Below are 42644 nucleotides of genomic sequence, written 5' to 3'. Positions count from 1 at the left end.
TCAACACTCCCATTAACGTGCAGGAAATTGAAAAAAATAAAAAAATACTTATTGAATGGGATACGTATAAAATCCCAACATTAGTAGAATGGCAGTTTACTTCGATTAGTTCAGAAGAAACTTTTGTTACTATTACAAATACCGGTTTTATAGGCAATGGTGATGAAGTGATAGAGCAGGCTATTTCTTCAACTGAAGGATTTACCTTAGTACTTGCCGGAGCTAAGGCATTTCTAGAGCATAATATTATTTTAAATCTTGTAAGTGATCGTTTTCCTAAAAAAATAGATTAATAAACTTTCTACTGAATAATATCTTTTATCTTATTTAGGTGATAATAAAGATAAGTTCGTAATGTTGTTAGAAAAAAATAATATAAAGAAGATTTTTGGTAAACAAGCTTAATAATATTAATAAAACAGAATAAAGTTGCTTAAATACCAAAGAGTTAAAATTATCATGCTTCCCTAGGATTAAAAAACTATTTATTATTGCAATTTTTTAATTTTTGCTTTAATTGTAATCAACTATTATTAATAAAAATAAGAAATGACTTTTATGGAAGATTTAAGCTCTTGGGAAGAAAAGTTTGAAACTTGCGTTTACGCTAAAAAACTATTAGACAAAATCGAATATTTAAACACTAAAGTAAAAAATCCTGTTGATATAGAAAAAATTAAAAAAGGTATCTATTACGCTCGCAAATATCACGGCTTACAAATGCGTCAATCAGGTGATCCTTATTATTCTCACCCGATTGAAGTAACGATTATGCTCACAGAGTTTGTAGCCGAAGAAGCCCCTAAGCTTTATAATGCTATTATGCTGCAAGCCGCTTTGCTCCACGATACTATTGAGGATACAGAACTTACTGAAGAAATGATAATCGCAATTTTTGGACTGGAAGTAGCAAAGCACGTAGAGGGTTTAACTAGAATCAAACCATATGGAAAGATTAGTGCAGAGGAAAGCTTAAATTTATTAATTAATGAAAAACGACATGATACAGCTCTTATAAAATTATTTGATCGTATACATAACATTCAAACGCTAGGAGCTAAATCGCCTGAAAAGGCTAGAAAGATCATAGAAGAAACTCTAAAAAAGTTTTTAATTTTAAGTATGTATTTAGAAATACCAAAAATAAAAAATAAATTGTTAGAACTATGTTTAAAAAAATTAGAGGATAATGATGTTATGTTTAAAAGTAGTTATGGCTTTTCCTTTCTAACTGCTCAAAATGCAATATCCCGAATCCATAACTTATACTTAAAGGAATCGATATAACTAATATCCCCCAATGACCAAAGTAATTTACTAGATACACAATACAAAATGAAGTAACTAGGTATATTAAAGCCCGAGATAAAGCATATAAAAAACTTGAATAGGTAAATCTCTTAAAAACCGGGAAATGTTTAAAGAAAATTGGTACAGCTGTAGCATCTCCTAAAGCAACAATCACCAAAATCGACTGCAAAATTAGTAATTCTATAGGAGAACTAAGGTTATTTAGTAAATAAGGAAAAAGTAAGATAAATAACAAAAATATAGCTAAAAATATTTTAAGAATTTTCAAAGGATGCACTATACTACTTAAGTAAACTCTAAAAATTAAACAGCCAAAAAATTGTATTATTGATACAATAAAATTGTGAGTTATAACTTGCTCAGAAGTATAGTGAAAAAAATCTTTTAAGATATTGCTACAATATACATATGCAATAAAAAATGTAACGGGCCACGTACATTGAATTAAAAAATAATATAGAGATGTTTTCCAATGAACTTTTTCTTTCCAAATTGGATCATTTTCAAGTATTTTTATATCCATATTAGTTTTATTAAAACTATTCTTAACTTGTTGTTTAGCATCTATAAAGTCACGAGTTTCACGTAAACGAGTCCTAGCATAACTTCCTGTTATAGCAATGAATGTCCCTATAAAAAAAGCTATACGCCAGTTAAAACTGAAATGAGTAATTATCGATGCTAGACCTACAGCTGCGGTCCCTCCAAGAATAGAAAAAGAGGTAATTAATGATACAATGGGATATTGTTTAGGAGGATTTATTGTTTCGGTAAGATAAAGTTCTGCGCCGATTATTTCTCCTAGAGATGACATACCTTGAATGACACGGCACGCGGTAACTATCCAAGTAGCTGCAATTCCTATTTGAGCATAAGTAGGTAATCCAGCCATAATAGCACAAGAACAAGCCATTAAAATAGTAGTTATAACCATTGTGGGTTTACGTCCATATTTATCGCCTATCCATCCAAAAAGTAAAGCACCAAAGGGTCTAAAAACAAATGTAGAACAAAAAGCAGCAGCTGAATATATAGCGGTAGTCTGAGTATCGACTTTTGGAAAAAATAGCTCATTAAGAAGCACTGCCATATGTACGTAAATCATTAAATCAAAATATTCAAGAAAAGTACCTATAGATAAAATACCCACAGCTTGTTTTTGTTCTCTATTTAAACTTGTTTGTGCTTTCTCATAGCCGAGCATAAATTCTTTATAAAAATTAAATTGTAAAGAAATTTATACTGTTTAAAATAAAAGTCAATAGGAATTTTCGCTTTATACGATAAATAAAGAAATGAAGTACAACTTATTATTAATTTATGTTATCAATTTTATAAATATAATTGAACTAGTTTAAAGTGGTATGCCCGTGTACCTGAGCATTCATCACAAGTCCAAAGCCTATTAGCATGGATGCGATCATTGTTCCGCCGTAAGAAATAAACGGTAAAGGTACACCTACTACGGGAAGCAAGCCCATAACCATAGCTATATTAATAAATACGTGACTAAATAAAATTGAAGTAATACCTATTACCATTAATTTACTAAAAATCTCTCGGCAATTTGCGGCAATTAATAAAGAAATAGTTATAAGTGCAAAATATAATATTAGTAAAAACATTCCTCCTATAAAGCCGAACTCTTCGGCAAAGGTAGCAAAGATAAAGTCTGTTTGATGTTCGGGAAGAAAATCTAAATGGCTTTGGCTACCTTGATTTAAACCGCGTCCAAATAGGCTACCTGAACCTATAGCGATTTTAGACTGAATAATATTATAGCTAGCACCGAGCGGATCATGTTCGGGATCTAAAAAAACCATTACCCGTTTTTTTTGATAATCATACATCATATTCCAAGCAATAGGCAGACTAATAAGAGCAGCAAGACCTAATATTATAAAATATTTTATTCTAAAACCCGTTGCAAAAAATATAATTGCCGAAACAATTAAAACAATCATTCCCGTACCTAAATCCGGTTCTCTAATTATTAGAAAAGCCGGTATTAAAACTCCTATAATTGGTATGATAACTTTATGGAATTTTGTTAGATCATCAATTGTTAGTGAATGGAAATACCTCGCAAGCATTAGTACAACGGCAATTTTTATCGGTTCGGAAGGCTGAAGCTTAACTATACCGATATCAATCCATCTTTTACCGCCCATGGCAGTTGAACCGAAAAGCTCCACGGCAACTAGTAAAGCGAGTACACAAAAATAGAAAATATATGATAACCTAAATATTATACGCAAATCAATCAATGCAACAACAATAGCTAACGGCAAGAATATACAAAAATTTATAATTTGTTTGTAAGCCCAGGGTTGTAAATTACTATTCGCTGCAGAATAAAGCACAATGAAACCAATACAGCAAATTAAGCTAATTAGTAAAATTAAAGTAATCGGTAATTTTTGTAATTGTTCTAGATAATTTTTATACATTTGATTTTTTGCAATCAGTAAATAATATGGTGATAGACGAAGTTTAATTTAGAAAAGAGCAAGGCGTTGCATGTTTTTTGACCGCAGCGTACATACTAGTACGTGAGAATCAAAAAATATGAAACGACGCTAATTTTTTAAATTAAACAAGTATATTAAATACTTTAAAAATAAATACTAATTCGTCGGCCGTCTCCTTCAAATAATCAAAACGACCAGCAGAACCCTTATGTCCTGTATCCATATTCGTTTTTAATAATAAGGGATTATTGTCTGTTTTTAGTTCTCGTAATTTTGCTACCCATTTAGCAGGTTCCCAGTAACCTACACGTGGGTCGGATATACCGCAAGTAATGAATAGAGCAGGGTAGTTTTGTGCTTTTACGTTATCATAAGGGGAATATGATTTAATATATTCAAAATATTCTTTCTCTTTCGGATTACCCCATTCATTATATTCTAAAAGAGTTAGAGGTAAGCTTTCATCAAGCATGGTATTAAGTACGTCTACAAATGGTACATGAGCAACGGCTAATTTATAGAGTTCAGGTTTTTCGTTGAGGACATAACCTATTAACATACCGCCGGCACTACCGCCCATTATTACTATATTATTGTTACTTGTATATTGCTCATTAATTAAAGCTTTACTACAAGCTATGAAATCTTCAAAAGTTCTTTTTTTTGTTAAAAATTTTGCTGCTTCATACCAGCCATGACCTAGATCGTCACCGCCTCTAATATGAGCAACTGCGTAAATAAAACCACGATCGGCAAGCGTCACTGCCGTATTTCTAAAATTGACAGGCATGCTAATCCCGTAAGCTCCGTATCCCATTAGATATAAAGGATTTGATCCGTCTTTTTTAAATAAAGATTTTTTATAGAATAAAGTAATAGGTACTTTTACGTTACCATTATCTGCAAATATTCTCTCTACTTGATACTCCTCCGGGTTAAAGCCTGATGGTATTTCTTGGGTCTTTAATATCGTTAATTTATCGCTAGCCCTCTTCGGAAACTCTACTTCTAGGGATAATTTGTACGTCGATCCGGTACTCGCATCCTTACGTATGCTTTTGTACGCTGCGGTGCTGTGTTCCGTGTCTCCTTCAAATTCCTCTCTATAAGCGAATTTCTGAAGAGGGCTACTATCAAAATCGTAGCTATAAGTGGTATTCGGTCTTGTTAGAGAAGAGTAATTTACTCTGATATCGTCTTCCTCAAAGTTTGTAGAAAAGCTACTTGCTTGGAAACTTTCGTCAGGAAAATGAATTGTTTTTTCTTGTAAATCTTTAAATCGCTTTATTCTAATTAGAGGTAAACCTTGGTCACGATAATTTAAGATTAAATAATTATTTGTAACCTTAAAGCTTTTTAAATATTTGCCTTGTTCTTCCTTAATATAAATATCATCCCAGCTAGTATTTTCAAAATTATCAGCAGGAACTTTTATAACACGAAAATTTTTAGCTTCATAATTAGTTCTAATATAAAAATAATCGCCGTTATGTTCTATTTCATAGAATATTTTATTTTCTGCAGCTCGTACTAATTTAGGAGTAAAATTATCATCCTGCATAGAAATTACGTAAATTTCATTTTCATTATGATCACCTGAATTTATAAAAATATATTCGTTATTTGCAGATTTCTCACAGTTGATAAAATGAAGAGGGTTTTTTACCTCAAATATTAATTTATCCTGAGTAACATCTTCACCTAGAGCGTGAAACATTACCTTATCCCAGCGTTGATTCTCATTAATAGTAATATAGAAAAAGCCGTTTAATTTTTCATGCCAAATCACAGTAGGAGCTATATCCGTTACATTATCAGGTAAGTGTTTTTGCTCTTTAAGATTGTATATTTTGATATTATATTGCTCATTACCTGTAAAATTAACGCTATAAGCCATTAAATTTTGATTAGGTGACATTGCGACTTTGGCAACATCGGTAAAACCGCCGTTTGGAGTAAGAAAGTTAACATCTAATATTATCTCTTCATGTGCTTCCATACTATTATGCTTTCTACAATATATCGGATAATTTTTATCGCTTTCTACTCTATGGTAATAGTAATAATCTTTTTTCTTAACATAAACTGACTCATCGTCTAATTTGATTCGTCCTTTTAATTCTTCAAAAATCTTTTCCTTATCGTTTTGCAGATCGGCAAAGAAATTTTCGGTATATTTATTCTCAGCCTTTAAGTAGTCTAAAATTTTAGAGTCTTCTACATTTGGCCATTTAGGATCACGCAGCCATTGATAATCATCGTTTATTGTTTGTCCGTAGGCTTCAAAGCTATAATTTTGTTTTTTTGCGATTGGTGGTTTCATGTTGTCGACCTTCGTATATGTCATTCCTGCGAAAGCAGGAATCTAGGGATTAAGAATGTAAATAATTTTTTATTTTTCTGGATACCGTGGTCAAGCCACGGTATGATAGAGTATTAAAATCAAACTAATTAATAGGAATAATATAATAAATATAGCAGTTTGCTGATTATGCCAAGCAGATATTTTACCTAAAATATTATCCCAAATAACCTTAAAATTAAGATATTCTTCTGTATCTTCGGTACTGTCTGTCCTTTCTTTATATTTATCGATACTGAAATATATAAATTTTTCAATATATTGGTATAGGTCAAGGTTTATGTTTTCTGTCGAAATGCGTGGTATTTTTCTAAATATTAAAGTCAATAATACTGAGATTGCAAGGATAACTAGCTTAAAATTAGCAGTATGTGATATTTGAATAGGGTAGAATAAACACACGCATAAAGTTATGATACAGAAAGAGAAGTAAAATACTTTTGTCATCCCGTGGCTTGACCACGGTATCCATAAATATTTATTATCATTGCTTATTTTTTTACTGGATACCGTGGTCAAGCCACGGGATGATACGTGCAAACTCTCCATCAATAACCCAAATAATACGGTACAAGTTGCTATCTTGGAAAATATAATAATATTATTTGCATCTAAAAGATTGGCAATTCCATCTTTGATATAAGAAGAATTAATAGGCAGTATAGATGTATATATTAATATGCTAACTACAAACCCGCTTAATAGAATAAGATTAACTTGAGTATTTTGAAGATCTTGGTAATTTTTAATACTGTATTCATCTTCTATATAAGTAAAATATAAAGCAAATAACCCATTATATAGTATATGTATGAATATAAAGCTTGTAATAAGATAAACTATGTTTGGAGAATTTATACTAATAGCCGTTAATATAAAGCCAAGCTGTGATACGGTAAGATAACATATTAATCGTTTAAGGTTTTTCTCAATTAGAGAAAATACTAACCCATAAATAATCATTGATATTCCAAAAAACTTAAGTATCTCAAGACCGCTAAATAATTTTAAAATGATAATTAAAGTAACTTTAGTAGTAAAACTTATTAAATATACAATACCGCTACCTGAAGCTGCAGGATAGCAATTAACCACCCAGCCGTTTACAAAAATAGCCGAGGCATTAATCAAACAACCTGCAAGTATGAATATTGCCGGTAACTCAAAATTATATACTGATTCCGTTAAAGAAATAAAAGCTGTATTACCTGTTGTTTGGATTAGAAGAGTCATGCCAATTAAAATTAGCCCGCTACTGAATAAATGAGTGAGGAAATATTGACGTGCCGGTTTTATCTTTAATTGGTCACAAAAAATAATTATGCAGGCAAAAATCGTCATGAATTCAAGCGAGATTATCATGGAAATAAAATCAGCTGTAAACACGCATATAATAGAAGAGAGACAGTATAAACTGCCTATTAGCGTCTCAAATTTTCTGTTTTGGGAAATTGTATAAAGATTTAAGATAGCAGTGACAATTAGAAATGCTAAAGCTATTAGCTGATTTTGTGGGTTAAAATCAAACATAAGCTCAAAATTAGTAAGCGGAAATGTAAATCTGGTATTTTGAATAAACATTTTAATCTTTAGAAGAAACTGTTAAAACCTCTAGTCCTTGAATCCTCTTAAAGTCTTTTACATTTAAAGTTAATAGAGGATAACCATGCGTTATTGCCGTTGTAGCAATTAGCATGTCATTAGTATCGATAGTTATCTTTTCTTTACGTAAATTGTCTATAATTTTTGCATATATACGGGCTTCTTCAGTCTTAAAAGGTATTACTATAAGTGAATTGATTATATATTCGATAAAAACTAAACGTTTAATACGTATATTTTCATTATCGGCTCTATCCGCACCTATTAATAATTCTGTTAAAGTAATAGGACTAATATAGCATTGTTCATATTTTTCTAGTACCTTATAGGTTAATCTACCTCTCTCTAAATCCACTAATATAGAGGTATCAATAACTACTTCCATTTATCATCTCTTTTAAAATCATATTTTTGACGTGCTTCATACACGACTTTTTTAAATTGTGCGGCATCCTCAGGATCTAATATAGGGGCATGCTCAAAAAACTCTTTTAACGTTTTTTTTGGTTTATCAGCTGCATGTACAGGCGTAATTCTTGCTACTATATGATTACCTTTTTGAACATCAAAACTCTCGCCTTTATAGTAAACTCTGTTCATAATATCTGAAAAAGATCGTACAAATTCTGTTGCTCTAATAATTTGTGCCATATTTATCCTCAAAAATAATTGCATATTGTATGATTATATGTAAATATATAAATTATGTAAATACATATTTATGTAATGTAAGCTAAAAATTCTCTAATTAAGATTTGGATAAAGTAAAATAATGTTATAGCTAAGGCACAAATGATTATACTGATTTCCATAGAGTAGGGGAGTGATTTTGTTACGCTAGATTCTACTAAAGAAGGTTTATAAATAGAGCTTAATATTTTGAGAAGGTAAAGGCTTGAAAATATGCTACTAGCTATTACGACAATCATAACTATGATTTGGTTCTGCTCGCTTGCGGCGAGTAATATTAAGAATTTGCTGATAAATCCGCTAAAGATAGGTATACCGATTAGCGATAATGAAGAGATAGATATAATAAAAGAAATTAAAGGAAATTCTTTAGATGTTCCATGCAAATCCTGTACTTGGTCAGCTTTCTTTAAACTGTAAATACTTCCCATACTGTAAAATAAGCAGATTTTTGTAAAAGAATGCGAAACTAAATGGAGTATTGCAGCTCCAAGTGCTTTAGGTGTTAACATGAAAGCACTAAGTAAGGCAAGGCTTAATTGGTTCATAGTGGAGTATGCGAGTATTTTTTTTATATTATCCGTGCCTAGTGCTTTGAATGAGCTGTAAAATATACTCACTATCGGTATAAAAATTAACCAGTTAAACTCGGCAAATATCATTTGTAAATACGATAAGCCGAATATATATAATAGGATTTTGTAAATACAAAATAATCCGGTTTTAACCACTATTACGGCATGCAATAAACTACTAACGGGGTAATGAGCAACCATTGCGGCGGGAAGCCACGAATGTACCGGAAAAATTGCAGTTTTAGCAATACCAAAAATAAACATTAATAATAAGATAATGGATTGGTTTTGAGAAAAATAATTTTCTACTAGGCTGCCGCTTGCAAAATCTCCGTTACCGGTTTTAGTATAAATAATTATCACTGCCGGTAAAAATAATATTGTGGCAGAAATCATCAGAATTTTTAGATATTTATATAACCCGCTAAGTACTATATTATTTTTGGTATGTCCTATTAAAAAAGCTGTAGAAATAGTTAGAAGCTCATAACAAATGAACATAGTGAATAAATTGCTAGATAAGGCAATTAAAACGCCAATTAGAATAGTTAAGTTAAAGAAAAATAAGAATCTAGAAGAGTTTTCTGTATTATTAATAGCAAGATATTTAGGGGTGTAAAGTAAAGCACAAATCCATAAAAAGCCTATTAAGCTTAAGAATATAAGCCCTAAAGGTTCAAGATGGAATCCTATAGAGTAATTACCGAATATATTAAATTCAAATCCTGCTCTAATACCTTTTAAAAACAACCAGTCTATAATTAAAATATTACCGAAGAAAAAAATAGCGATAGTAATAAGTAAAAAATTACGTATAAAGCTATCTTTTTTAGTGGCATACGGACTAGTTAAGTTTAATGTACCAACTAGCAAAGTTGATAGAATCAAAAGACTCGGAGTAGTAAATTGTGTAATCATGGTAAGCCGTTATACTTTTTTTTGAATCGTCATTGCGAGCAGCCGTAGGCTGCACGGCAATCCAGAAAAAATAATAAAAAAATTCTGTAAATCAGAATTTTTTACTGGATTGCGGACGTACAATTACTTCATAATTTCCTCGCAATGACGAGGGATTTTCATAATGTCAAAGGTTAATCAATTTTTCCAAAAAGTAACTTTCACCATTTTATAATGATAAAATAGTGATCCTACGGAACTGAGTAAGATTATAACAAAATCTAATAATAGTTTTTGTCTAAATAATAATTCGAGAATATTTATTTTGATAAAAAATAATGGGCTGATAGGTAAGCCGCAGCTGCAAATAATAATAATTATGGTTAAAACTTTGTTAGAATTCTTTTTATAGCTTTCATTATAAGCATCTATCAAGAAAAGAGCTATTTTATTTATACTGTCCGCAAGTAATAAGCTCGGTAAAATTATTATACCGCCCTTAGTAACATATAATAGAAATACATAACTTATTTGAGTGAAACATGAATAAATTATAATATTCTTGAAGTCTTCTGCTCGGTAAGCAAAATACGGAGCTATAATAAGAGTAGCTAAAGCAATAGGTCTTATAAAATTTGTAATAGAAGTTTTAATCGTCTCATAGCCTATAATAATATAAGTAAATTTATATATTATATATATTCCTATTATAGTAGAAATCCCTGCTAAATATACTAAAGTGACTGAAGCCGTGTTATTATAAGCTCTCATCATCCAAAAATGCATAGGGAAAAAAGCAGTTTTTAAAATAGCTCCTGTTAAGAAAAAACTAATAGCTATAATGATTATACGGGAATTGGTCTGTTCCTGTAAATAAGATGCAACATCATACATATTTAAGTTACCCGTAATGCTTAGCAAAAATCCTATGGCTATAAGAATAAGAGTTGCACCAATACTACCCATTATCAAGTAGTCAAAAGCTCCGATTAAAGATTTTGGGTTATTACCTGAGGCTATCAATACATAGCTACTAAGTGCCGAAATTTCTATAAATACATATAAATTAAAGAAATCATTAGTACTAATCATTCCTAAATAGCCCGTATGAGCGAATAATAATATACCGTAAAATAAAGATTTTCTATTATTGTTGATATATTTTAAGATTGTTCGATTAGTAATCTTATGACAAAAAACTAAAAAGAATAATAAAACCAAGTTAAGATAGATAATAATAGCTTGGTTTAGTGAATTTAGCCGATGTTCTATTCCTATTTTTGAACTCCATCCTCCCATGGTATAAGATAGCTCCGTATTTTGTATAATGCTATATCCATAAACACTGACCAAAAGGCTAGATAAAATGCAAATCGTAGTAATTACTCGTGCAAAGGTAATAAAGCGAAAAGATATTATTGAGAGTAAAGCCCCGAATAAAGGGAATAATATTTGTATGATAGGGAAATGGTTAGCTAGGATCATTTATACTCATTGAACTTAAAAAATTGGCTACGTCGTCTTTGTAAGACCTCGGATGCTCACGTATTTAGTATACGCTCCGCTCCTCGGCTTACAGCCTCCTTGCTCTTTTCCAAGTTGAACTTCGTATAACAACTCTTCATTTCACAGGAGTATATTTATCAAAATTAATTTCATTTTCTGATATTGTACCAAAATGTTTATAAATTTGATATATTAAACTTAAAGCTACGCTAAGAGTAGCAAACCCAACTACTATAGCAGTTAGCATTAATACATGAGGCAAAGGGCTAGTGTAAGTAGTTAGCCCATCTTGTAAAATAGGTACACCACCTGTTTTAACTTTTCCGATACTTAAATAAAATACTAATACCGAACTTTGAAAAATTCCAAGCCCGATAATTTTATGAATATAATTACGGCTTGTAAGCATTATAAATAAGCCGCTAGTTAGTAAAATCAAAGTAAGAAAGTATATTAAATGTGACATTACATTGTCATCCCGTGGCTTGACCACGGTATCCAAAAAAAAATTTAAAAAAGACTGGATCCCGCGATCAAGTCGCGGGATGACAGTTAATATGCTTTGAAGGACTGATTAAATACGCATGTGACTTTTTTACCCTTACGTATAGCGAGCTTAGGAAAAACCTGTTCAAGGATCACCATATTAGGATTATCTTGAGCAAGGCGATAATTTACTAAAGATTCTCGAAGTGAATCATCTACAGCAAAAATACCGGAAATTTCAGCGTTTTTATCTCTAAATTGCAGATAAGTAAACTCGCCGTCGTCAAAAATTTTAATAGGAGCTATTTCTTCGCTGCCGCTAATATAATAATTAAAGTTGTATTTTTCAGGATGAGTAAGATCGGGACTGGCTAGGGAAATAGAAAAAGTTTGCATATGACCGCTCATATTGTCATTTTCGTCATCCGGGTAAAGAAACTTTACGTTAAAGACCATTTCAGGATCACGCATATCAAGAGTTTCGGCGGCATATAGTTCAAAGAAATAAGTCCGTTTATTAGTAATTAAAGTCATATTAGTAGTAGCATCCGGTTCCATTGGTTTAATAAAAATCCTATGACCGGCAGGTACTATTTGCCATGAAGTAGTATCTCCCATAGAAATACTGACTATTTCCTCGTCTCTTGCTAGTTCTATACTTGCTTGATAACCGTAATATCCTGTGAATTTGAAAACATCGTCAGGGTTATAAGTCATAACTCTTAGACGCGGGTCTCGACCTAGAGGTCGTGATATAGTAAGAGCAAATACATCTAATGTAAGTATTATAAAAGTACAAAATATTATTAGTTGCTTCATATTATTTCTGATTTTTATTCCTTAATAACTTTAGCTTGTAACTAGTAACGGTAAAATTGAAGGGCATATCAGGTGATGTACTTGTGCTGATAGAATCCATTATAAATCCGATTCTTGCTTCCCATACCATGTTTTCTAAAATTTCACCCGTACTATTTTGTGCCAATGATTCAAAAGTAACAACTGCCTCGTTATCGTTTATATTGTTAATTGATAATATATTAATTGAGCGTCTATATAGTTTTTGATATCTTATGACCGGTGATAATGAGTTATTAATATTCATAAAATTAGCAAATTGCATATAAACAATACTCGTAGAAGCATTTTTGATAAAGGTAAATTGTTCTTTTAATATATCGTAATTATATTCTTCCCGTTGTTTTACATAATTCTGAAGCATAATATTTGCAACAGAGATATAAGGATTTGCTAATGTTGAATGTTTAGTATTAGTAACGGTAGCTTGTTTTTCGGCATCATCTTTTATTAAATAACTTACTTTTTTGTTTATTGGTAGCAATATGTTGATATTTATACAAATTAAGGTTAATAATAAGGTAAAAATCGTGCATATTAAAAGCAGAAGACTTCTATGACTTAATGGTAAGATATACTTAAAATTATACCATTTTCTTGCATCAATAAAATATTCGCCGGATTTTATATATTCTTGTATCGCGTTGGTTAATGGGTCCATAATTACTAGATTAATATCTAATTTTATTCTGTTTTAACTCTATCATAATTATTATAATATGATTATGATTTGTTAATTTAATGTTATTTAAGCTATAAAATAATTTTATATTGTTGTTACAATACCAAATATTGTTTAACTTTAAAATTAAAATAAATAAATTATAAATTAAAATTATACAATAACAATTATTGATGGTAGTTATTATGTTGTACTCGTCCCACTTGAAAAATTGGCGACAATATATCCGCAGGTAGCCACGTATTAAGTGTACGCTCTGCTCTCAAGTTGAACTTCGTATAACTACTCTTTATTTACTTCAGAGTATAATAGTTTACAATCTTTTTAATATTTTTTTATATTTATAAATAGATTTTTTCAAAAAATGCTTGTGAACTATTGTATAGTAAGGTAATTTTAAAATAGTAACAAGATAATTTAATAATGTATAATTAGAATGTTAAAATCATTAAAGTTTCTATTAGTATTAATTATGCTTGCTCAATTGTTGTCATGTACCTCTTCAGCTCCTTATGAAATTAAAAGCCCGTGCGTTTCTGCTGATATAGATGATGGATCGAGTTTAAGCGTAAATCCTTGTATAAGAAGACCGGTTAATTCAGTAAATATAGCATAAAAGTAATAGTTTTACACAATAACAATGTAATAATAAAAATACCTTTGATATGAATAATATATTTGACTTCTTTAAATCAAGTAACAACTCAAAAAGCGGTTTAGGAGATACACAAAATCAAGAAAGTATTAAATCGGCTAATCCTTTAAAAATTACTCAGAATTGGTATGAAGAGCGATCTGATAAGTTAATTGTTCAACGTAACTTACTTATCATATTAATAATACTACTAACCATTTTTATGGTTATATCAACTTTAGTAATAGCATTTGTAGTAAAATCCAAACAGTTTGATCCTTTTGTTATTCAGCTTAATAGTAATACCGGACGTGCCTCGGTGGTAGAACCTATTTCATCACCGGTGTTAACGGCGGATGAGTCTCTTACAAGGTATTTTATAAAGAAATACATAACGGCACGGGAAACATATAATCCAGTTGATTTTGCAACGATAGCTCGTACAACAATAAGATTATTTTCAACAAGCGGTGTTTATTATAATTATCTTGGTTATATAAGAAATAAAGATTTTGATCCTACGATAAAATATAAAGAAGATAATACTACATTTTTAGTAATAAAATCATGGTCAAAAATCGCAGCAGATAAATATATAGTTAGATTTTCCGTAAATGAAACATCAGGAAGCCAATTAGTTTATAATAAAATAGCGGTAGTAAGTTATGCTTATGTGCCTATGCAATTAACAGATTCAGAACTTGATATAAATCCGGTAGGGTTTCAAGTTAACGGATATAGGGTAGACGATGACAATAGTTAGATTTTATTTTTTAGTTTTTATATTATTAAGTGGTTTTACAGTACAACGAGAATGTCCACTTGTAGATGATCCATGTAATAATAGTAGTAATAATTATGTAGATGATTTGTCTATAACTAAAGATAATAGGATAAAAACTTATATATATAATCCAAATGAAGTTTACTTGTTAGTTTTACATTTTGGCTTTCAATCGCATATAGAATTTGCTAAAAATGAAGAAATCCAAAATATAATTCTTGGGGATGCTTATGCTTGGAAAATAACTCCTTTGGCAAATAGATTATTTATTAAGCCTCTTGAAAAAGATATTCGTACAAATATGACTATTATAACTAATAAAAGAACATATGAATTTGATATCGCTTCTACGGAACTTATGATGGGTAACGAAAGGGATTTAGTATATGTAATTAAATTTTACTATCCTAAGAAAAATAGTAATTATATGGCAAGGTTTTAGTAGGGTACTGTGTCATACCGTGGCTTGATGCTATATGTCATTCCCGCGTAGGCGGGAATCCAGTTCTTTCTGGTGTTATGGTGTGATTTGGTTGATCACGAAAGTCAGGAAAAAATAAAATAAAGACTGGACATTGCGGTATTAAAGATTACTGGATTCCCGCCTACGCGGGAATGACAACAAGAACACTTTAACTAATATAATTTAGATATGGCTGAAGAGCAAAATAACAATAATAATACCGGTTCTTTATCAGGAGCAGATGCTCCTGAAGTACAGAGAGAATTATCAAAAGTTTCAGTTAGCTTTAATAAGAGTATTGCGATAGTAGTCGTAATTTGCGGTATTTTTATATATATTTTTTATACTCTTTTTTTCGCTACTAAAAAAGAAGAAATACCAGATACTCAAGTGCCGACTAATATTGTAAAACCTGTTGCGGATGTTGATGATAATATTCCGGAGATTCCAAAATTACCTGATCCACCTAAGATTGAGACGCCTACTGCTCCACCACCTCCTCATCCGGTAGTAGAAGTTCCACCGCTCTTACCTCCTACTACTCCTGTAGAAGAGAATAAATACAAAACGCTTCCATTGCCGCCGGTTTCGTTGCCTTCGACTTCAGGAACGTTAGTTGAGAGTGATGCAGAGAAGCAACGTCGTGAAGCAAAAAGAAAATCAGCTATAGTGTTAGTTGGTGGTGTAGAGCCTAAAAAAACACAGGAACAGATTACGGCAGAAGCGACCTTTAAAGATCGTGGTGATATGTCTTTGGTTCTCGGACGTGGTAAATTAATTGATGCAGTACTTGAGACGGCAATAAATAGTGATCTCGGTGGTGAAATAAGAGCCATTATTAGTAGAGACGTATTTTCTGAGAAAGATAAAGTTATATTGATACCGAAAGGGGCAAAAATATTCGGTAAATATGCAACCTCAACTTCGTCAGATAGTTACGGTAGAGTTTCTATAATATGGGATAGAATCGATTTAACTAACGGTTATATTATAGAATTCGACTCACCTGCAGTTGATAATTTAGGTAGACCGGGACTACAAGGGAGAGTCGATAATAAATATAAAGAACAATTTGCAAATGCCGTATTACAATCCGGCTTTAATATAGGTCTTGCTAAAGTTCTTGATAAGTTAGTGCCGCCTCCTATAGATTCGCAGGCAGCAGCTATCAATAGTGCTACGGCAACACAATTGTTAAATACTGCTCAAACTATTGCGGCTAATACCTCGATTGATGCAAGTACTAGAATAGTTACGATTTGTACTAACGTACTTGCGGCTATTACCGATAAAACTTCGACTGCTTATACTACTATGACTCAAGCATGTATAACAGCACAAACTGCTTCTTCAGCGAATACTGCTGAGCAGAGACTTCAAACCTTAGTACAGGCAGTTAATACGGCAGCTTCAAGTTTGTTTACTACTACCTCTATAGCATCGACTCCGACACAAGCACAACAAGCTTCTACTCAAGTTTTTACGGATGTGACGAATGTTGTACAAAATATGATAACGCAGCAGCAGTTTAAGCCGACGACAACGGTTAATCAAGGTATGCCGGTTAGAATATACGTTAATAAGGATTATAAATTCCCAAAAGCCGTTTTATTAAGATCGAAGGTAATGAAATGAATGAAGAATTTGCAGCCTTAGAGACGTTTTTACTTCCTTTTAAAAATTTATTTGCTGAAGACGGTATTAACGAGATTATGGTTAATAAGCCTGGAGAAGCATGGGTTGAAAAAAAAGGCGATATATATTCTAAGCAAATACCGGAATTGGATAGTGAACATCTACTTTCATTAGGGCGTTTAGTCGCTCAATCTACAGAACAGATGATTTCGGAAGAAAAGCCTTTACTTTCTGCAACTTTGCCGAATGGTTACCGTATTCAAATAGTATTTCCTCCTGCTTGTGAGATAGGACAAATCATTTATTCTATAAGAAAGCCTAGCGGTATGAATCTAACTTTAGATGAATATGCTAAAATGGGAGCATTTGATGATACTGCAACAGAGAGTTTAGTAGATGAAGATGCAGTAATTTTAAATGATTTCTTAGCTGAAAAAAAGATTAAAGAATTTATTAGACATGCAGTTGTTTCAAAGAAAAATATCATAATTAGCGGCGGTACTTCAACCGGTAAAACTACTTTTACTAATGCGGCACTTACTGAAATACCTGCAATAGAAAGATTAATTACTGTAGAAGATGCTCGTGAGGTTGTGCTATCAAGCCATCCTAACAGAGTGCATTTACTTGCTTCCAAAGGAGGACAGGGACGTGCAAATGTTACTACTCAAGATTTAATAGAGGCATGTTTGCGTTTAAGACCGGATAGAATTATAGTAGGTGAGCTTCGAGGTAAGGAAGCTTTTAGTTTTTTGCGTGCTATTAATACAGGTCACCCCGGTTCAATATCAACACTGCATGCGGATAGTCCCGCTATGGCTATTGAGCAGTTAAAGCTTATGGTTATGCAAGCAGATCTTGGTATGCCGCCTGAAGAAGTAAAGAAGTATATTTTAACCGTTGTAGATATCGTTGTGCAGTTAAAACGCGGTAGCGGTGGGAAAAGATATGTTTCGGAAGTGTATTATAAGAAGAATAAGAATACTGAGGGTATGGTGTAGACCTCCTGTCATCCCGTTGCTTGACCACGGGATAACAGCAGAAAAACTGTAAAAGTTCACGAATAAACTAGGAATATCAATTCATGGAATGGCATAAGATACTTAAAGTTACTAGGAATATATTCGGTCATGCTATAATTCATCCGGTTGTTATTTTTTGTAGCATTTGGATAAGCGGTGCATTTGTTGCAATTTTTACTAATGAGGTTGGAGCTTTAGGTGTAGATATAAATGCTATAAATATTGCTTATAAGTGGGCTTACTGGCTTATTAACGTTTGGGGGCAGTTAAAAATTGCCGACTATAATTATTTAAAATTGAAGCTACTTGCATCTCTTCTTGGTCCAGCTATTGTTGTCATAATATTTTACATTAAAAATTTTGAAAGAATAAAATCATTACAATTTTTTGAGCAACCGGAAAAAGTATATGGAGATGCTAGCTGGGCTAATCCGTCAGATATAGAGGCTGCTGGTCTTAGATCCAAGAAAGGTATGTTAATAGGTGTTGATGCCGGGGGATATTTTGTTGCAGACGGGTTCCAGCATGCTTTATTATTTGCTCCTACAGGTTCAGGTAAAGGTGTGGGTTTTGTGATACCTAACCTGTTATTTTGGAGTGATTCGGTAGTAGTACATGACATAAAGCTCGAAAATCACGGTTTGACGAGCGGTTGGCGTGAGAAACAAGGTCAGAAAGTTTTTGTATGGGAGCCTTCTAATCCCGATGGTATTACGCATTGTTACAATCCGATTGATTGGGTTAGTACTAAGCCTGGGCAGATGGTTGATGACGTGCAGAAAATCTCAAATCTTATAATGCCGGAAAAGGATTTTTGGAATAATGAAGCACGAAGTTTATTCTTAGGTGTAACTTTATATTTAATAGCCGATCCTACTAAAACTAAATCTTTCGGTGAAGTAGTGCGTACCATGAGAAGTGACGACGTAGTTTATAATCTAGCGGTCGTACTCGATATGCTTGGCGGTGTAATACATCCTGTTGCATATATGAATATTGCTGCGTTTTTACAAAAAGCCGATAAAGAGCGTTCGGGCATAATATCTACAATGAACTCATCACTTGAATTATGGGCAAACCCGCTTATTGATTCGGCTACTGCATCTTCTGATTTCAACGTACAAGAATTTAAAAAAGTAAAAACAACCGTATATGTAGGGTTAACACCTGATAATATACAGCGTTTACAAAAATTAATGCAGGTGTTTTATCAGCAGGCGACAGAATTTTTAAGCCGTAAAATGCCGGATTTAAAGGAAGAGCCACATGGGGTAATGTTCTTACTTGATGAGTTCCCGACGCTTGGGAAGATGGATACTTTTAAAGCCGGTATAGCTTATTTTAGAGGTTATAGAGTTCGGTTATTTTTGATTATTCAAGATACGCAGCAGTTAAAAGGAACATATGAAGATGCAGGGATGAATTCTTTCTTATCTAATGCAACATACCGTATTACTTTTGCTGCTAATAACTATGAAACGGCAAATTTAATATCGCAGCTTGTCGGTAATAAGACGGTAGAACAAAGATCATTTAGTAAACCTTTATTTTTTGACCTTAATATTTCTACTAGAACCCAAAACGTTTCTCAAGTTCAAAGAGCTTTACTTTTACCTCAAGAAGTAATACAGTTACCGAGAGATGAGCAAATTGTTTTAATAGAATCCTTTCCACCTATAAAATCTCGTAAAATTAAGTATTACGAAGATAAATTTTTTACTAGTAGATTATTACCGCCGACTTTTGTACCTACTCAAGTACCTTTTGATCCTAGGGCAAATAATAATGAGGCTTCTGAAGAGACTGAAACAACAACTGCTCCGGAAAATAATGAGTAAGATCCAAAAATGCGTTCAGCTATTATTGATATCGGTTCAAATGCTTTAAGAGCTGTAGTTTATGAAAGTGATGAGCTTGGAGCTCCGGAAATTTTTAATTATAAATTTAGAAATTATCTTACAAATTTACTTAATTTAGATAATTTAGATGTAAAACATCAAACATATTTATCTCTACAATATCTTATCCATATTTTTACCAAACTGTCCGTTACTAATATTAGATGTGTTGCAACAGCTATACTTAGGGGGCATCCTAAAGCAGATGAATTCAAAGCTATAATTAAAAAGAGATTCAATATTGATATTGAAATTATCTCAGGTGAACGCGAAGCTTATTTAACTGCTGCTGGATTAATTTCCGGTATTAGTGATGCTTTCGGTATTGTAGCCGATCTTGGCGGTGGAAGTCTTGAGCTTGCTCAGATTGGAAATAAAAAAGTCGGTAAATTAAAATCATTGCCGCTCGGTACAAAAATTATTGCTAGTAGCAATTTTGGTGATGTTGGACTGATTACTAAAATGCTAGAGGAAGAATTTGGAGCTGCACATCATCCTAATTTATATTTAATTGGCGGTGCATTACGTTTAATGAGCCGTATATATATGGAGTCTATAAATTATCCCCTTAAAAATTTACATAATTTTGAAATAAATCGTGTAGAGTTTGAGTTATATTTAGAGAAATTATCGCAAATCGATAAATTAAAGCTGAGTTATTACGAGCAGAAAGCCATAAATTATAATGCAGTTCTAGTAATAAAAGCGATGATTAAGGTATTTTCACCGGAAAAGATTATTATCTCAAATTACGGTTTAAAAGAAGGAGTAAGATTTGATTCGTTACCGTCTCATGAAACAGAAAAAGATATTATTTATGAGAGGGTGAAGAGATTAGTAAAGTTTGATAGAAATATATGTAAAATTGAAAAATATATTGAAGCAGTACAATATCTTTTAATTAATTCCAATGCCACGACTCTTATTATTATTGAACTCGCTATAATGCTAGCACAATATAATAAAAATATTGATAAAACGCTCAGAGCAAATTTTGTTTCGGAATTTATACTATCTTCAGACATTCCTTTTAGTCATAGACAGCGTCTTATGCTCGGCATTGCTCTTACGGTTACTTATACTGCTAAAACTGATATGCAGATTAATAAAATAGCTAAGAAAATGATTAGTAAAAGTGATTATTATAACAGTCATATAATCGGTTATTATATAAAAATTGCTAGAGAAATTGATGGACCGGAATTCCAAGAACCTTCTTTTTCGATTAAATTAAAAGACGATAAATTTTTACAAATTAATGCTTCAAATATCTTGCCTAAACAAGTTTTTGAAAAGGTTTGTGAACGTTTAAAAGATATAAGTTCTGCTAGAAAAAATATTAGTTATAATTTTAATGATTAATTGTTTTTTGGATCCCGTGGTCAAGCAACGGGATGACATATAACTGAACTAATTATGCTCCGTCAAATGCATTACAATTATATTCTTCACCTAGAATTTGTACTTCTTGATCTTGAGAAATCGTAGAAACTTTATGAGATTCTTTATAGTCATTAAATAATTTAAATATTTCCGGTTTATTAGTAGCTAAGTCTAAAGGAGTATCATTGTGTGAATTTTTTTTATGAATGTTGATATCCTTATGGCTAAGTAATAATTCAACTATTGGAAAATAATTATAATTATTGGCTTGATGTAAAGGAGTATTACCATATAAATTTGTTTCATTAACATTGATCTTCGGATGTTCAATTAGTATCTTAACTATTTCAAATCTATTATGAGTGACAGCTTGATATAAAGTAGTATTACCAATAGCGTTTTTTTCATTGACATCAATACTTCCATGCTTAAGTATAATTCCATTATTTCAGGATTATTAGCAGCGGTAGCTTGATGTAAAGGAGTATCGCCGTCTTCATCTTTTGCATTGATGTTTGTTTTTTCTAAAGAAAGCAAATAGGTTATTATTTCTATATTATTAGTATAAATACTAATAGTGAGAGCTTCTGATATATATTCAGAGGTTACAATTTCTTTGTCTACTTTCTTCATTATATCTATTTCTTTTTGTAGGGCTGCTAGGACAAAAACTTCATTCCCTAGATCTCGTATATTTATAAAAGGTATAAGTTTTTTTAACTCATAGGTTGGTTTTGAAGTTTTTAATAAAAATTTCCCTATTTCCCTATTTCGTTATTTAATTTTATCTCATGATTTTTACTTAAAATTTCTGTGTCTTTTTTGAAAAGTGCAACTACTAAATCTAATTCTTCTTTCTTAAAATTATCTATTTTATTTTCATTAATAAGTTTTTGTAATGTTAAGACACCTCCGCAAGCAATCATACATGTTAACAAATTATAATCCTTATTATTATCTTCATCAGAGTCGAATCCAATATTATCCATTCTGTCTAATTCACTAGCTTCTATATAATTTACATTTATAAAACTAATTTGGCTGTTTGTAAGCAGCTGTAAAATATTTTCTTTTAATAAATCACTAGCTTTTTGGTAAGGTATCTCCATTAACTCTTGCAAGCCTTGGGTAGGATTATTTTCATAAAAGTTACGAGCAGCATCAAATAGTTTTTTTACTAGAGAAGTTTCTTCATTATCTTCTTCAGTTATACTACTAGTGTATTAAGTAGCTTAAATACGGTGTAATTTCTTCTTGTGTTAATATTCCTGCTTTTACTAACTTATGTTCTTCAATATTAGTTATTTCTTTTCCTGTTCTTTGAGTATGTTCTTGGTTTTGTAAATTTTGTCGATTTTCCTTATTTAAGGATTCCACTTCTTTTTTATATTTAGCAATTATTTCTTGTTGTTCTTTTTCAGAATTCTTAGAGTTTAAAAGTAGAACGTATTTTTTTTCTAGATATTCTTCTAAAGCTTTTTTATTCTCAGCTGTCTTGATCATTTCTTGATCTTTTAGGTTATATTCTCATATACTTTTAATAAATCTGTATTTGTTGCTTCACTAAATAGCAATTCACTGAACAGAAAAGCTTTTTCAAGATCCTCTTTGCTTTGTTCTTTTTGTTCTACGGCTTTATGCTAAGTTTCAGTTATTTTAGTTTGATATTCTTTTTCAAGTTTAGATTCAGATATTTTTGCAAAATATTCTATTTTTGTGTTAATTTCTTCTAAAGTATTATTTTTTATTAATTTTACAGTTTTTGTGCATATTTGAAGTAATTCGGCTTCAGTTAATTTTTTTAATTCTTTAAAAGCATTTGTTAATTCTGTTATTTCTTTTAGCTCTTCTTCTAGCTCGTTGATTAAACTTTGTAATTCTTGTTAGCGTTGATATTCAATCAGGGATGATTAATAAGGTTGCAGTTACCCCTGCAAATGTTACTGATAGTAAAGGTTTTAAACATGTTATGCCACACTTCGGTGCTACATATGTAGATAAAGCATATTGTACAAAGTCTGTCAAAGATGCAGCCACTAGGAAAGGAGTACATCTTTGTGCTGTAAAGAGAAATAACATGCAAGATAAGAATTTTGACCTTGATAAATATTATACAAAAATTAGAGCACCTTTTGAAAGAGTATTTTCACAAGATAATAAACGTGTCAGATATATTGGTATTGTCAAAATTCAATTCTCTAAATTTATGAAGGCTATATGTTTTAATTTGAAACGATTAACCGTTTTAACGGGTAGCTAATATTATCATAGATAACACATAGATAGTAACAAAATTTCTACTAATTTTGTATATACTGACCAAAATTTATCTTAAATTTAAACACAAATTTTTCCAAAAAAATATCCTTCCTGTAATTCTCTGCTTAATTTCTTATCTTATCTCTCAACACTTCCATCCATAAACCTAATTTATTTGATAAATGGCAAGAAATATCTAATTGTTTAACAATAGTTGCTAATTCTAATACCGGTGTTGATTATATAAAAAGTGCTTTGAGTTACTCTTTGACTAAAGTAGAGCAAAATGATAAAATAGAGTTAGAAAATATGCTTAAATCATGTTTAAGTCCTAAAGTAGAAGAGGAAATTATGGGAAGTATCGCATATCATTGGCTTTAAGAAGGCATCGAAAAAGGTATGCAGGAAGGTATACAAATTAGTAAAATGAAATTAGTGGAGATAGCAAAAAAAATGTTAGCGAAAAATAGGCCTTTAGACGAAATTGTTGAATTTACCGGTTTTACGGGAAAAGAAATTAAAGAACTGCAAAAACAACTTCAAAAGTAAGAGAAGAAATTTATGGGAAGTATTGCACATCATTGGCTTCAAGAAGGTATCGAAAAAGGTATGCAGTTCCAAAAAGCTAAAGATATGGAAGTTGTTGAATATATAATAAAGGCAGAAAAAATTACCTTAGCTAAAAAAATGCTAACTGATAAAGAACCTATAGAAAAAATTCTAAAATATACCGGTTTAACAAAAGGAGAGATTAAAAAATTAAATTAAAATTTTCTATCTATAATCCCGCTTTGTTTTGGAAAGTAGTTTCTATAGGTGATAGGTTGCTGACTTTAAAATATACTTTTTTGTCTTTTAATTTTTTAGCTACAGGAATGATATTAAAATTCTTTTTAAGTAAAATAAAATTTTCGTGTTGAAGATGAGAGCGAATTAAGTTTTGGGTAGCAAATTCGCCTCTAACTATTTCACTTATTTTATAAGTATCAATATCTAATTTTTCCCATCTTTTGAATTTTATAATTTCTAGACCGAAAGATGCCAAATTCCAATCATCATTAACTAGCGTTTCAAAACTTTTACAATTAATAGTAAGAGAGTTTGAAGTAAAGCTGATAACGCTTCCTATAAAAGTCCGGTTAGTTAAATTTGCTATTTTGGTATAATCTCTGCCGTTTGTAGACACATATAAGGCTTCATTAATACTACTTTGTAAATAAACAGCTAGGTAAGGCTGATCATTTCCTTCCACTACATTAAATGGTAGATCAAGAATAACGTATTTGATTTGCTCATTTGTGTTTTTCTCAAAACCGGATAAAATATTTGCAGCTGGCAAATAATAAGAAGATAGATTATCTATAACGTCCGTAACATAAGAAGTTAGAGAAAGTAGTTGTATATTTACTATTCTAATTTGATATTTAAGTTTGTTATAATGCAGTATTAAAAAATCGCCTGGCTTAAACCCATGAAAGACGGAAGGTATTAGGAATTTAATTACTTTGCTCTCAATAGAAGCGTTTTTTAAAATTAATCCTCCTATTTTCTCTATTTCGGGTAGGGATAAAATAATAGGAATTTTGACGTTAAGGGTTGGACTATTTGAATCTGTTTCATTGCTTATGTAACAATAGGAATTAGTATAATTATTAAACCTATCAATAAAATTAATACTAAGCTTGCTAATAATATTTTCTTCAGGTATTTCTGTTTGCTTTAAATAACTATTATCTGAAATTTTTATTAAACTCTCGCTGCTTAGATGCTCTAAATTACCTGCTCCTCGCTTCAGAAATTTAATTTTTTCACATTCACTTGCTATCACATCAAAAAAGTAAAATATTCTTAGAGAATTAATAACATCTATTGTAGATAAAACTTTATTCAAAATAAAACCGTCTACCACTTCGTCAATAGTAGAAATATTGATTTTCTTCAGGTCGATACCGCTTCTAGCAGATAGCTCAAGGATTATCTCGGCAAGACTACAAGAGCCGAATTTGCCGTTAACCCAATGTCCTTTTTCCCATAAATGAATGATTATCGCTCCAAATATTACCGTGTGGCTATGCAGGGTAGGGGCGTGCGTCCCAAGTCCATAAAAACATTTCTTCTATATATTCTTGCGTTTGCCAATATTCTATAAATCCTTTAATAGCCGTGTGTTGTACAGAGAAATCCGTACCTGCCAAGGAATATTTAGGGCTACCGCCATCCGTGCATTTAGGATCAAAGAACACGTTTGGTTGATTTGGAGCTTTATCTATTGATGGAAAGCCAAACTTGGTAAACCATATTTTTTTCATTTTTGGCTCCCAAGCCGTTCGATTTCCATCAGGATTATAGTGATGGTTTTTCCACCAATACTCTACGTTTTTCCAAGCATAAGCAGCAGATAGAGGTTGTTTATTACCGTTACCGTCTAAATAATAATCATATCCTTCGCCGGTGTGACAACCTTTCATAATTTCTTCTTTAGTTATCTGAGAACTTAAAGAACTAGTTAAAGGGAAATAAGCATCTATACCTACAAAATCGATATAAGGGGAGGCAAATAACGGATCTAAATTATACCATCTGCCGCTAGTATGATGATATTCCGACCAATCGGCAGCATAAGTAACTTGTACATTACTTCCTACTATTTCTTTTACTAAACGAGCAAGATTTATAAGTTCTAGCACTGCCGGAAAATTATTTGCTGAATCTTTTATAGAAGTTATGCTTAGTTCTGAGCCGATTATAAAGGCATTTACATAATCTTTAACCAGTCGTGCGTAGTGAAGAATGAAATTATTATAGCCGTCCGCTTTATGAAAAAAATTACTTACTGCATTTGCAGAACCTGTTACATGCCCACGCCATGGTTTACCTGATAGATCCATGAAAAACATTGGATAAAACATAATTTTTAAATTACGTCTTTTAAGCTCGGTTAGGTAACGCACTAAACTAGCATCATTAACCGTGCCGCCGTAATGAGTGTAATGCTCATCTTTAGAGATAATTTTAGCATTTACTCTATTATAACGACCGACTTGCCAAGTACATGAATATGAGGTTAGCGGGTCGTTAAACTCTATAGCCGGTTTTATGCTGCAATAGCCTATATCTAAACTATCGCCGAACCAAGAAACTACCGGTGCTATCCATTTAATATTAGGGCAGGTATTTTGTAGCTGATTAAGGCTAAATATGCTATCTGCAATATTATAATGATTATGAGAGTTAATAGCCTCATGGCTTATAACGCCGCCGTAAGAACTTTCCAAAGTTTTATATTGTACTTCCATATCGTAAACAAATTCGCCTGATCCCGGAATCATGTTAATGCTACTAATTAGATTTTCAACTTTTGCATAATTATTAGGCAGATAAATATTGGGTTTTCTTGTTACTTCAAATGAGAAATTTGGAATAATATTGCTGAAATCTTCTAGGGGTAGTTCTTCAAATACTATATAGCTAAGCGATCTAAAAGCAGGAGTTTTGCTGCTGCCGAGATAGTTTTCAATTAAAGGATCGGGTAATTGTGTTTCTGAGCCTTTATATAATCTAAAATTATATTTACCTAAATTTATTACCTCATCACCTGCCCATACTCTGTTAATCTCGGTAATTTCTCCCTCACAAATACTAACTGCAAAAGAAAAGAAATAGCTATATTCAGTGAAATTAGTAACGGATTTTAAGTTATGAAAATAAGGGAAATATTCTTTATAACGGGTACTATTTGCTACTTCTTTTATTTTGTCTACCCAAATTATTTTTCCATTAACTCTTGCAGTACCGAAAATTAACGGTATAGCTTCGCCGTAATTAGCTGTTATATATTTAAAACTTTCTTTGAAATTTTTAATATTGTCATATTCTATCGGTTCGTGATTTAATTGATCTAAATACTCACCAAGCATTTTACTGGCAAATCTTCCCACGCTTGAAAATATACCAACCCCAAATGTATTTCCTATGCCGCCGCCAAGCGAGCTAAAAAAACTTCCAAACATATTTACCATATTATAGTTTAATATGGATTGATATTAGCACTATGATGTGGTAACACTAATATATACTCGTTTAATTTGAAAAATTGGCTACGTCGTCTTATAAGTTCTGCGGTGCTCACGTATTAAGTATACGCTGCGCTCCTCGCCTTATAGACTCCTTGCTCTTTTCCAAATTAAACTTCGTCTATCCTATACAATAATAAAATTTTAAAAATTATGATGATATTCAAAAAATCTTTATTTATCTTACTATTATTTATTACTTCCTTAGTTAAAGCAGAAATTATAGAAGTGGATAGTTTAAATAAAATAAAACAAGATTTTAAAGAAAATTATAATAAAAATTATCTACCTCAGGATTTATTAGTAGTAACGGTGTTAGATGAATTTTTGTTTAAGTCTTTAGTGCCTATCGTTGAACAAATTGATAAAGATATTTATCGTACACTAACTCCTCTTTTGCTTAATATTAATAAAAATCCAAAAGCTATTTATATAAATCAATTGATTTTAACTAATGATAGTTATAAGAAAGAATTACAAGAAGCTGATTTTCCAAATTTTGTAAATGAAATGAGTAATAGTAAAATTCCTATAATAGCAGTAAATGATGGCTTTACCGGTAATTTTAATAATATTCCTAAATTTGAAATATGGTTTGCCGATTATTTAAAGAAAAATTTCAATATTGATTTTTCAAATAGTTTTCCAAACAATAATTATATTATTTTTAATAATTTAGACAGTTTTGCTAATACTTATCCAGTATTTTATAAGGGTATATTGACGAGTAATAATATATCGGAAGCGGAAATGATGCTCAATTTCCTTATTCAAATGGGATTTATGCCTAAAGCTTTTATAATAATTAGCAGTAATATAGAATTATTAAAATCAATGGAGTTTCAACTTAATAGTTATAGTTCTAATATATTATTTATTGGTTATCATTATAATAATAAAAATACCCCGGAAAATAAAGATGCTGCATATTATACTAAAACCATTGGTGATTTAATACTTCAAATAAATAAATTAAAAAGAAATAATCAGCCTCTAAAAACTAACAAGATAAAAGATAAAAATCCTTATGATAAAAATCAATAAAGTTTTATTGAGCTTACTTTGCTTAGTTATTTCGTGTGTAAGTTATGGTCAAATTATTCCTACTTACTCTGTAGATTCGGTAACAATGAAAAATTTATTACCGAAGATAGATGCAGATACGCTGGTACTTATAAATATAGATAATACTATTATAACACCGAAATCCAAATTATTTCGATATCAGGATAATTCTTATATAAATTTTACTAAATATTTATATAGTCTTGCAGCGGATAACGCATCAGTTAATAAAACTATTGCAAAATTGATAGTGCAGCGTCAAATGATGCTTGTTGAATCTAAATGGGTAGATTTAATTAATAAGATGAAACGACAAGGTGCAACAGTTTTAGGTCTTCAAGAAATAACTGCTCCATGTAATTTAATTGAAAATTATGAAGGATGGTTATATACCTTACTTTACGGACTCAATATTAATTTTACTAATAAAGTTAATGATAAAGATGTATTTAGATTTAATCCAAGCGATGCTGGAGCCCCTATTTTTTATTTAGGTATAATATTTACCGGTAATATAAATAGAGTAAAAACTCTTATAGAGTTCTTAAAAATTATACCAAAACAACCTACAAAAATAGTAATTTTTGCAAATAATAAAAAAGATTTAGAAAATATGGACTCTTATTTAAGCATGGTTGATATAGGATATTATGGAATTGAATATTTGGGGTGGCAAATGTTACCGGGATCACCTGATCATCAAATCGCTGAGTTGCAGCAATCTACGTTTTTAAATACCGGTCAGTGGTTAGAAGATGATACGGCTGCAAAGATGTTAAATAAATAATTATGAATGACAATTTAATTAATGTTTTAAAAGATTTAATTATTAATACCGGCAAGGTTGCACTAGATATAAAAAAGGCAGGAATATTGACTGATATTAAATCAGATGGGTCAGTAGTCACTAATGCCGATAAGGAAATTAGTAAAATAATTTATCAAACTCTACGAAGCTTAACCTCTCAAATAGCTATAGTATGTGAAGAGCAGCCGTTACCTATATTAAGCAGTGATACTTTTTGGTTAATCGATCCTATTGACGGGACACGGAGCTATGTAAACGGTAAAAATACATATACGGTAAATATAGGGCTTATTGAAAACGGTCTTCCAACTATCGGCTTGATATATCACCCTGAAACAGCAAAGCTATATTATACCGATGTACAGGGGCGGTTAAAAATCGAACAGAATTCTAAAGAAATATTTGTTAATCATGAACCTAAACATGAAGAGCTTAATGCGGTAATAGGTTTTTATAATTCAAATAAAGCTACTAAAGAATTTTTAAGTAAATATTCATTCGGTCAAATAAATGCAATAGGCAGTTCAATTAAACTATGCTTAATTGCTGAAGGAGCAGCTGATATATATCCAAAATTCGGTCAAACTATGGAGTGGGATATAGCGGCAGGTCATGCTTTAATTAAAGCCGGCGGCGGTAATATTTTAGATACACATGGACAAGAAATTACTTACGGTAAAGAAAATTTCGCTAACCCCAATTTTTTCGCCTGTAGTAAATATTGGTTGGAAAAGTATCAAGGTTGTCATACCGTGGCTTGATCAGCCTTGTTGCGTGGATAGATTTTTCGTCATTGCGAGAAGAATTACGCAGTAATTCGACGAAGCAATCCAGTAAAAAATTCTGTATATCAGAATTTTTTTAATTATTTTTCTGGATTGCCACGTCGCTTCGCTCATCGCAATGACGGTTCTGGTATCCACCGCAACAATGCCTCGTGGGAATGACATAATAACCATTACAAACGTCCTCAAATTTATATCAAATCAACTTCTTTAACTCATAAATCAATTCAAGTGCTTCTTTAGGGGATAGTTTATCAGGATCGATAGTTTTAAATTTTTCATCTAATTTGCTGCTTATGGTAGTTTTATTATGCTCAAGGTTAAACAAACTTAAATTATTTGACTCCGTAGATAAGATATTTTTTCCTTTACCGGTAGAAGTTTTCTCAAATTTAAGCAGAATCTGCTCAGCTCTATTTATAACGCTGGCAGGGAGTCCTGCTAAAGCTGCAACATGAATACCGTAAGATCTATCGGCAGCACCTGATATAATATTATGTAAAAATAGAATATCTTTACCTGACTCCTCAATAGCAATAGTATAATTTTGTAAAGCCGGTAGGAAATTACTCATAACGGTTAGCTCATGATAGTGAGTTGCAAATAAACAGCGACATTTTAGCTTATCATGGATATATTCAAGCACCGACCACGCTATAGATACACCGTCATAAGTGGATGTGCCTCTACCTACTTCATCAAGTATTATTAGTGAGTTTTTTGTAGATTGAGCAAGAATTGCCGAGGTTTCAAGCATCTCGGCCATAAAGGTTGATTGTCCCTTAATTAAGTCATCAGCGGCACCTATTCGGCTAAATATCTTGTCTACTACTCCTATTTTGGCACTTTTAGCAGGCACAAACGAACCTATTTGAGCAATGATTGCAATAATGGCGTTTTGACGTAAAAAAGTACTTTTACCTGCCATATTAGGACCGGTAATTAACCAAATACGCTCAAGTTCCGATAAATGACAGTCATTATATACAAAGCTTTTGCTTTCTCGTTGTAGTGCTTTCTCTACTACAGGATGCCGTCCTTTAACGATATCAAAGCTTAAATCATCGGTAAATTCAGGCTTAACATAATCATATTCATCAGCGATATATGCAAAATTACAAAATACGTCAAGTACGCTTAAGGAGCTTGCAAGCATTCGTAAATAGGAAGCTTTTTCGATTACTTGGTTACAAATATCCGCATATAATTCTTTTTCCAAGCTTATTACTAAGGTTTTAGCGTTGACTAACTCGCTTTCAAGCTTTTGTAGTTCAGTAGTAGTGTAACGGACATTATTAACCGTTGTTTGACGGTGAATAAATTTGGGATCAAGGATTTTATTAACATTTTTAGCGGTAATATCAATAAAAAGCCCTATAACATTATTATGAGATATTTTTAAACTGTCTATGCCCGTTTCTTTGCGATATTGATCTTTTAGCTTTTCAATATGTAATTTCCCGTTATTAATTAAATCATGTAATTGGGCTACTTTTGGATGATATTCATGTTTTATTATACCTCCGTCATTTAAATTATTCGGTGCATCTTCTCTTATGCTCTCGTCTATTAAATTATATAATTCCGCATCACCTGATAGAGGTTTAATAATTTTTTCGATAAAATCAGGTAAATTAAAACCGTAAGCGTCAAAAAATACTCCTTTAATAATCGTTGCAGTTTCTAAGGTATATTTAATACTAAGTAAATCACGACCTGAACTTCTGTTCATTGTGATACGTGTTAGGCAGCGTTCTATATCACTAGTTTTTTTTATAAGTTCTCTAATTCTTTTTACTATTTCTAAGTTGGAATAAAAGAACTCGGTAATATTTAAACGATGATTTATTTTAGCAATGTTGGTTAAAGGACTTGAAAGAAAATTATATAGTAAACGTCCGCCTTGTTTAGTAACCGTATGATTGAGGGTGCTTAGTAAACTTCCTTTCGAGCCGCCTTGCGAGTTTGTTACAATTTCAAGGTTGCGTCTAGTAGAGAAATCAATAGTCATATAGCTATGAAAATTGATAATTCTAGGGATTGGTAAATGAGGAATATTTTGTTTTTGCGTTAACGACAAATATTCTAAAATGCTACCTATAGCACAAATTTGACTATTAGATATCTCTCCGATTCCTTTAATATCTTTCATTTTATAAAAATCTAGAATGATTTTTTCGCATTTATTAATTGCAAAAAAACTATCAACTTGATAAGTAATACGAAAATTTAATTGTTTGAAAATACTATCCGCAAGATTAGAAGATCTTAGATTTTCGCTAAGCAAAATTTCACGAGGCTTTAAACGAGCCAGCTCATTAAGAATTTCCGCTTCCGGCACATTAACTACAAAAATTTCGGAAGTAGAAAGATCAACATAACAAAGGCTAGCCGTTTCTTTATTTTTCGGTATTACGAGACTTGCTAAATAATTAGGTTCGGCTGAAGCAATTAAATTTTCTTCAATTATAGTTCCCGGAGTTATAATACGTGTAACGTCTCTAGTAACTACCGTTTTATAACCGCCTCTATTTTTTGCCTCTTCAGGTGTTTCAAGCTGATCACAAATAGCAACCTTATAATTTTCTTCGATTAGCTTAGTTAAGTAATTCTCAAGAGCATGATAAGGCACTCCGCACATCGCAATTTCTTCTTCACCGTTTTTACCTCTTTTTGTTAAGGCAATACCGAGTACATTGCTGGCTAATATTGCATCTTCATAGAACATCTCATAAAAATCACCCATTCTGAAAAGCAGTAAACAATCTAAATTAGCAAATTTAATGTCTAGATATTGCTGCATCATTTTCGTTGCAACATCGTAATTATATTTTTGTTTAAACTCTTGAAGATTCATATTAAGTAGCATCAATTCATATTATGGTTTATCGAGTATATAATAATGTTTCATCAAGTTAAATATATATTTTTATAGGAAATTTAATTATAATGCTATTAATTTATACTGAAAATATTTATAATTAGATCATTATGAAAGCACAACTTGTATCTCTCACTAATAGAGGGCAAATGACAATTCCAAGTTATATTAGAGAGAAATTAAATTTATCTACAGGAAGTAAGTTGGAGCTAATAGTGCAAGATAATTCTTTTATGGTAATACCTATAAATAAATCAGTTAAAAATTTGAAACATATTTGTTTAGGTTATTACACACTAAATAAGCTTATAACGTGTAGCTTTTCCTTGTCCAAGACGCTCTAAACGTTTTAAATTAGATAATTTTTTTATTATAGATTCAACAGTTCGTTTAGGAAAACCAAGGGCATTTACAGCATCTTTACGACTAAATTCGTTAATTTCTTTTGTATTAAAATTCCACATCATTAGTTGTCTTGCAGATAACGAATACTCTATATTATCATTTTTAATTATTTGTAATGCCCTAGTACTTTGTGATTTAACCACATTTAAAAAAAATCAACCAAGCGGTAATATCTTCTGATTTTGTCTTCCATGTAACTTGAGTTTTATTAAGTGCCATGTAATAATCAATTTTATTTGCTTCAATAATGTGTTCATGAGAAATAATCTGAACAGATAAATAACCATGCTTTAAAAGCAATAAATTAGTTAGTAATCTGCTTGTTCTACCATTTCCGTCCTGAAATGGGTGAATTGCTAAATACTCAAAAATAAAATTAGCAATAATGATTAAAGGGTGCTTAGTTTTACTATCAACCGTCCAATTGTACCAATCTATTAACTCCTGCATTTCTTTTTTTACTAAATAAGGTGGAGTTGGATCAAATATTTTACCGACTACATTACCATTATGATCTTTTGCTTCTACACGATTTGATCCAAATTTATAATTTCCTTTATGTCTTGCGTCTTTTTCACTATGAACCAACATATCATTATGTAACTTTAATATAAATGATTCTGTAATACTAATTTCTTCATAATTATTAAAGATAAATTCAAGACACTTTAAATATCCAACTATTTCTTGCTCATCACGAGTCTTAAATTTTTTAACACTTAGATTTTTATATAGACTTTCGACTTGCTCATCAGTAAGTTTATTACCTTCAATACGATTGGAGGAGCCGGTTGAAGTGATAATTACTGAACGTATAAGACGATCTAGTGTTTGAGGTAAGATTTGTCACGTAATATACCAACTATTTTTTACTCCTTCAATTTCAAAAATTTTTGTATAAATTTCTTCAATTACTGAAGGATTAAGATTTAGTCTTTTATGTATACGAAAATCTTGTAGATTCATTTCACTATTTTTACATGAGTACTATGTGAAATAATGTTAGATAATGTGAGTAAAGTCAATATATTTTTATTTTATTTTTAACAATCTAACGTTATGTCTACCGCCTTCAAATTTAGTGGTTAAAAACTTATCTATAATATCAAACACTATTTTGTGATCTATGGTTTTTGCTCCGAGTATTAAAATATTAGCGTCATTATGAGCTTTAGCGTTTTCAGCGGTTAATATATTATGGCACAAAGCTGCTCTTATTTCCGAGCTACGATTAGCGGCTATAGACATACCAATTCCTGTGTCACTAATTAAAATACCGATAGGAGCTGATTTTTCAATAATAATATCTACTACTTTCTTAGCATAATCAGGATAATCGACGGTTTGCGTATTATTCGTTCCGCAGTCATAAACCTTCAAAGATTTCTGCTCTAAATAATTGATAATTTCAGACTTAAGCTCATAACCTGAGTGATCACTAGCTATGACAATATTATAAGTTTTCATAGTTAATTTTTTGATGGAAAATAATGATAAAAATTATATACTATGTAAGATTTGTTTTCTAATGTAAATAATAGTTTTGTTAAATATATGAAATATCCTGTTGCACTTAGTATTGTTATATGTTTTTGTTTAGTTGCTTGTGTTGAACAGCCGCCTGCTCCAATTGAGTATAAAGTAGGAGATATTACTGCAAATAATAATTCTACCGAATTAGAACACGATGAGGGGTTGATAGTTCAAAGAACTATGGAAGACGATTCCGTATCAGAAAAAGTTAGTGGTAGACTCGAAGAACCAAAGGCAAAAATTATAGAAGATGATAATGATGATATTGAGATTCCTATATCTCGGAATGAAGATGAAGAAGAGATAGAGCAGTCAAGCTTTGTAAAACCGTTAAACGGGGTAATTATTACCGAGTTTAAAGCCGGTAAAAGTAAAGGGATAGATATTGCCGCTAAAGAATATAGCGAAGTTAAATCGATAGCTGCAGGAACGGTAATATATTCAGGTTTTAATAAACAATTCGGTAATTTAGTAATAGTTAAATTAGATAAAGACGATTTAGAAGTAGCATATGCGAGTTTAGACGATTTGTTACTTAAAAAAGGTGATAAAATTACTAAAAATAGTGTTATCGGACATGTAGAACATAAGTTATATTTTGCGATGCGTAAAAACAAAATAGCGGTTGATCCGAGTAAATATATAGAATTTTAAATGGAAGATTTTATTGCTCTTACTAAATACGGTGAACCTCAAAATGTTATAGTAAGGAGGAGTGGTAAAGCTAAAAATATAGCCATACGAATTACGCCTAAAGGTGCAGAGCTTGTATTGCCTCTTAAGGCAAAGCTAGAGAAAGGTCATAATTTTCTGTTAAGTAAAGAATATTGGGTTAGGCAAAAATTACGCCGTAATGTAACTGTGATACCAAAGGATGAAGATAAGATTTCTATTTTAGGAAAATCTTATGAAATAATACATATTGATTCGTCTAAAAATCAGATAAAACTAAATGATTCTACGTTAGAAGTATATTGTAGTACGGTACTAAAAAAACTTAGTATAGAAGTATTCCTTAAAAAGACATTATTAGCAGAAATAAAAATAATAGTAGAGAATATATCTAAAAAACATAATTTGACTTATTCTAATATTAGAATAATGGAAAATGTTACTCGCTGGGGAAGCTGTTGTAGCAAAGGGAATCTTGCTTTTAATTGGCGAGTAGTTTTTGCTCCCTTTGAAGTACTGAAATATTTAGTAGCTCATGAAATGGCACATTTAAAAGAAATGAATCATAGCGAAAATTTTTGGGAGCTAGTTGAGGATATATATCCTGAATACCAGCCGGCAAAATTATGGCTAAAAAGAAACGGTAAAAATTTATATAGTTATTTGTCGTGAAATGTCATGCCGTGGCTTGTCCGACCTTGTTGCGTGGACACCTGAATCGTCATTGCGAGGAGCAAAGCGACGCAGCAATTCAGAAAAATAATTAAAAAAATTCTGATATACAGAATTTTTTACTGGATTGCTTCGTCGAATTACTACGTAATTCTTCTCGCAATGACAGATAAACTGAACCACGTAACAAATACCAAGGGGGAATGACATCCTAACAAACTAACAAAAATGAAATACCTATTTTAAGAGGATAGAATGCACAACACCACAAAAAGAGTAACAGTCCCGGCACTTGAAGAAATCTTATATGAGCCTATAAAAGTGTTAGATCACGGCTTTATTAGAGTTATCGACTATATGGGGGATGATAGTGCTATAGTACAAGCGGCTCGTGTTTCTTACGGTAAGGGTACGAAGCAGCTAAACCAAGATAAAGGGCTAATAAACTATTTGCTTCGTCATTATCATACCACTCCTTTTGAGATGTGTGATATCAAGTTCCATATTAAACTACCGATATTTATTGCAAGGCAATGGATTAGGCATAGAACGGCTAGCGTTAACGAATATTCGGCGAGATACTCTATTTTAGGCAACGAATTTTATTTACCCGAACCGGCAAATATTGCTTCCCAATCTGCGGTAAATAAACAATGTAGGGAAGGGGATAGTTTACCGAAAGAAGTGGCCGAAAAGGTTCTTGCAATCTTAGAGGAAGATGCTAAACAGTGTTACGGGCATTATAAGGAGCTGATGAATGCAGATGAAGATGGTAATATTATAGATGAGAATACCACAGGAATAGCAAGAGAGCTTGCCCGTATGAATTTAACTTTAAATTATTATACGGAATGGTATTGGAAAATTAATTTACATAATTTGCTTCATTTCCTAAGATTGCGTGCCGACCCTCACGCACAATATGAAATTAGAGTTTATGCCGAAAAGATGCTTGAGATAGTCAAAGCTTGGGTTCCTTTTACTTACGAAGCTTTTGAGGAATATCGTTTGCAAGGAGCAAATATTTCATGTAAAGGCTTGGATGTAATTAAAAGAATGATAAACGGTGAAAAAGTTACTCATGAAACTAGCGGTATGACTAAAAGAGAATGGGAAGAATTGGTGAAGATTTTTGGGTAGTGGATTATAGCCCGCAAGGCGTCATTGCGAGGAAATTGCATAGCAATTGACGAAGCAATCCAGTAAAAAATTCTGATTTACAGAATTTTTTTATTATTTTTTCTGGATTGCCACGTCGCTTCGCTCCTCGCAATGATGTTTCTCAAGCCATGCAACAACGCTGCAATTTTCTTGCGATGACGTTAATTATAAATAAGGAGTATTTTGAGTGAGAAATATTATATATTTTATACTATCACTATTATTTAGCTTTAAAGGTTATGCACTTGAAACAATAAATATTGAGCATGGGCAAGCTGATCCTACGCCTATAGCGGTTAATAAATTTAATGCTGATAGTTCTGCTGATGACGCCATAGGTCACGATGTGGTTAAAGTTATCTCTAATGATTTAAAGCTTTCGGGGTTATTTCGTCCTATTTCCTCTGCATCTTTTATAGAAGAGAAGACAGGAATAGAATATAAACCGCTTTTTGCTGCATGGCGGCAAATTAATGCTAGCCTTTTAGTAAACGGTGAAGTTAAAAAACTAGAAAGCGGTAAGCTTAAAATTAGCTTTATATTATGGGATACGTTGCTTGAAAAACAGCTTGCCGGCGAAATTCTTGAAGTACCGGAAAATTTATGGCGAAGAGTAGCACATAAAATTGCCGATAAAATTTATGAAAAAATTACCGGTGATGCCGGTTATTTTGATACTAAAATAGTGTATGTATCAGAAAGCACTTCTTTACCGAAAATAAAAAGAATTGCTTTGATGGATTATGACGGGGCTAATAATAAATACCTTACCAATGGAAAGTCACTAGTATTAACCCCAAGATTTGCTCGTTCAGCGGATAAGATTTTTTATGTTTCATACGCAACTAAAAGAAGAGCTCTTGTTTATGAAAAGGATTTAAAAACAGGTAAAGAAAGCGTAGTAGGTGACTTTTCCGGTATATCTTTTGCCCCTAGATTCTCACCGGAAGGTAGAAAAGCCGTAATGTCGATAGCTAAAAACGGCTCGACGCATATTTATGAAATTGACCTTGCTACTAAACGGCTTCATAAATTAACTGATGGATTCGGTATTAATACCTCTCCTAGCTATTCACCGGACGGTAAAAAAATTGTATATAGCTCCGATAGAAACGGTGTGCCTCAATTATATATCATGAATTCGGACGGAAGTGACGTTCAGCGTATTAGTTTCGGTGGAGGTTCTTACACTGCTCCTAGCTGGTCGCCTAGAGGAGATTATATAGCATTTACTAAGATTATTAGAGGAGCTGAAGGAAAAACTTTTAATATCGGAATTATGAAAGCATGCCCCCAATATGATGAGAATAGTGAAAGAATAATAACAAGCGGATATTTAGTCGAAAGCCCTTGTTGGTCGCCTAACGGACGAGTTATTATGTTTGCTAAAGGTTGGCCGTCGAGAGCTAAAGCTCCGGGGAAAAATAAAATTTTTGCAATTGACCTAACAGGTCATAATGAAAGAGAAATTACAACACCAACGGATGCTTCTGATCCTGAATGGTCAGGCGTGCTGAACTAATGACATAGAGTAGGTTTTTCGATCCATGCAGCAATGCAGGTCAAGACACTGGATGACAATCCAATAAGGCTTAAGCTACTTTTTTACTATGGTTTAAGATAAACTTTTTTATTTTTTCAAAAGCCGTATTCTCTATTTGTCTAATACGTTCCTTAGAAATATTATACTCATTGCTTAGAATATCTAGAGTTTTAGGAGTATCCGTTAATTTACGCTCTGTAAAAATACGAAGTTCTCTATCATTTAAAATCTTCATAGCATTTGATAGTAACTTCCTTTTACCGGTAGAGTCTTGCTTATTAATAGCTATAGTTTCAGGAGTAGGGCGTGTTTCCGGTAATAATTCTATTAATTCTCCTGATTCTGCATCGTCGCTATTTATAGGGTTGTTTAACGATAAATCAGGACCTGAAATTCTAGTATTCATCTCAGAAACTTCATTAACCGAAACGCCTAGCTCATCTGCTATTTGTATGAAATCGTCGGCAGTAATAGCCCTTGAGTATAAATTGGTAATTTTATGCTTAATTTTATTAAGGCTAAAAAATAATTTTTTTTGTGCAGCCGTTGTTCCCATCTTTACTAATGACCAAGATTTTAATATATATTCTTGAATAGCGGCTTTAATCCACCACATTGCATATGTTGATAGGCGAAAACCGAGTTCGGGGTTGAATTTTTTTACTGCCTGCATTAAACCTATATTACCTTCTGAAACCAATTCAGTAATAGGAAGACCATAAGTTCTATAGCCACTTGCAATTTTTGCAACAAGTTTAAGATGGCTCGTTACTAATTTATGTGCAGCTTGTAAATCATTCTCTTCTAAATAGGATTTCGCTAATAAAAATTCTTCTTCTTGCGTAAGTGAAGGAATTTTATTGATTTTCTGTAAGTAGCTATAAAATCCTGATTCGCTAGAGATTGCTAATGCATTAATATTATTAGTCATACCAACCTTACTATTTTTCTTTATACTAACATATATATGATCTAAAATAAACTTTTTCTAGAGTATTTTTAAATAAAATCAAATAATGTCTAAAAAATCCAATAAAAATTTAGCCTTTTCCTTGCTGGGATTAATAATTAGTATGGTGTTACTAAGTTTTGCTTCCGTACCTATCTATAATTTGTTTTGTAAAGTTACAGGATATGGTGGTACTACTGCAAAAGAAACGGTGAGTATATATTCTAAGGTAAAAGGCACTAAACCTATAATTATCGAGTTTGATGCTAATGTTGATAAAGATTTACCTTGGCGGTTTATTCCAAGGCAGCAAAGAGTGCAAATTGTTCCGGGGCAGAATACTCTAGTGTTCTATGAAACGGAAAATCTAAGCAATAACGATATAATAGGTACTTCCGTATATAATGTTACTCCAAATAAAGCAGGAAAATATTTCGTAAAAATTCATTGTTTTTGTTTTGAAGAACAATTATTAAAAGCCGGCGAAAAAGTTTTAATGCCGGTTACATTTTATATAGATAAGGATTTTGAGCTTGACCCTGAAATGCAAGACATTAAAGTACTTACCTTATCTTATAGTTTTTTTAAAGTGCGAGATGTCAAAGTTCAATAAAAAACTTTACAATAATTTACTTTCTATCTATATTATTTCACAAAATTAGGAGTTTCATTATGAATATTAAATCTTTTTATCGATTTAGAACTTTCTCATTAATAAATCTTTCTTTAACTATGATAAATAACGTAACTAATAAAATTTATGAAAAAAATAATATTAAACCACAAAAATAACTTTAGTTCTCTCTCATATCAGCTTATCACTACTTTCACATTTTTTTATACCTCTCCGTTTTCTTTTAGCCGATTTAGCCGCTAATTCATCTTAATTATTACAAATTCTAATTTTTTACTACTTTTAAATAAGACTTAAATATGAATATTATAAAAAAGCTCTACGAGCATACTTATGCTTGTACTAGCCGTAATAGTATTGATTTAAAACGCTTTCTGAAAATCCTTTAGGTCCATCAATATTATGGTTGGGGCAGGGGCAAATCAGCTACTTGAAGATGTGTTGAAAATATATGCTTTAAATCAAGGCATTATAGTACTATCAGTTACTTTTCCTGAATCTGTAGCATGTATTACAACTCTTGGAGGATATGCTAAAACTATTCCACTTAAAACTGATTTTACTTTAGATTTAAAAGCCTTACTCACAGGGCTAGAACCGGATATTGCACTAATACATATATGCAACCCTAATAATCCAACAGGGATTTGGCATAGTCCGAGAGAATTAATTTCGCTTGCCGATGATTTGACTGTGCCGCTAGTGGTTTCAGAGGCAAGTGCTGATTTTATAGGTAATACTATTCTTAATCATGCAATTCATAAAAATATTATTTTAGTACGATCATTCTCAAAAGCATATGGTCTTGCAGGACTTCGCATGGGCTATATTGTTGCATCAGAGGAAAGAATTAATTACATGAAAAGGCGACTTGGTTCTTATCGTGCTAATTCATTTGGAATTGCAGGGGCAATTGCTGCGTTACAGGATTCTGAACATCTTAATTCATCGGTCAATTATTTATTACAGGAAAAATTATATCTGATGGATTCGCTGAAAGCTTTAGGTTTTGAGGTAATTCCTTCACATAGTCAAACTTTTATAGCTAAGATACCTAAATATTTTAGTGATGCTACTACTTTCTGCCAAACCATCGCAAAGTATAATATGGCAGTAGTCAATTGTAGTTTATATGAAGGGCTAGAGCAATATATCCGTATTGCCCCACAAAAACATCACATTAATAAACAATTTATTTTAACTTTAACAAAAATTATAAGAGATTTATATGACAACTAAAAACAATATTTCCCTAGAAAACGCTTTATCACTAGTTAGTTATAATAGTGATAATATTAATATTTCATAAGAAAAGCCAAATATATGTATGGGTATAGGTCTGTGATCAAAAGTAAATGGATTAAGTATTGGACTACCTATCGATGTAATGCATATGTTAATGACTGCTACAATTTTGTGTAACAAAAACCAAAGTAATAACTCAAAGTTAATTATTATTCTTGCCGATAGTATGGCAAAGGAAGAAGGGGCAGATATAATGAATTGAGAAGTTGTATTGAAGCCTATAAAAAGGCTCTTAATAACTTATTAGATATATTAAAGATGAAAGAAGATACAGAAATAATTTGTTTATCTAGCTTGGAAAACAATAAAGATTATGAAAATATATGTGAGAGTATTAAAAGTAATGAAAAAGCACAATGGTTAACTAACAATGATCCAGGACATTCAAAATATATTATATCTCAAACGGCTATTATTAATTATTTACATATACATAAAAATGTAGGAGTAAAAATTGGTTGGATTTATAAAGAATCTAATTATCCTATGGCATATTCTACTATAGCTGCAGCATTAAAAAAATGGGATGAGTTAAAATTTGATAGATATTATAAAGAGATTTGTTCTGATAAGCTTGAATTTTTATATTGTAGAGCAGGAATCGAGAAACTAAATAAAGGTAATATTCAGGGAGTGTTGA

At 31.6% G+C, this 42644-nt stretch carries 47 protein-coding genes and 2 pseudogenes; 24 read left to right on the top strand and 25 right to left on the bottom strand.

The window, feature by feature from the left end; all coding sequences use genetic code 11:
• The coding region (locus tag SB78_RS06175; RefSeq protein ID WP_041079436.1) for an SRPBCC family protein at positions 1 to 293 on the top strand (293 nt) is incomplete at its 5' end.
• 265 nt (positions 294 to 558) lie between these two features.
• Positions 559 to 1287 (top strand): HD domain-containing protein, encoded by a 729-nt coding sequence (locus SB78_RS06170; RefSeq protein WP_041079435.1) that lies wholly within the window; start codon positions 559 to 561, stop codon positions 1285 to 1287.
• Here SB78_RS06170 and SB78_RS06165 read toward each other — a convergent pair.
• The 10 genes and pseudogenes from SB78_RS06165 to SB78_RS06125 all read right to left on the bottom strand — a co-directional run bounded on the left by SB78_RS06165 (position 1202) and on the right by SB78_RS06125 (position 11880).
• Positions 1202 to 2515, bottom strand: a complete 1314-nt coding sequence (locus tag SB78_RS06165) for an MFS transporter (protein WP_041079430.1) — start codon at positions 2513 to 2515, stop codon at positions 1202 to 1204. The two genes, SB78_RS06170 and SB78_RS06165, sit on opposite strands and share 86 nt — an antisense overlap.
• A gap of 145 nt (positions 2516 to 2660) precedes the next feature.
• Positions 2661 to 3761, bottom strand: coding sequence for a rod shape-determining protein RodA (gene rodA, locus SB78_RS06160; protein WP_041079429.1), 1101 nt, complete (start codon positions 3759 to 3761; stop codon positions 2661 to 2663).
• A 142-nt stretch (positions 3762 to 3903) separates the two neighbouring features.
• Positions 3904 to 4767 (bottom strand): annotated as a pseudogene (locus SB78_RS12015) (prolyl oligopeptidase family serine peptidase); the annotation flags it as partial.
• Positions 4768 to 4911: 144 nt separating this feature from the next.
• Positions 4912 to 6105: pseudogene (locus tag SB78_RS12010) on the bottom strand (S9 family peptidase); the annotation flags it as partial.
• Between the two features lie 90 nt (positions 6106 to 6195).
• A complete protein-coding gene (locus SB78_RS06150; protein WP_410524519.1) occupies positions 6196 to 7674 on the bottom strand; it encodes a proton-conducting transporter transmembrane domain-containing protein in 1479 nt (492 codons plus the stop codon).
• Positions 7675 to 7726: 52 nt separating this feature from the next.
• Positions 7727 to 8131 carry a PIN domain-containing protein gene (locus SB78_RS06145; protein ID WP_041079426.1) on the bottom strand — a complete coding sequence of 135 codons (405 nt, stop codon included), beginning with the start codon at positions 8129 to 8131 and terminating at the stop codon, positions 7727 to 7729.
• Entirely contained in the window at positions 8122 to 8397 is a 276-nt protein-coding gene (locus tag SB78_RS06140; protein WP_041079425.1) for a hypothetical protein, read from the bottom strand. The genes SB78_RS06145 and SB78_RS06140 overlap by 10 nt, the downstream gene beginning before the upstream one ends.
• Positions 8398 to 8465: 68 nt before the next feature.
• Positions 8466 to 9929: a proton-conducting transporter transmembrane domain-containing protein gene (locus tag SB78_RS06135; RefSeq protein ID WP_041079424.1), complete on the bottom strand. Its 1464-nt coding sequence runs from the start codon at positions 9927 to 9929 to the stop codon at positions 8466 to 8468.
• A gap of 177 nt (positions 9930 to 10106) precedes the next feature.
• Entirely contained in the window at positions 10107 to 11393 is a 1287-nt protein-coding gene (locus SB78_RS06130; RefSeq protein WP_041079423.1) for a proton-conducting transporter transmembrane domain-containing protein, read from the bottom strand.
• Between the two features lie 136 nt (positions 11394 to 11529).
• Positions 11530 to 11880, bottom strand: a complete 351-nt coding sequence (locus tag SB78_RS06125; protein WP_041079421.1) for a Na+/H+ antiporter subunit C — start codon at positions 11878 to 11880, stop codon at positions 11530 to 11532.
• A gap of 4 nt (positions 11881 to 11884) precedes the next feature.
• Between SB78_RS06125 and SB78_RS09455 the strand changes: the two genes are divergently transcribed.
• Positions 11885 to 11980 carry a palindromic element RPE4 domain-containing protein gene (locus tag SB78_RS09455; RefSeq protein ID WP_146625056.1) on the top strand — a complete coding sequence of 32 codons (96 nt, stop codon included), beginning with the start codon at positions 11885 to 11887 and terminating at the stop codon, positions 11978 to 11980.
• Here SB78_RS09455 and virB9 read toward each other — a convergent pair.
• A complete protein-coding gene (gene virB9, locus SB78_RS06120; RefSeq protein ID WP_041079420.1) occupies positions 11967 to 12719 on the bottom strand; it encodes a P-type conjugative transfer protein VirB9 in 753 nt (250 codons plus the stop codon). The two genes, SB78_RS09455 and virB9, sit on opposite strands and share 14 nt — an antisense overlap.
• A 1-nt stretch (position 12720) precedes the next feature.
• Complete coding sequence (locus tag SB78_RS06115) at positions 12721 to 13419, bottom strand: VirB8 family type IV secretion system protein (protein WP_041079418.1); 699 nt, start codon at positions 13417 to 13419, stop codon at positions 12721 to 12723.
• Positions 13420 to 13876: 457 nt separating this feature from the next.
• On the opposite strand from SB78_RS06115, the gene SB78_RS06110 reads away from it, so the two are divergent.
• The 7 genes from SB78_RS06110 (at position 13877) to SB78_RS06080 (ending at position 21238) form a co-directional block, all read left to right on the top strand.
• Positions 13877 to 14056 carry a DUF2706 domain-containing protein gene (locus SB78_RS06110; RefSeq protein ID WP_041079415.1) on the top strand — a complete coding sequence of 60 codons (180 nt, stop codon included), beginning with the start codon at positions 13877 to 13879 and terminating at the stop codon, positions 14054 to 14056.
• A gap of 49 nt (positions 14057 to 14105) precedes the next feature.
• A complete protein-coding gene (locus SB78_RS06105; RefSeq protein WP_041079413.1) occupies positions 14106 to 14837 on the top strand; it encodes a VirB8 family type IV secretion system protein in 732 nt (243 codons plus the stop codon).
• Entirely contained in the window at positions 14824 to 15300 is a 477-nt protein-coding gene (locus SB78_RS06100) for a TrbG/VirB9 family P-type conjugative transfer protein (RefSeq protein WP_040257357.1), read from the top strand. The genes SB78_RS06105 and SB78_RS06100 overlap by 14 nt, the downstream gene beginning before the upstream one ends.
• Before the next feature lie 210 nt (positions 15301 to 15510).
• On the top strand, positions 15511 to 16956 hold the full coding sequence (locus tag SB78_RS06095) for a TraB/TrbI/VirB10 family type IV secretion system protein (RefSeq protein ID WP_041079411.1): 1446 nt from the start codon (positions 15511 to 15513) through the stop codon (positions 16954 to 16956).
• A complete protein-coding gene (virB11, locus tag SB78_RS06090; protein WP_041079409.1) occupies positions 16953 to 17957 on the top strand; it encodes a P-type DNA transfer ATPase VirB11 in 1005 nt (334 codons plus the stop codon). Before SB78_RS06095 ends, virB11 begins: the two co-directional genes overlap by 4 nt.
• 83 nt (positions 17958 to 18040) lie before the next feature.
• The gene (locus SB78_RS06085; protein WP_041079407.1) at positions 18041 to 19816 is read left to right on the top strand and encodes a type IV secretory system conjugative DNA transfer family protein; all 1776 of its coding nucleotides are present in this window, start codon (positions 18041 to 18043) and stop codon (positions 19814 to 19816) included.
• A gap of 9 nt (positions 19817 to 19825) precedes the next feature.
• The gene (locus tag SB78_RS06080) at positions 19826 to 21238 is read left to right on the top strand and encodes a Ppx/GppA phosphatase family protein (protein ID WP_041079406.1); all 1413 of its coding nucleotides are present in this window, start codon (positions 19826 to 19828) and stop codon (positions 21236 to 21238) included.
• Between the two features lie 52 nt (positions 21239 to 21290).
• Here SB78_RS06080 and SB78_RS12005 read toward each other — a convergent pair whose 3' ends face one another.
• The 4 genes from SB78_RS12005 to SB78_RS06065 form a co-directional block, all read right to left on the bottom strand.
• On the bottom strand, positions 21291 to 21653 hold the full coding sequence (locus SB78_RS12005) for an ankyrin repeat domain-containing protein (RefSeq protein WP_410524518.1): 363 nt from the start codon (positions 21651 to 21653) through the stop codon (positions 21291 to 21293).
• Positions 21602 to 21892 carry an ankyrin repeat domain-containing protein gene (locus tag SB78_RS06075; RefSeq protein WP_041079404.1) on the bottom strand — a complete coding sequence of 97 codons (291 nt, stop codon included), beginning with the start codon at positions 21890 to 21892 and terminating at the stop codon, positions 21602 to 21604. The genes SB78_RS12005 and SB78_RS06075 overlap by 52 nt, the downstream gene beginning before the upstream one ends.
• A 125-nt stretch (positions 21893 to 22017) precedes the next feature.
• The gene (locus tag SB78_RS06070) at positions 22018 to 22380 is read right to left on the bottom strand and encodes a hypothetical protein (protein WP_146625055.1); all 363 of its coding nucleotides are present in this window, start codon (positions 22378 to 22380) and stop codon (positions 22018 to 22020) included.
• Positions 22381 to 22474: 94 nt separating this feature from the next.
• Positions 22475 to 22762, bottom strand: a complete 288-nt coding sequence (locus tag SB78_RS06065) for a hypothetical protein (RefSeq protein WP_041079400.1) — start codon at positions 22760 to 22762, stop codon at positions 22475 to 22477.
• Positions 22763 to 23135: 373 nt separating this feature from the next.
• On the opposite strand from SB78_RS06065, the gene SB78_RS06060 reads away from it, so the two are divergent.
• The 3 genes from SB78_RS06060 to SB78_RS06050 all read left to right on the top strand — a co-directional run bounded on the left by SB78_RS06060 (position 23136) and on the right by SB78_RS06050 (position 24286).
• Positions 23136 to 23519 carry a transposase gene (locus SB78_RS06060; protein WP_338390885.1) on the top strand — a complete coding sequence of 128 codons (384 nt, stop codon included), beginning with the start codon at positions 23136 to 23138 and terminating at the stop codon, positions 23517 to 23519.
• 398 nt (positions 23520 to 23917) lie between these two features.
• Positions 23918 to 24067, top strand: a complete 150-nt coding sequence (locus SB78_RS06055) for a transposase (protein WP_241773799.1) — start codon at positions 23918 to 23920, stop codon at positions 24065 to 24067.
• 12 nt (positions 24068 to 24079) lie between these two features.
• Entirely contained in the window at positions 24080 to 24286 is a 207-nt protein-coding gene (locus tag SB78_RS06050) for an RpnC/YadD family protein (protein ID WP_041079397.1), read from the top strand.
• Between the two features lie 10 nt (positions 24287 to 24296).
• On the opposite strand, the gene SB78_RS11200 is transcribed toward SB78_RS06050, so the two are convergent.
• Entirely contained in the window at positions 24297 to 25409 is a 1113-nt protein-coding gene (locus tag SB78_RS11200) for a phage tail protein (protein ID WP_241773798.1), read from the bottom strand.
• Between the two features lie 178 nt (positions 25410 to 25587).
• Positions 25588 to 27528 carry a baseplate megatron protein TIM-barrel domain-containing protein gene (locus tag SB78_RS11195; RefSeq protein ID WP_241773797.1) on the bottom strand — a complete coding sequence of 647 codons (1941 nt, stop codon included), beginning with the start codon at positions 27526 to 27528 and terminating at the stop codon, positions 25588 to 25590.
• A gap of 222 nt (positions 27529 to 27750) precedes the next feature.
• On the opposite strand from SB78_RS11195, the gene SB78_RS06030 reads away from it, so the two are divergent.
• The 3 genes from SB78_RS06030 to SB78_RS06020 are packed head-to-tail and all read left to right on the top strand — an operon-like array spanning position 27751 to position 30225.
• The gene (locus tag SB78_RS06030; RefSeq protein WP_041079432.1) at positions 27751 to 28635 is read left to right on the top strand and encodes a DUF2608 domain-containing protein; all 885 of its coding nucleotides are present in this window, start codon (positions 27751 to 27753) and stop codon (positions 28633 to 28635) included.
• The gene (locus SB78_RS06025) at positions 28619 to 29443 is read left to right on the top strand and encodes a DUF2608 domain-containing protein (protein ID WP_041079392.1); all 825 of its coding nucleotides are present in this window, start codon (positions 28619 to 28621) and stop codon (positions 29441 to 29443) included. The genes SB78_RS06030 and SB78_RS06025 overlap by 17 nt, the downstream gene beginning before the upstream one ends.
• 2 nt (positions 29444 to 29445) lie before the next feature.
• Entirely contained in the window at positions 29446 to 30225 is a 780-nt protein-coding gene (locus SB78_RS06020; RefSeq protein ID WP_041079390.1) for a 3'(2'),5'-bisphosphate nucleotidase CysQ family protein, read from the top strand.
• Here SB78_RS06020 and SB78_RS09760 read toward each other — a convergent pair whose 3' ends face one another.
• Both SB78_RS09760 and mutS read right to left on the bottom strand, forming a co-directional pair.
• Complete coding sequence (locus tag SB78_RS09760; RefSeq protein ID WP_158510113.1) at positions 30226 to 30414, bottom strand: hypothetical protein; 189 nt, start codon at positions 30412 to 30414, stop codon at positions 30226 to 30228.
• Positions 30415 to 30445: 31 nt separating this feature from the next.
• A complete protein-coding gene (mutS, locus tag SB78_RS06015) occupies positions 30446 to 33118 on the bottom strand; it encodes a DNA mismatch repair protein MutS (protein ID WP_199402819.1) in 2673 nt (890 codons plus the stop codon).
• Positions 33119 to 33240: 122 nt separating this feature from the next.
• Here mutS and SB78_RS08440 point away from each other — a divergent pair, with 122 nt between their 5' ends.
• Positions 33241 to 33474 carry an AbrB/MazE/SpoVT family DNA-binding domain-containing protein gene (locus tag SB78_RS08440; RefSeq protein ID WP_081420992.1) on the top strand — a complete coding sequence of 78 codons (234 nt, stop codon included), beginning with the start codon at positions 33241 to 33243 and terminating at the stop codon, positions 33472 to 33474.
• Here the strand turns inward: SB78_RS08440 and SB78_RS11190 are convergent.
• From SB78_RS11190 to rpiB, 3 genes are all read right to left on the bottom strand, one after another.
• Positions 33427 to 33678 (bottom strand): hypothetical protein, encoded by a 252-nt coding sequence (locus SB78_RS11190; protein WP_241773796.1) that lies wholly within the window; start codon positions 33676 to 33678, stop codon positions 33427 to 33429. The two genes, SB78_RS08440 and SB78_RS11190, sit on opposite strands and share 48 nt — an antisense overlap.
• Positions 33671 to 34126, bottom strand: coding sequence for a Fic family protein (locus SB78_RS11185; protein WP_241773795.1), 456 nt, complete (start codon positions 34124 to 34126; stop codon positions 33671 to 33673). Before SB78_RS11185 ends, SB78_RS11190 begins: the two co-directional genes overlap by 8 nt.
• 441 nt (positions 34127 to 34567) lie before the next feature.
• Positions 34568 to 35002, bottom strand: a complete 435-nt coding sequence (gene rpiB, locus SB78_RS06005) for a ribose 5-phosphate isomerase B (protein WP_041079386.1) — start codon at positions 35000 to 35002, stop codon at positions 34568 to 34570.
• Between the two features lie 51 nt (positions 35003 to 35053).
• Here rpiB and SB78_RS06000 point away from each other — a divergent pair, with 51 nt between their 5' ends.
• Both SB78_RS06000 and SB78_RS05995 read left to right on the top strand, forming a co-directional pair.
• On the top strand, positions 35054 to 35722 hold the full coding sequence (locus tag SB78_RS06000; RefSeq protein WP_041079382.1) for a murein hydrolase activator EnvC family protein: 669 nt from the start codon (positions 35054 to 35056) through the stop codon (positions 35720 to 35722).
• Positions 35723 to 36412 carry a M48 family metallopeptidase gene (locus tag SB78_RS05995; RefSeq protein ID WP_041079379.1) on the top strand — a complete coding sequence of 230 codons (690 nt, stop codon included), beginning with the start codon at positions 35723 to 35725 and terminating at the stop codon, positions 36410 to 36412. It begins immediately after the preceding gene.
• Here the strand turns inward: SB78_RS05995 and SB78_RS08880 are convergent.
• Positions 36392 to 36622, bottom strand: a complete 231-nt coding sequence (locus tag SB78_RS08880) for a hypothetical protein (protein WP_146625053.1) — start codon at positions 36620 to 36622, stop codon at positions 36392 to 36394. The two genes, SB78_RS05995 and SB78_RS08880, sit on opposite strands and share 21 nt — an antisense overlap.
• A 45-nt stretch (positions 36623 to 36667) precedes the next feature.
• On the opposite strand from SB78_RS08880, the gene thyX reads away from it, so the two are divergent.
• The gene (gene thyX / locus SB78_RS05990; protein ID WP_041079376.1) at positions 36668 to 37552 is read left to right on the top strand and encodes an FAD-dependent thymidylate synthase; all 885 of its coding nucleotides are present in this window, start codon (positions 36668 to 36670) and stop codon (positions 37550 to 37552) included.
• A gap of 208 nt (positions 37553 to 37760) precedes the next feature.
• Positions 37761 to 39095 carry a Tol-Pal system beta propeller repeat protein TolB gene (gene tolB, locus SB78_RS05985; RefSeq protein WP_041079374.1) on the top strand — a complete coding sequence of 445 codons (1335 nt, stop codon included), beginning with the start codon at positions 37761 to 37763 and terminating at the stop codon, positions 39093 to 39095.
• A 70-nt stretch (positions 39096 to 39165) separates the two neighbouring features.
• Here tolB and rpoH read toward each other — a convergent pair whose 3' ends face one another.
• A complete protein-coding gene (gene rpoH / locus SB78_RS05980) occupies positions 39166 to 40047 on the bottom strand; it encodes an RNA polymerase sigma factor RpoH (protein WP_041079372.1) in 882 nt (293 codons plus the stop codon).
• An 85-nt stretch (positions 40048 to 40132) separates the two neighbouring features.
• Between rpoH and SB78_RS05975 the strand changes: the two genes are divergently transcribed.
• The 3 genes from SB78_RS05975 to SB78_RS11180 form a co-directional block, all read left to right on the top strand.
• Positions 40133 to 40678, top strand: coding sequence for a cytochrome c oxidase assembly protein (locus SB78_RS05975; RefSeq protein WP_041079370.1), 546 nt, complete (start codon positions 40133 to 40135; stop codon positions 40676 to 40678).
• A gap of 423 nt (positions 40679 to 41101) precedes the next feature.
• Positions 41102 to 41938, top strand: a complete 837-nt coding sequence (locus SB78_RS05970) for a pyridoxal phosphate-dependent aminotransferase (protein ID WP_041079368.1) — start codon at positions 41102 to 41104, stop codon at positions 41936 to 41938.
• Between the two features lie 324 nt (positions 41939 to 42262).
• Positions 42263 to 42644: hypothetical protein (locus SB78_RS11180; protein WP_241773794.1), on the top strand; the 382-nt coding region annotated here is incomplete at its 3' end.

The sequence above is a fragment of the Rickettsia asembonensis genome (genome assembly GCF_000828125.2).
Taxonomy (GTDB): Bacteria; Pseudomonadota; Alphaproteobacteria; order Rickettsiales; family Rickettsiaceae; genus Rickettsia; species Rickettsia asembonensis.
This window is presented reverse-complemented; position numbering and strand designations above follow the sequence as displayed.

Excerpts from the sequence above, each read along its gene's own strand:
- SB78_RS06080 (WP_041079406.1), top strand. The coding sequence starts at position 19,826 with ATGCGTTCAGCTATTATTGATATCGGTTCAAATGCTTTAAGAGCTGTA.
- thyX (WP_041079376.1), top strand. The coding sequence starts at position 36,668 with ATGCACAACACCACAAAAAGAGTAACAGTCCCGGCACTTGAAGAAATC.
- virB11 (WP_041079409.1), top strand. The coding sequence starts at position 16,953 with ATGAATGAAGAATTTGCAGCCTTAGAGACGTTTTTACTTCCTTTTAAA.
- SB78_RS06100 (WP_040257357.1), top strand. The coding sequence starts at position 14,824 with ATGACAATAGTTAGATTTTATTTTTTAGTTTTTATATTATTAAGTGGT.
- SB78_RS06135 (WP_041079424.1), bottom strand. The coding sequence starts at position 9,929 with ATGATTACACAATTTACTACTCCGAGTCTTTTGATTCTATCAACTTTG.
- SB78_RS06115 (WP_041079418.1), bottom strand. The coding sequence starts at position 13,419 with ATGGACCCATTAACCAACGCGATACAAGAATATATAAAATCCGGCGAA.
- virB9 (WP_041079420.1), bottom strand. The coding sequence starts at position 12,719 with ATGAAGCAACTAATAATATTTTGTACTTTTATAATACTTACATTAGAT.
- SB78_RS08880 (WP_146625053.1), bottom strand. The coding sequence starts at position 36,622 with ATGTCATTCCCCCTTGGTATTTGTTACGTGGTTCAGTTTATCTGTCAT.
- SB78_RS06170 (WP_041079435.1), top strand. The coding sequence starts at position 559 with ATGGAAGATTTAAGCTCTTGGGAAGAAAAGTTTGAAACTTGCGTTTAC.
- SB78_RS06075 (WP_041079404.1), bottom strand. The coding sequence starts at position 21,892 with ATGAAGAAAGTAGACAAAGAAATTGTAACCTCTGAATATATATCAGAA.
- SB78_RS11195 (WP_241773797.1), bottom strand. The coding sequence starts at position 27,528 with ATGTTTGGAAGTTTTTTTAGCTCGCTTGGCGGCGGCATAGGAAATACA.
- SB78_RS09760 (WP_158510113.1), bottom strand. The coding sequence starts at position 30,414 with ATGTCATTCCCACGAGGCATTGTTGCGGTGGATACCAGAACCGTCATT.
- SB78_RS05975 (WP_041079370.1), top strand. The coding sequence starts at position 40,133 with ATGTCTAAAAAATCCAATAAAAATTTAGCCTTTTCCTTGCTGGGATTA.
- rpoH (WP_041079372.1), bottom strand. The coding sequence starts at position 40,047 with ATGACTAATAATATTAATGCATTAGCAATCTCTAGCGAATCAGGATTT.
- SB78_RS11185 (WP_241773795.1), bottom strand. The coding sequence starts at position 34,126 with ATGTTGGTTCATAGTGAAAAAGACGCAAGACATAAAGGAAATTATAAA.
- SB78_RS06085 (WP_041079407.1), top strand. The coding sequence starts at position 18,041 with ATGGAATGGCATAAGATACTTAAAGTTACTAGGAATATATTCGGTCAT.
- SB78_RS06105 (WP_041079413.1), top strand. The coding sequence starts at position 14,106 with ATGAATAATATATTTGACTTCTTTAAATCAAGTAACAACTCAAAAAGC.
- SB78_RS06125 (WP_041079421.1), bottom strand. The coding sequence starts at position 11,880 with ATGTCACATTTAATATACTTTCTTACTTTGATTTTACTAACTAGCGGC.
- SB78_RS06025 (WP_041079392.1), top strand. The coding sequence starts at position 28,619 with ATGATAAAAATCAATAAAGTTTTATTGAGCTTACTTTGCTTAGTTATT.
- rpiB (WP_041079386.1), bottom strand. The coding sequence starts at position 35,002 with ATGAAAACTTATAATATTGTCATAGCTAGTGATCACTCAGGTTATGAG.
- SB78_RS06050 (WP_041079397.1), top strand. The coding sequence starts at position 24,080 with ATGGGAAGTATTGCACATCATTGGCTTCAAGAAGGTATCGAAAAAGGT.
- SB78_RS06130 (WP_041079423.1), bottom strand. The coding sequence starts at position 11,393 with ATGATCCTAGCTAACCATTTCCCTATCATACAAATATTATTCCCTTTA.
- SB78_RS06150 (WP_410524519.1), bottom strand. The coding sequence starts at position 7,674 with ATGTTTGATTTTAACCCACAAAATCAGCTAATAGCTTTAGCATTTCTA.
- SB78_RS06055 (WP_241773799.1), top strand. The coding sequence starts at position 23,918 with ATGCAGGAAGGTATACAAATTAGTAAAATGAAATTAGTGGAGATAGCA.
- SB78_RS05995 (WP_041079379.1), top strand. The coding sequence starts at position 35,723 with ATGGAAGATTTTATTGCTCTTACTAAATACGGTGAACCTCAAAATGTT.
- SB78_RS06095 (WP_041079411.1), top strand. The coding sequence starts at position 15,511 with ATGGCTGAAGAGCAAAATAACAATAATAATACCGGTTCTTTATCAGGA.
- SB78_RS06140 (WP_041079425.1), bottom strand. The coding sequence starts at position 8,397 with ATGGCACAAATTATTAGAGCAACAGAATTTGTACGATCTTTTTCAGAT.
- SB78_RS06020 (WP_041079390.1), top strand. The coding sequence starts at position 29,446 with ATGAATGACAATTTAATTAATGTTTTAAAAGATTTAATTATTAATACC.
- SB78_RS06110 (WP_041079415.1), top strand. The coding sequence starts at position 13,877 with ATGTTAAAATCATTAAAGTTTCTATTAGTATTAATTATGCTTGCTCAA.
- SB78_RS05970 (WP_041079368.1), top strand. The coding sequence starts at position 41,102 with ATGGTTGGGGCAGGGGCAAATCAGCTACTTGAAGATGTGTTGAAAATA.
- SB78_RS08440 (WP_081420992.1), top strand. The coding sequence starts at position 33,241 with ATGAAAGCACAACTTGTATCTCTCACTAATAGAGGGCAAATGACAATT.
- SB78_RS06145 (WP_041079426.1), bottom strand. The coding sequence starts at position 8,131 with ATGGAAGTAGTTATTGATACCTCTATATTAGTGGATTTAGAGAGAGGT.
- SB78_RS06065 (WP_041079400.1), bottom strand. The coding sequence starts at position 22,762 with ATGATCAAGACAGCTGAGAATAAAAAAGCTTTAGAAGAATATCTAGAA.
- SB78_RS06165 (WP_041079430.1), bottom strand. The coding sequence starts at position 2,515 with ATGCTCGGCTATGAGAAAGCACAAACAAGTTTAAATAGAGAACAAAAA.
- rodA (WP_041079429.1), bottom strand. The coding sequence starts at position 3,761 with ATGTATAAAAATTATCTAGAACAATTACAAAAATTACCGATTACTTTA.
- mutS (WP_199402819.1), bottom strand. The coding sequence starts at position 33,118 with ATGCTACTTAATATGAATCTTCAAGAGTTTAAACAAAAATATAATTAC.